Source organism: Kitasatospora sp. NPDC008115 (assembly GCF_042957205.1).
Taxonomy (GTDB): domain Bacteria; phylum Actinomycetota; class Actinomycetes; order Streptomycetales; family Streptomycetaceae; genus Kitasatospora.
In genome coordinates this window covers 1-55617 of sequence record NZ_JBIBHU010000013.1, presented here as the reverse complement: position 1 = coordinate 55617, position 55617 = coordinate 1, and the positions used below count along the sequence as shown (strand labels likewise).

Below are 55617 nucleotides of genomic sequence, written 5' to 3'. Positions count from 1 at the left end.
GTTGGCGAACTCGTGGTCGTCCCAGATCGCGATGGTCGGGACCTGGGCGTGCAGGGCCTGGAGGTCCTCGTCCGTCTTGTACCGGCCGTGGCGGGTGCGGTAGTCGGCGAGGGTGAGGATCTCGTGGGCGGGCGCGTGCGGGCGGACCACGGAGCCGGCGGCGCAGAACTCGCCGGTCCGGTACTCGTAGATGTAGTCGCCGAGGAAGAGGAAGGCGTCGAGGTCGCCGCGGGCCGCCAGGTGGCGGTAGGCGGAGAAGTAGCCGGCCTCCCAGTTGGCGCAGGACGCCACGCCGAAGCGGAGCCGGTCGAGCGCGGCGTCGGCGGCCGGGGTGGTGTGGGTGCGGCCGACCGGGGAGGTGGTGGCGCCGGCGGTGAAGCGGTACCAGTAGGCGGTGTCCGGGGCGAGTCCGCGGATGTCCGCCTTGACGGTGTGGTCGGTGGCGGCGGAGGTGGTCACGGTGCCGCTCGCCGCGATCCGGGTGAAGCCCTTGTCGGCGGCGAGCTCCCAGCGGACCTCGGTGTCGGCGCCCAGGCCGGAGCCGGGGACGGCCTCGGGGGCCGGGGTGACGCGGGTCCAGAGCAGGATGCCGTCCGGCAGCGGGTCGCCGGACGCGACGCCGTGCAGGAACTGTGGGGCGGTGGCGGCCTGGGCCGCGGCGCCGAGGGTCAGCGGCAGGGCGGCGGCGCCCGCGGCGATGGCGGTGGCCTTGAGCACCTGGCGGCGGTGGGGGCGGGCGGCGGTCATGTCATTGACAAGGTCAGTCACGGCGGACAGGCTACCGGCGGGTAACGAGCTGTTCCATAGGGCGAACTGACTGTTTGTCGTCGATTCACTGGTGCGTGACGTCCCGCCACCCCGCCGGGTGGACGCGGCCACCTGGCGGCCATGCGCGATGATGGAGCGGTTCCCGTCCGCTGCAAGGAAGTCCTCCCCCGTGGCCCAGATCCTGCTCCTGCACTCCGTGTACGGCCTGCGTCCCGCCGTCCACACCGCCGCCGACCGGCTGCGCGCCGCCGGGCACACCGTGCACACCCCGGACCTCTTCGAGGGCCGGACCTTCGAGGACGTCGAGGCGGGCATGGCGTACAAGGAGGAGGTCGGCAGCGAGGAACTGCTGCGCCGGGCGGTGGGCACCGCCGCCCCGCTGCTGACCTCCGGCACCGCCCTCGTCTACGCCGGCTTCTCCCTCGGCGGCTCGCTCGCCCAGAACCTCGCCCTCGCCGACGAGAACGCCCGCGGCCTGCTCCTGCTGCACGGCACCTCCGACATCCGCGAGGACGCGGCCACCTCCATCCCCGTCCAGCTCCACGTCGCCGAGCCCGACCCGTTCGAGCCGGAGGACTGGCTGAACGCCTGGTACCTCAACATGCGCAGGGCCGGCGCCGACGTCGAGATCCACCGCTACCACGGCGCCGGCCACCTCTTCACCGACCCCGACCTGGCGGACTACGACGCCGAGGCGGCGGAGCAGACCTGGGCCGTGGCCCTGGACTTCCTGGCGGAGCTGGACGCCGCCTGAGCAGACCACCGGCGCAGGCCATGACGTTGGTCGATGACGTGCGTGGTCGCGGTTGCGCCCCGGCCGCCCGCAGCCCTGCGGGCGGCCGGGGCGGAGGTGTTTTCGAGGAGGAACAGGGGAGCCGGAGCGTCGGCCCCGGTGGAGGATGGGGGTGTGACGAGGATGAGTGATGGGCGGTACGCGCCGGCGGGGTCGTTGATCGGGATGGTGCAGCGGGGGCGGGGGCTCGGGGCGCGGATGGTCGCCGAGGATCCGCGGGGGACCGCCGAGGTGGTCGAGGCGTGCGTCCGGTGGGACTGGCGGTGGGACGGGGCCGATCAGCGGGCGGTGTATCTGGCGCGGTTGGTTCGGGATGCCGGGGTCGGGGTGGAGGTCGCCGGGGAGGCCGAGGGGCGGCGACATGAGGAGGGCGGGGACGTCGAGGGGGACGTCGAGGCGTTGGTGGGGCGGCTGGAGCGGGAGTGGGCGGAGCAGCGCTGGTGCGGCCCGGTGCACACCGCGCGGGCTCTGGCGGGGTTCGGGGTGGAGGCCCGCGGCGCGGCGTCGCTGCTGCGGCGGTTCTGGTTGTGGACGCCGCACTCGTACGAGCGGGCCGGGTATCTGGAGGCGTTGGCGGCGATCGAGCCGGCGGGGCTGGCCGGGATCTACGTGGAGTGTCTCTGGGACTGTGAGGAGGACGCGCGGTTGATGGGGGTGGAGCGGGCTCCGGACGGGGTGGAGGTGAGGGGGAGGCTGGAGTACCTCAGGGACGACGAGCTGGAGAGCGCGGTGGTCAGGGCCGCCGCCTCGGCGAGGCTGGCGGCCCTGACGGGTCAGAGGCCCGGGATGCGGTTGTTGCGGTAGAGGTCGACGAAGAGCTGGTGGTCGGCGCGGGCCCGGGCGCCGTAGGCGTGGGCGAAGTCCACCAGCATCGCGGTGAAGCCGGCCTCGTCGCGGGTGATGGCCTCGTGGATGGCGTGCTCCGTGGAGAACGGGACCAGGGTGTGGCCGCTGGACGACTCGTCGGCGGCGGCGTGCATGGTCGCCGTGGCGCGGCCCAGGTACTCGGTGACCGTCAGCAGGTCGGGCAGCTCGTTGAGGTCGCGCCAGTCGAGGTCGGTGGCGTACGGGGACACCTCGGCGACCAGTTGGCCGCGCCCGCGCAGGGTGGTGTACCCGAGCCACGGGTCGCTGTGGGACTGGAGGGCGCGCTGGGAGATCACCGTGCGGTGGCCCTCGTGCTCGAAGTAGCCGGCGATCGCGGGGTCGGTGACGTGACGCGAGACGGCCGGGGTCTGGCCCTGCTTCATGTAGATGATCACGTCGTTCTCAAGGGCGTCCGTGTGGCCCTCCAGCAGCACGTTGTAGGAGGGGAGACCGGCGGAGCCGATGCCGATGCCCCGGCGGCCGACCACGTCCTTGACCCGCAGGGCCGCCGGGCGGGTGCGGGAGGCCGGCGGCAGGGTGGCGAGGTACTCCTCGAAGGCGGCGAGGACCTCGGCCTTGGTGGGCTCGTCCAGTTCGATCGCGCCGCCGCCCAGGCGGAAGCGGCGGTCGTAGCCCTCGATCACGGTGTCGCCGTCCAGCAGCGAGACCCGGGTCTGCAGCCGGGCCTGCTGGAGGGTGGCCAGGATCGGGCCGCCGGTGGTGTCCAGGGTGTATGGGTCGGCGTCGCCGTGCGTGACGTGGGCCGAGATCCGGCGGCGGTAGGCGTTGGCGAAGGAGGTGACCAGTTCGGTGATGGTCGTGTCGGAGAGCGCCTTGGCGTAGCCGATCAGCGCGAGCGAGGCGGCCAGGCGCTGGACGTCCCAGGTGAAGGCGCCGACGTAGGCCTCGTCGAAGTCGTTGACGTTGAAGACCAGCCGGCCCTCGGAGTTGAGGTAGGTGCCGAAGTTCTCCGCGTGCAGGTCGCCGTGGATCCAGACCCGGCTGGTGCGCTCGTCGAGGAAGGGGTCGGCGAAGGAGGAGAAAGGCGCGGTGGTGAGGTCGGCGTAGTAGAGGGCGGCGGTGCCCCGGTAGAACGCGAACGCCGAGGCCGCCATCTTCCGGAACTTCACCCGGAAGGCCGCCGGGTCCTGGGCGAGCAGGTCGCCGAAGGCCGTGTCGAAGACTCCGAGTACGGCCTCGGCACGGTCGGTGGCGGGGGAGGGCTGGTGCGACATTCGGGATCCTTCGGGCTCGGCGGGTGGCCGGGAACGGAGCTGCCCCAGGAGGCTAGAGTAGGAACGTGAACGCGTGAGTGCTGGTCCGGGCCCTGGTAGTGGCCCGGGCCGCAACTGTTTCCAGGCACCTTCTGTGACCTGCGCGTTCGCCGGCCCACCTGCCAGCACCGAGCCTACGGAGGCCCCGCCTTGAGCGATCAGCCGTTCGCGCATCTGCACGTTCACACCGAGTACTCGATGCTGGACGGTGCCGCCCGGCTGAAGCAGATGTTCAAGGAGGTCGAGCGGCTGGGCCAGTCGCATGTCGCGATGACCGACCACGGCAACATGTACGGTGCGGCCGAGTTCCACAAGCAGGCCACCGCCGCCGGCATCACCCCGGTGATCGGCATCGAGGCGTACGTCGCCCCGGAGTCCCGTTCGAACACCAAGCGCATCCTGTGGGGCCAGCCGCACCAGAAGAGGGACGACGTCTCGGCGTCCGGTGCCTACACCCACAAGACCATCTGGGCCCGGAACAAGGAGGGCCTGCACAACCTCTTCAAGCTGACCTCGCGCTCCTACTCCGAGGGCTGGCTGGTCAAGTGGCCCCGGATGGACAAGGAGCTGATCTCCGAGCTGTCCGGCGGCCTGATGGCCACCACCGGCTGCCCCTCCGGCGAGCTGCAGACCCGGCTGCGCCTGGGCCAGTTCGACGAGGCGCTGCGGTCGGCCGCCGAGTACCAGGAGATCTTCGGCAAGGAGAACTACTTCCTGGAGCTGATGGACCACGGCCTCGACATCGAGAAGCGGGTCCGCGACGGGCTGATCGAGATCGGCCGGAAGCTCGGCATCCCGCCGGTCGTCACCAACGACTCGCACTACACCACCGAGTCCGACGCCGGCGCCCACGACCTGCTGCTCTGCGTGCAGACCGGCAAGAACCTCTCCGACCCGGACCGCTTCCGGTTCGACGGCACCGGCTACTACATCAAGTCGGCCGCCGAGATGTACGCCCTGGACCAGTCGGACGCCTGGCAGGAGGGCTGCCGCAACAGCCAGTTGCTGGTGGCCTCCCGGGTCGACACCGAGGGCATGTTCCAGTTCCGCAACCTCATGCCGCGCTTCCCGATCCCGGAGGGCTTCGAGTCCGAGGCGGACTTCTTCAAGTCCAAGGTCTGGGAGGGCATGGACTGGCGCTTCCCGCACGGGTACGACGAGGAGCACAAGAAGCTCGCCGAGTACGAGATGGACACCATCATCCAGATGGGGTTCCCGGCGTACTTCCTCGTGGTCGCCGACTTCATCATGTGGGCGAAGAGCCAGGGCATCGCGGTGGGCCCCGGCCGTGGTTCGGCGGCCGGCTCGCTGGTCGCGTACGCCATGGGCATCACCGACCTCGACCCGATCCCGCACGGCCTGATCTTCGAGCGCTTCCTCAACCCCGAGCGCATCTCCATGCCCGATGTCGACATCGACTTCGACGAGCGCCGGCGCGGTGACGTGATCCGGTACGTGACGGACAAGTGGGGATCCGACAAGGTCGCCATGATCGTCACCTACGGCACCATCAAGGCGAAGGCCGCCATCAAGGACTCCTCGCGGGTCCTCGGATACCCGTACGCGATGGGCGACCGGATCACCAAGGCGATGCCGCCGGACGTGATGGGCAAGGGCATCCCGCTGTCCGGCATCACGGACAGCAGCCACCCGCGCTACAGCGAGGCCGGCGAGATCCGCGGGCTGTACGAGACCGACCCCGATGTGCGCAAGGTGATCGACACCGCGCGCGGCATCGAGGGCCTGATCCGCCAGCCCGGCGTGCACGCGGCCGGCGTCATCATGTCCGCCGAGCCGCTGACCGACCACATCCCGGTCTGGACCCGGCACACCGACGGCGTCACCATCACGCAGTTCGACTACCCCACCTGTGAGGGCCTCGGCCTTCTCAAGATGGACTTCCTCGGCCTGCGCAACCTGACGATCATGGACGACGCCGTCAAGGCGATCGAGAAGAACAAGGGCGTCAAGATCAACCTTCTTGAGCTGCCCCTGGACGACAAGCCGACCTACGAACTGCTGGCGCGCGGCGACACGCTCGGCGTCTTCCAGCTCGACGGCGGCCCCATGCGCTCGCTGCTGCGCCTGATGAAGCCCGACAACTTCGAGGACATCTCCGCCGTCCTGGCGCTGTACCGCCCCGGTCCGATGGGCGTCAACTCGCACACCAACTACGCGCTGCGCAAGAACGGCCAGCAGGAGATCACCCCGATCCATCCGGAGCTGGAGAAGCCCCTGGAGGAGGTGCTGCGGCCCACCTACGGCCTGATCGTCTACCAGGAGCAGGTGCAGAAGGCCGCGCAGATCCTGGCCGGCTACTCGCTCGGCCAGGCCGACCTGCTGCGCCGCGCGATGGGCAAGAAGAAGAAGGAGATCCTGGAGGCCGAGTTCGTCCCGTTCCAGAAGGGCTGCCGGGAGCGCGGCTACTCGGACGCGGCGATCCAGGCGGTGTGGGACGTGCTCGTCCCCTTCTCCGGCTACGCGTTCAACAAGGCGCACACGGCGGGCTACGGGCTGGTCTCGTACTGGACGGCGTACCTCAAGGCCAACTACCCGGCCGAGTACATGTCCGGCCTGCTGACCTCGGTGAAGGACGACAAGGACAAGTCGGCCGTCTACCTCAACGAGTGCCGCAAGATGGGCATCAACGTCCTGCCGCCGGACGTCAACGAGTCGGACGCGGACTTCACCCCGCACGGTGACACCACCGTCCGGTTCGGCCTGACCGCCATCCGCAACGTCGGCGGCCCGGTCGTCGAGTCGATGATCCGGACCCGGAAGAGCAAGGGCAAGTTCTCCTCCTTCCCGGACTTCCTGGAGAAGGTGGAGTCGGTGGTCTGCAACAAGCGGACCGTCGAATCGCTGATCAAGGCCGGTTCCTTCGACTCGCTCGGGCACACCCGCAAGGGCCTGACCGCGCAGTTCGAGCCGATGATCGACAACGTCGTCGGCATCAAGCGCAAGGAGGCCGAGGGGCAGTTCGACCTGTTCGGCGGCGACACGTCGAGCGACGAGCCGAGCTTCGGGCTGGACGTGGTCTTCTCCGAGGACGAGTGGGAGAAGTCCTTCCTGCTCACCCAGGAGCGGGAGATGCTCGGCCTGTACGTCTCCTCGCACCCGCTGCACGGCATCGAGCACGTGCTCGCCGACAAGGCGGACTGCGCGGTCGCGGACCTCGCCGAGCGGCCGGACGGGACGATCATCACCATCGGCGGCATCATCTCGGGCCTCCAACGGAAGATGACCAAGCAGGGCAATGCCTGGGCGATCGCGACGGTCGAGGACCTCGCGGGCTCGATCGACTGCATGTTCTTCCCGGCCAGCTACCAGCTGGTCTCCTCCCAGCTGGTCGAGGACGCGGTGGTGTTCGTCCGCGGCAAGCTGGACAAGCGCGAGGACGTGCCGCGGCTGATGGGCATGGAGCTGTCCGTCCCGGACCTGTCGAACGCGCACGCCGACGCGCCGATCATCATCAACATCCCCACCGGCAAGGTGACGCCCCCGCTGGTGGCGCGGCTCGGCGAGGTGCTGAGCAGCCACCGGGGGACCACGGAGGTCCGGGTCCGGCTGGAGGCGCGGAGCAGGACGACGGTGCTGCGCCTGGACCGGCACCGGGTGAAGTCCGACCCGGCGCTGTTCGGGGACCTGAAGCAGTTGCTAGGGCCGAGCTGCCTGGCGGGCAACGGGACGAACTGATCCTCCCGGTGGGCGCCCGTGCCCGGCCGGGTACGGGCGCCCACCGCTATGCGGAGTTGCGCAGCGGGGCCGGCACGGCGGTGTGCAGGGCGGAGACGAAGGCGGAGATCGCCGGGTGGGCGCCGGCGCCCGCGCGGAAGGCGGTGCGGGTGCGCCGGTACATCGGCAGCCGGGTGAGGACGACCCCCGGCGGGGGCCGGTCGATGCCGAGGTGCGGGACCAGCGCCACCCCCTGGCCGGCCGCGACCAGGGCGAGCACGGTCGCGAAGTCGTCGATCTGGTGGCGGATCCGGGGCGCGAAGCCCGCGGCCTCGCAGGCGCGGACGGCCATGCTGTGGCACAGGGTGCCCGGCGGGGCGAGGATCCACGGCTCGGCGCGCTGGTCGGCGACGGCGCCGGGGGCGCGGGCCGCCAGGTACATCGGCTCGGTGAAGATCGGCCGGGTGACCGCCAGGCCGGGCTCCGGGTCGGCGGGCACCAGGTCGTACTCGTGCACCAGCGCCACGTCCAGCTCGCCCGCGCGCAGCGCCGCCGCGACCTCGGCCGGGTCGACCTCGGTGATCATCGGCTCCAGCCCCGGGTGCCAGCCGGCCAGTTCGGCGAGGACGGCGGGGAAGATCGCGCGGGCCGCCGACGGGTAGGTGCCGATCCGCAGCGGGCCGGCCAGCCCCTCGCGGGCGTGGGCGAGCTCGGCGTCCGCCTGCTCCAGCCGCTCCAGCACGGCCTCGGCGTGCCGGACCAGGTTGCGTCCGGCCGGGGTGAGGGCGACCCGGCGGCCGGTGCGCTCCAGCAGCGCGACGCCGGCCTCCTTCTCCAGGACGGACAACTGCTGGGAGACCGCCGAAGGGCTGAAGCTGAGCGCCTCGGCGACGGCGGCGATGGTGCCGAGGTGGGCGAGTTCGCGCAGCAGGCGCAGGCGTCGGACATCGAGCATCGGCTCAGCTTACGAGAAGCTTCGGAAACGTGAACTGGACCTGCGGGATCGGTGGACCCGAGGATCGTGGGCATGGAACTCAAGGGCATTTTCGTCCCGCTGGTCACCCCGTTCGCGGCCGACGGCTCGGTGGCGCTGGACGCGCTGGAGAAGCTGGCCGGCTCGGTGCTCGACGAGGGCGCGGCCGGGCTGGCCGCGCTCGGCACCACCGGCGAGCCGGCCGCGCTGAGCGCGGACGAGCGGCGCGCGGTCACCGAGGTCTGCGCGGAGGTCTGCGCCGCGCGCGGTGTGCCGCTGCTGGTCGGCGCGGGCGGGCCGGGCACCGCCGCGGCCGCCGAGGAGCTGGCCGCGCTGGCCGGGCGGGTGCCGGGGGTGGCGGGCGCGCTGGTCACCGTGCCGTCCTTCGTCCGGCCGGGCGAGGCCGGGACGGTCGCGCACTTCCGGGCGCTGGCCGAGGCCAGTTCGGTGCCGCTGGTCGTCTACCACATCCCGTACCGGACCGGGCAGGCGCTGTCCGGGGCCGCGCTGCTGGAGCTGGCCGCGCTGCCGAACGTGGCGGGCGTCAAGTACGCGACCGGCGGGGTGGACCAGGCGGCGGTGGAACTGCTGGCCGCGGCGCCGGCCGGGTTCTCCGTGCTGGGCGGGGACGACGCGGTGCTGGCGCCGCTGCTGGCGCTGGGCGCGGACGGCGGCATCCTGGCCTCCGCGCACCTGGCCACCGGGCGCTTCGTCGAGCTGGCCGAGGCGTGGCGCGCCGGGGACGCGGCCGGGGCCCGGGCGCTGGGCCACCGGCTGACCGCCCTGGCGGTGGCGGCCTTCGCCGCGCCGAACCCGGCGGTGGTCAAGGGGGTGCTGCACGCGCAGGGGCGGATCCCGACGCCGGACGTCCGGCTGCCGCTGCTGCCGGCCGGGCCGGCGGAGGTCGCGCGGGCGCTGGAACTCGTCAGTGGTCTGGACCACTGACGACCACAGGATGGAATGCCGGGCCGTCCGGCGGCCTTGACAAGGCATGATGGGCGGAGTGCGGCTGTGAGCAGCAAGATTCAAAGAGGAGTAGTCGGATGAAGATCGGCATTGTCGGGGCGACCGGCCAGGTGGGCGGCGTGGTCCGCGAGATCCTGGCCCAGCGCGACCTTCCGGTGGAGCAGCTGCGGCTGTTCGCCTCGGCCCGCTCGGCCGGGCGCACGCTGCCCTGGAAGGGCACCGAGGTCACCGTCGAGGACGCGGCCACGGCCGACTACGCCGGCCTGGACATCGTGATCTTCTCGGCCGGCGGTGCCACCTCCAAGGCGCTCGCCCCCAAGGCCGCCGCCGCGGGTGCCGTCGTCATCGACAACTCCTCCGCCTGGCGCCGTGACCCCGAGGTCCCGCTGGTCGTCTCCGAGGTCAACCCCGAGGCGATCGCGGACCGCCCCAAGGGCATCATCGCCAACCCGAACTGCACCACGATGGCCGCCATGCCCGTGCTGCGCCCGCTGCACGAGGAGGCCGGGCTCGCCGCCCTCGTCGTCTCCACCTACCAGGCCGTCTCCGGCAGCGGCGTGGCCGGCGTGGCCGAGCTCCAGGACCAGGCGGCCAAGGTCGTCGACGGCGCCGCCGCGCTCGCCCACGACGGCTCGGCGGTCGAGTTCCCCGAGCCCAAGGTCTACCAGCGCCCGATCGCCTTCAACGTCGTCCCGCTGGCCGGCTCGATCGTCGAGGACGGCTCCAACGAGACCGACGAGGAGCAGAAGCTCCGCCACGAGAGCCGCAAGATCCTCGGCATCCCCGAGCTGAAGGTGGCCGGCACCTGCGTGCGCGTCCCGGTCTTCTCCGGCCACTCGCTGCAGATCAACGCCCGCTTCGAGCGCCCGATCAGCCCCGAGCGCGCGGTCGAGCTGCTCACCGGTGCCCCCGGCGTCGAGCTGAGCGAGATCCCCACCCCGCTCCAGGCCGCCGGCCAGGACCCCAGCTACGTCGGCCGCATCCGGGTCGACGAGACGGTGGAGAACGGCCTGTCGCTGTTCGTCTCCAACGACAACCTGCGCAAGGGCGCCGCGCTCAACGCCGTCCAGCTGGCCGAGCTGGTCGCCGCGGAGCTCAAGGGCTGAGCGGCCCTCGCCCACCGACAGCGGGCCCCCGTCCGGGATCGGACGGGGGCCCGCGCGCTGTGCGGGGGAAAGCGGCGGCCGGCCGAGGTTCGGCGGGCGGATCTGGGGGAAAAAGCTGACCCAACGATCGGGCGGCTGCGGGCTCACCCTCACCCCACGCCGTCCGGGCCCGGGCGCACCCCGCCCACCCCGGCACCGTCGGACCCGGCGGAGCCCCACCCCGAGGGCGAGCGGAAAGAGGTGCGCGATGGACCGCTGTGTCGTCCTGGTGGACGCCGGATACCTGCTGGGCGCCGCCGCCAGTCTGCTCGCCGGCGACTCCTCCCGCTCCAAGGTCACCGTCGACCACACCGCGCTGATCGCCGCCCTGCGCGAGCGCGCCGAGGCCGAGACCGGCCTGCCGCTGCTGCGGATCTACTGGTTCGACGCCGCGCCCGAGCGCCGCCCGATGCCCGAGCACCGGCGGCTGCGGGTCCTGCCCCGGGTCACCGTCCGGCTCGGCGCGCTCACCAGGGCCGAGGGCCGCTGGGTGCAGAAGGGCGTCGACGCCGCGATGCACGCCGAGCTCTCCGAACTCGCCCGCAACCGGGCCTGCTCCGACGTCGTGCTGATCACCGGCGACGGCGACCTGCTGCCCGGCATGATGTCCGCCAAGGAGCACGGCGTCGTCGTCCACCTCTGGGCGCTGCAGGCCGCCGACGGCGACTTCAACCAGTCCGAGGACCTCGTCGGCGAGGCCGACGAACGGCGGGTGCTGGACCGCGAGTGGATCGAGGGGTCGTTCAGCCTGCGCGACACCTCCAGCGTCTTCCCCGGTCCCGGCGCCCGGCACGACATCGCCAAGATCCTCTCCGCCCCGCCCGTCGCGCCCCCCGGCGCCCTGCCCGGCCCGCTGCCCGCGGCCCAGGTGCCCGGCGGCCCCGTCGCCGACGAACCCGTGGCGGCCGGCGCCGCCGCGCCCGCGCCCGCCGTCAACGGGGGCCCGCAGCCGGCCGTTGCCGGGCTCAAGGTCGTCCCCACCCCCAAGGACCTCGCCGGGCGCAGCGCCGACCGGCAGGCCGCCGTCGCCCAGCAGCAGAACGGCCAGCAGCACGGCCAGCAGCAGACCGGCCCGGTGCTGCGCTGGTCCTCCGACCGGGGCTGGATCGACCGGCCCGTCGCCGAGCCCGCCGTCACCGCCGGCGACGGCCTGCCGACCCTCGCCCAGCTCACCACCGCCGAACAGCGCTGGGCCGACCGAGAGGAGGACATCACCTCGATCGGCGGCGACGCCCACGAGGTCGGCCAGGTCTTCGCCCGCCGCTGGACCGGCCGGATCGGCGACGCCGAACGGCTCACCGTACTGTGGCCCGGCTACCCGCGCATCCCGCACCGGGTCGACGGCGAGCTGCTGCGCTACGCCGCCCGTTTCGGGCTGCTGGCGCACAAGGACGACCAGATCGACGAGCACGACCGGTACGCGATCCGGGCGGGCTTCTGGAAGGAGCTCGCCGCCCGCGTCCCCGGCGGGGACCTGGTCGTCGACGACTGACCGGCCGCCCGGGAGCCGGGGCGGGGCCCCGTTGTCCGCTTCGCCCGTTGCACCGCGTAGAGTCTTCGGTCGTGAGTGAGACGGCCGGGCGGGCACCCCAGGAGACCTCGCCGTGCTGTGCCGTACGGGACCTGGTCCGGACGTACCGCGCCGGGCGCGGGGCCTCCGCCGGCGTGATCCGGGCCAACGACGGCATCACCCTGACCGTCCGGCAGGGGGAGATCTTCGGCCTGCTCGGACCCAACGGCGCGGGCAAGTCCACCCTGGTCCGACAGCTCACCGGACTGCTGCGGCCCGACTCGGGCAGCATCGAGATCCTCGGTCACGACGTGGTCCGGCACCCCGAACGGGCCGCCCGGCTGCTCGGCTACCTGGGCCAGGAGTCCACCGCGCTCGACGAGCTGACCGTCGCCCTCGCCGCCGAGACCACCGGACGGCTGCGCGGCCTGAGCCGGGCCGCGGCCCGCGCCGCCGCCGACGAGGTGATCACCGAGCTCGCCCTGGAGCCGCTCGCCCAGCGGCCGCTCGCCAAGCTCTCCGGCGGCCAGCGGCGGCTCGCCTGCTTCGCCGCCGCCCTGGTCGGCGACCGGCCGCTGCTCGTCCTCGACGAGCCCACCACCGGCATGGACCCGGTCGCCCGGCGGTCCGTCTGGTCGGCGGTCGAACGCCGCCGGGCCGAGCGCTCCACCACCGTGCTGCTGGTCACCCACAACGTGATCGAGGCGGAGACCGTGCTGGACCGGGTCGCCGTGGTCGACGAGGGCCGGGTGATCGCCTGCGACACCCCCGGCGGCCTCAAGGCACTGGTCGACGGCGACGTCCGGCTCGACCTGGTCTGGCGGGACGAGGCACCGCTGGACGTCCCCGCGGTCGCGGCGCTCGCCGAACGGGCCGAGCGCACCGGCCGCCGCTGGACCGTCCGCACCACCCCCGAGCAGGCCCGCGAACTGGTCTCCGCCGTCACCACCGGCCCGGCCTTCGCCGCCCTGGACGACTTCACCCTGGCCACCCCGAGCCTTGAGGACGCCTACCTCAAGCTGGGCGGCCGCCACGGAGGACTGGCCAAGTGACGCTGCTCTCGGCACCGGCGCGGACCACCCCGGACGCGGTCGGCGGGCCCGCCCCGCTGGCCCCCGCCGCCCGGCTGCTGCCCGCCCTCGCCGCCGTCTACCGGGCGCAGCTCGCCCGGGCCCGGGTGGCGCGGATCCCGCTGCTGTTCGTGGCCACCTTCCAGTCGCTCGGCATCCTGGTGATGATGCGGGGCGTCGTCGACGCCGGGCAGACCTCGGCCGCCCGCTACGTGGTGTCCGGCTCCAGCGTGCTGGTGGTCGCCTTCGTGGCGCTCAACCTGCTCGCCCAGTACTTCGGCCGGCTGCGGGCCAGCGGCGGGCTGGACCACTACGCGACGCTGCCGGTGCCGGCCGCCTCGGTGGTGCTGGGCGCGGCCGCCGCGTTCGCCTCGTTCACCCTGCCCGGGACGCTGGTCACGGCGGCCGTCGGCGCGGTGATGTTCGGACTGCCGCTCGGGCAGCTGTGGGTGCTGCTCGCGGTGGTGCCGCTGGCCGGGGCGGCGCTCTCCGGGCTCGGCGCGGCCTGCGGGCTGCTCGCGCCCAAGCAGGAGATCGCCACCATGCTGGGGCAGCTGGGCATGTCGGCGGCGCTGCTGCTCGGCGTCCTGCCGGTGGACCACCTGCCGCAGCCGGTGCTGTGGCTGCGCGACCTGCTGCCGTCCACCTACGCGGTGGAGGCGTTCGCCCGGACGTTCCAGCCGTCGCCGGACTGGGCGGCGGTGGCCGCGGACCTGGCGGTCTGCGCGGGGGTGGGCGTGGTGTCGCTGGCCGTCGCCACCTGGGCGTACCGGCGGGCCACCCGCCGCTAGGGGCGGGGCCCGGTCGGCCGGTCGGCCGGTCGGTGGGTGGCCGGGCCGCGGGGGTGGCGGCCGTGAAACGATGGGGGACGTGACCGTACCGAACACACCTCCGGACCCCGCCGACGCCGTCCCGGCGGACGCCGTGCCCGCTCCGCACGCCGAAGCCGGTCCGCCCGCCGCACGTGATCCGTACGCGCTGCCGCCGGGGCTGGACCTGGTGGACGGGAAGGAACAGCCCGCGGAGCCGATGGCGCAGCGACTGCTGCCCGAGCTGAGGGTCGGGGCGGCCACGGTGCTGGCCTGCCTGGTGCTGGGGGTCGTGATGGGCGGGCTGTGGGCCTGGCTGGCGCCCAAGGTGCCGCTGGTGGTCGACGGCAACAAGATCCTCTACGGGGACCCCGAGGGGGAGCAGCGGGCCGGGGCCGACAGCGTGTTCGTGCTGCTCGGGCTGGGGATGGGCGTCCTGACCGCGCTGGGGGCGTTCCTGGTCACCCGGAAGCGGGGCGGCGGGATCGCGGTGGCGGTCGGGCTGGCGGCCGGCGGCCTGCTGGCGTCGGTGGGGGCGTGGGGGCTCGGGCGGTGGCTCGGGCCGGGCGGCGACCTGGTCGCGGAGGCGCGGCGGGTCGGGGACGGCGGGCACTTCCAGGCGGACATCGACCTCGGGGCCTACGGCGCGGTGCTGGCGTGGCCGATGGCGGCGATGGTGCTGCTGCTGGCGCTGTCGGCGGCCTTCGGCAAGCGCGAGGAGGACCCGCCGCCGTACTGGGGCGTGCCGGGGCCCGCGACCGTGGACGCCGGGGCTCCGGCGGACCGGCGGGAGGGCTGACGGGGGGCTGGGGGCGCGCTGCGCCGGGTGTGGGCGGGTGCGGTTGTGGTGGGGTGGTGGGGGCTTGGGCTTGTGGGGGTCGTGCGGGTTGGGGCCTTCCGCTGCGCGCAGTTCCCCGCGCCCCTGCATTGGCGTGAGCCGGTGCTTCGAGGTGAGGCAGTAGGGGGCTCGGGCCCTGGGGGACGGTGCGGCGCCGGGGCCTTCCGTTGCGCGCGGTTTCCCGCGCCCCTGTGTTGGCGTGAGCCGGTGTTCTGAGGGGGTGCGGGGTGGCCTCGCCGGGTGGGTCAGCGGGCGATGGGGGCGGTGTGGGCGGCGGTGAGGGTGATGAGGTGGGCGGGGGAGAGTTCGACCTCCAGGCCGCGGCGGCCGGCGGAGACGTAGACGGTGGGGTGGGTGAGGGCGCTGGCGTCGACGACGGTGCGCAGCGGGCGGCGCTGGCCCAGCGGGGAGATGCCGCCGAGGACGTAGCCGCTGCTGCGTTCGGCGGCGGCCGGGTCGGCCATCGCGGCGCGCTTGCCGCCGACCGCCGCGGCCAGCGCCTTGAGGTCGAGCTGGCCGGCGACCGGGACGACGCCGACGGTCAGGACGCCGTCGACGTCGGCGACCAGGGTCTTGAACACCCGCTCGGCCGGCACGCCGAGCGCCTCGGCGGCCTCGCCGCCGTAGGAGGCGGCGGCCGGATCGTGCTCGTAGGAGTGGACGGTGAACGGCACGGCGGCGGTCTCCAGGGCGACCGTCGCGGGCGTGCCCTGACCGCCCTTCTTCGGCTTCTTGGCCACGGGGGCTCCGCAATCAGTTGGGGCTGAAGGACTGGCGGGTGAGGTTGACGGCGGGCAGCGAGGGCAGCCAGCCGAGCACCGCCGTCTCGCGGCGCAGCAGGTCCAGCTCGGTGCGCAGTCGCTGGGCGTTGTCGGGGCAGGCGAGCAGTTGCTGCTTGAGCGGGACCTCCAGGACGGCGGCCGCGGCGACCAGGTAGGACAGCACCTGCGGGTCCTCGGGCAGTTCCTGGCGGCCGACGGTGCTGGCCTCGCGGGCGCCGGCGAGCCTGCGCTGGTAGGTGCGGAAGATCCGCTCCACCTCGGCGGCGAGCGCGCCGGAGCCCTCGCCGGTGCGCTCCTCGATGGGTTCGAGCTCGCCGACGAGGTAGGGGCCGCCGACGTCCACGGAGCGGAGCCAGAACCGGGTGGTGCCGGTGACCAGCAGCTCGTACCGGCCGTCCGGCTGCGGCTGGACGGAGGTGACGTCGGCGATGCAGCCGATGTGGTGGAGCGCCTCCAGCGGGTCGCCGGTGGCGGTGCCGAGGCCGTCCAGCGGGCCGGCCGGCCCGTCGTCGGGGCGCACCGGGGCGACCTCGCGGCCGTCCTTGATGGCGAGCACGCCGAAGCGGCGCGGCTGGTCCTCGGGTTGCTCCAGCAGGTCGGCGACGAGACGGCGGTAGCGCTCCTCGAATACGTTGAGGGGCATCACCAGGCCCGGGTAGAGCACCGTGTTCAGCGGGAAGAGCGGAAGCCGTTCTGTCACGGCGGACAGCGTAGTTCCCCGGACCCGGCGGGCGTCCACGGCCCTGGCCCCGGACCGGGCCACGGACCCGCGCCCGGCTAGAGCCGCTGGAGCATCCGGGTGGCGCCGGCGGCGACCGTGGTGGCGAGCACCCAGCCGACGATGACCAGGCCGGAGGAGACCCACTGGGCGGTGCCGCCGGGGTTCCAGCCCTTCTGGCCGAGGTCGACGACCGGCAGCAGCTGGCCGAGCGCGTAGAGCACCGGGTTCCAGTGCGGGCGTTCGTCGGCCTTGAGCGGTTGCAGCGGGTGGGTGGCGAAGTAGAGGCTGCCGAGCGCCCAGGCGAGCAGCAGCCAGAGCGCGGCCCGGCCGGGGCGGAAACCGTAGCCGACGGTGGCGTCCTGGACGCGGCCCCAGATCCGGGCCGGCAGCGGGAGGGTCTGCCGGCGGCGGCGCTGCTTGGCGTAGAGCACCGTGCGGGCGTCGTCGTCGGCGCCGTCGCGGCGCAGGGCGGCGGCGAGCTGCTCGTAGGACTCGGGCTGGAAGTCCACCGAGGCGCTCTCCAGCCAGGCGATCCGCTGCTGGACGGTGAACGGCGCGGCCGGGCGCAGGCATTCGTAGGTGAAGCCGGTGAGGCCGAGGTGCCTGCCCTGCGGCCAGGAGCCGGGGGCGTCGACGAGGTTGCCGATCCGGGCGCGGGAGAGCGAGACGGTGCCGGTGGGCGGGGTGCGGCAGGTGAAGCGCAGTTCGGGGGTCTGGATCCGGCGCAGGGCCAGTTCGTCGCCCTCGTCGAGGTGGAACTCGGCGCCGGAGATCAGGCAGGCGTTCTCGAACCGGCCGTCGGAGAGCCGGACCCGGCCGTAGGCGCGGAACGGCGTGCTGTCGGCGCTCGGCGGGACGGCCTGGCCGTAGCCGGAGCCGTAGTAGGACTGCGAGTCGGTCCAGCCGCGGTCGGCGGAGCTGCTGAGGTACAGCGTGTGGCCGACGGTGACCCGGGGGGCGTTGAGTGCGTTGGGGTTCTCCGGGACGGCCCGCAGCAGGGCGCCGCGCAGCGAGAGCCGGCCGCCGATCCGGGCGGTGCGCAGGCTGACCTCGCCGACGGCCTCCAGCCGTTCGGCCTCGAAGTCCTGGCTGACGGCGAGGCCGTCGGCGGACAGCGCCCGGCCGTACCGGTCGCCGCCGAGGACGGCCTGGTTGAGCAGCAGGTCGGTGCCGATCCGGGCGTCGGTGAGCCGCACGCCCTGCGGGATGCGGCAGCGGGCCAGGTGGAGGTCCCCGGAGGTGACCAGCCGGGAGGCCTCCAGGCGGGGGAGCAGGCAGCCGACCAGGCGCACGGTGCCGGCCTCGGCCTCGGACATGAGGATCTTCTGGTCGAAGCGGCAGTCGTGCAGTTCGACGTAGTGCCCTATGGTGCCGCCGGCCAGCCGCAGCGGCCCGGTGACCAGGGCGCCGGTCAGCTTGAGCGAGGCGACCCGGCCGGGGACGGCGGCGGGCCCGTCCAGCAGCAGGCGGGAGAGCACCACCGCGCGGATCGTCCGCTCCGGGCCCCAGACGGCCCCGCCGAACGGGTCGTCCTCGGCGGCCTCGCCGCTGCGCAGATCGTGGATGCGGCCGTGCCGGAACGCCGCCCAGAGCGCCTGCTCGGCGGCGGTCCAGCCGTCCGGTGCCCGATCCGTCATGGTTCCCCCCAGATGTCCCCGGCCTCCCCCGGCCGTCTCGCCCTTCGTATCACGGACTGAAATGCGGGACCGCCCGTTCCGGCCACTCCTTACACTGGGTGGCGTGATCTCTCGAATCGATCTGCGCGGCTCGCTCGACGACCCGCGCGACCTGCTGCCCCGTGCCGACTTCGACGTCGCGGCCGCCCTGGAGAAGGTGCGCCCGATCGCCGAGGACGTGCATCATCGCGGGGTCGCGGCGCTGATCGAGATCACCGAGCGCTTCGACGGCGTGCGGCTGGAGTCCACCCGGGTCCCCGCCGAGCAGATCGCCGAGGCCCTGGAGGGGCTGGACCCGAAGGTGCGCGCCGCGCTGGAGGAGTCGATCCGCCGCGCCCGCATCGTGCACGGGGACCAGCGCCGCGAGGGGCACACCACCCAGGTGGTGCCGGGCGGCACGGTGACCCAGCGCTGGGTGCCGGTGGACCGGGTCGGGCTGTACGTGCCGGGCGGCCTGGCCGTCTACCCGTCCTCCGTTGTGATGAACGTGGTGCCGGCCCAGGAGGCGGGCGTGCCTGGCATCGCGGTGACCTCCCCGCCGCAGAAGGCCTTCGGCGGCCGGGTGCACCCGACCATCCTGGCGGCCTGCGCGCTGCTCGGCGTCACCGAGGTGTACGCGGTCGGCGGCGCCCAGGCGGTCGCCATGTTCGCGCTGGGCACCGAGGAGTGCGAGCCGGTGAACATGGTCACCGGCCCCGGCAACATCTACGTCGCCGCCGCCAAGCGCTACTTCGCCGGGCGGATCGGCATCGACTCCGAGGCCGGCCCGACCGAGATCGCCGTCCTCGCCGACGACAGCGCCGACCCGGTGGACGTGGCCGCCGACCTGATCAGCCAGGCCGAGCACGGTCCGACCTCGGGCTCGGTGCTGGTCACCGACTCGGTGGCGCTGGCCGACGCGGTCGAGGCCGAGCTGAAGACCCAGGTCGCCCGCACCCGGCACAGCGAGCGGGTAGCCGAGGCGCTGGGCGGCCGCCAGTCCGGCATCATCCTGGTCGACGACCTGGAGCAGGGCCTGACCGTGGTCAACGCCTACGCGGCCGAGCACCTGGAGATCCAGACCCGCGACCCGCACGCGGTCGCCGCGAAGGTCCGCAACGCCGGCGCGATCTTCCTCGGCCGGTTCACCCCGGTCTCGCTCGGCGACTACGCGGCCGGCTCCAACCACGTGCTGCCCACCGGCGGCTGCGCCTGCCACTCCTCGGGCCTGTCCGTGCAGACCTTCCTGCGCGGCGTGCAGGTCGTCGAGTACGACCGCGAGGCGCTGGCCGGCATCGCCGAGCACGTCGTCAACCTGGCGAACGCCGAGGACCTGCCCGGTCACGGTGACGCGATCAAGGCCCGATTCGACTGGACGGTTCCCGGCACGTGACGACCATCGACGACCTCCCCGTCCGGGACGAGCTGCGCGGCCAGTCGCCCTACGGCGCCCCGCAGCTCGACGTCCCGGTCCAGCTGAACACCAACGAGAACCCGTACCCGCTCCCCGAGGAGCTGGTCGCCCGGATCGCCGAGCGGGTCGCCGAGGCCGCCCGCCACCTCAACCGCTACCCCGACCGGGACGCGGTCGAGCTGCGCGAGGGCCTGGCGGCGTACCTCACCCGCACCACCGGCCACGCCGTCGCCCGGGAGAACGTCTGGGCCGCCAACGGCTCCAACGAGGTGCTCCAGCAGCTGCTGCAGACCTTCGGCGGCCCCGGCCGCACCGCGCTCGGCTTCGAGCCCTCGTACTCGATGCACGCGCTGATCTCCCGCGGCACCGGCACCGGCTGGATCTCCGGCCCCCGCAACGCCGACTTCACCGTCGACCTGGACGCCGCCGTCGCGGCGATCGCCGAGCACCGCCCGCACGTGGTGTTCGTCTGCTCGCCGAACAACCCGACCGGCACCGCCGTCGGGGCCGACACCGTGCTGCGGCTCTACGAGGCCGCGCAGGCCGCCCGGCCCAGCCTGGTGGTGGTCGACGAGGCGTACGTCGAGTTCTCGCACCGCGACTCGCTGCTGTCGCTGATCGAGGGCCGCCCCAACCTGGTGGTCTCCCGCACCATGTCCAAGGCCTTCGGCGCGGCCGGGCTGCGCCTGGGCTACCTGGCCGCCGACCCGGCGGTGGTGGACGCGGTGCAGCTGGTCCGCCTGCCCTACCACCTGTCGGCCGTCACCCAGGCCACCGCACTGGCCTGCCTGGAGCACACCGACACCCTGCTCGGCTACGTCGGCCGGCTCAAGGAGGAGCGCGACCGGCTGGTCGAGGCGTTGCGCGGGCTCGGTCTCGAGGTGACCGACTCGGACGCCAACTTCGTCCAGTTCGGCCGCTTCGCCGACACCCACGCCGTCTGGCAGGCCATCCTCGACCACGGCGTCCTGGTCCGTGACAACGGCGTCCCCGGGTGGCTGCGCGTCACCGCCGGCACGCCCGCCGAGAACGACGCCTTCCTGGACGCCGTCGCCACCGTGATCAAGGAGCTGTAACCCGAATGACCCGTATCGGACGCGTCGAGCGCACCACCAAGGAGACCTCCGTCCTGGTCGAGATAGACCTGGACGGCACCGGCAAGACCGACATCTCCACGGGCGTCGGCTTCTACGACCACATGCTCGACCAGCTCGGCCGCCACGGCCTCTTCGACCTCACCGTGAAGACCGACGGCGACCTGCACATCGACACCCACCACACCATCGAGGACACCGCCCTCGCGCTCGGCGCCGCCTTCAAGCAGGCGCTCGGCGACAAGGTCGGCATCTACCGGTTCGGCAACTGCACCGTGCCGCTGGACGAGTCGCTCGCCCAGGTGACCGTCGACCTCTCCGGCCGCCCCTACCTGGTGCACAGCGAGCCGGAGAAGATGGCGCCGATGATCGGCACCTACGACACCACCATGACCCGGCACATCCTGGAGTCCTTCGTGGCCCAGGCGCAGATCGCCCTGCACGTCCACGTGCCGTACGGGCGCAACGCGCACCACATCGTGGAGTGCCAGTTCAAGGCGCTGGCCCGGGCCCTGCGCTACGCCGCCGAGCGCGACCCGCGCGCGGCCGGCATCCTCCCGTCGACCAAGGGTGCGCTGTGAGCAAGGCCGCGATCGTCCTCATCTTCGCCGGACTCTTCCTGGCCGGCGGGGTCATCTCGTTCTGGAAGCAGAAGCAGTCCAAGGGCGTCATCCTCGTGCTCGCGCTGGGCGCGGTGATGTGCCTGGGCTCGGGCCTCATGCGTCTGTAACCGTCGAGCGAACGAAAGACTGGACACCTGAACATGGGCAAGAACGTCGTGGTGCTCGACTACGGCTCGGGCAACCTCCGTTCGGCGCAGCGCGCCCTGGAGCGGACCGGGGCGAACGTCACCGTCACCTCCGACTACCAGGCCGCGATGGACGCCGACGGCCTGCTGGTCCCGGGCGTCGGCGCCTTCGAGGCCTGCATGCGCGGCCTGAAGTCGGTCCGCGGGGACTGGATCATCGGGCGCCGGCTGGCCGGCGGCCGGCCGGTCATGGGCATCTGCGTCGGCATGCAGATCCTCTTCGAGAAGGGCGTCGAGCACGGCGTGGAGACCGCCGGCTGCGACGAGTGGCCGGGCACGGTGGAGCCGCTGGAGGCGCCGGTCGTGCCGCACATGGGCTGGAACACCGTGGACGCCCCCGAGGGGAGCCGGATGTTCGCCGGCCTGGACGCGGACACCCGCTTCTACTTCGTCCACTCCTACGGGGTGCGCACCTGGGAGCTGGAGGCGCACAGCGCGCGGATCAACCCGCCGCTGGTCACCTGGGCCACCCACGGGCAGCCGTTCGTCGCGGCCGTCGAGAACGGCCCGCTGTGGGCCACCCAGTTCCACCCCGAGAAGTCCGGCGACGCCGGCGCCGCCCTGCTGACCAACTGGGTCAGCACCCTCTGACGACGGAAGAGTTGTAGATCATGAGCCGCCTCGAACTGCTGCCCGCCGTCGACGTCCGGGACGGCCAGGCCGTCCGCCTGGTCAAGGGTGCGTCCGGCACCGAGACCTCCTTCGGTGAGCCGCTCGCCGCCGCCCTCGCCTGGCAGGAGGCCGGCGCCGAGTGGCTGCACCTGGTCGACCTCGACGCCGCCTTCGGCACCGGCTCCAACCGGGACCTGGTGCGCGAGATCACCGAGACCCTGGACATCAAGGTCGAGCTGTCCGGAGGCATCCGCGACGACGCCTCGCTGGCCGCCGCCCTGGCCACCGGCTGCACCCGGGTCAACCTCGGCACCGCCGCCCTGGAAAGCCCCGAGTGGGTCGCCAAGGCCATCGCCGAGCACGGCGACCGGATCGCCGTCGGCCTGGACGTGGTCGGCACCACCCTGCGTGGCCGCGGCTGGACCAGCGAGGGCGGCCAGCTCTTCGACGTGCTGGCCCGCCTGGACGCCGAGGGCTGCGCCCGCTACGTGGTCACCGACGTCGACCGGGACGGCACCCTGACCGGCCCCAACCTGCAGCTGCTGCGCAACGTCTGCGCCGCCACCGACCGGCCGGTGGTGGCCTCCGGCGGCGTCTCCTCGCTGGACGACCTGCGGGCGATCGCGGGCCTGGTCGGCGAGGGAGTCGAGGGCGCGATCGTGGGCAAGGCACTCTACGAGCAGAAGTTCACCCTCGGAGAGGCGTTGGAGGCGGTTTCGGGATGACGGAACGTCGGATCGTGCGCGGTCGGGTCGGCGGGTTCTCGCACTGGGAGGACCTCCTCGGCGCGTCGCAGGCGGTCGCCGCCGGGGACCACGTCCACGTGGCCGGCGCCAGGCCGCTGGTGGACGGCGTGCTGCACGGCGAGGGCGACCCCTACGAGCAGGCGCTGACCGCCTTCGGCAACGCGCTGGAGGCCCTGGCCGCGTACGGTCTGACGGCGGACGACGTGGTCCGCACCCGGGTGTTCCTCACCCACGCCCGTGACATCGACGCGGCGGGCCGTGCCCACCACGAGCTCTTCGGCGCGGTGCGCCCGGCGGCCGCCGTCGTGGTGGTGCAGAGCCTGGTCGACTCGCGGATGCTCGTCGAGGTCGAACTCGACGCCCACCGCGCCGGACTCGCCGCAACCCTGGAAGCTCTGGAAGGCAATCAGCCGTGACCCTCGCAGTACGTGTCATCCCCTGCCTGGACGTCGACGCCGGCCGCGTGGTCAAGGGCGTCAACTTCCAGAACCTCCGTGACGCCGGGGACCCGGTCGAGATGGCCAAGCTCTACGACGCCGAGGGCGCCGACGAGCTGACCTTCCTCGACATCACCGCCTCCTCCGGCGACCGCGAGACCACCTACGACGTGGTCCGCCGCACCGCCGAGCAGGTCTTCATCCCGCTCACCGTCGGCGGCGGCATCCGCGCCGTCGAGGACGTCGACAAGCTGCTGCGGGCCGGCGCCGACAAGGTCGGCGTCAACACCGCCGCCATCGCCCGCCCCGAGCTGGTCCGGGAGATCGCCCGGCGGTTCGGCCGCCAGGTGCTGGTGCTCTCGGTGGACGCCCGCCGCTGCCCCGAGGGCACCGAGACCGCCTCCGGCTTCGAGGTCACCACGCACGGCGGCCGCAAGGGCACCGGCCTGGACGCCGTCGAGTGGGCCGGGCGCGCCGCCGAGCTGGGCGCGGGCGAGATCCTGCTCAACTCGATGGACGCCGACGGCACCAAGGACGGCTACGACCTGGAGCTGATCCGGGCCGTCCGCAAGACCGTCTCGGTGCCGGTGATCGCCTCCGGCGGCGCCGGGAAGCTCGCCGACTTCGCCCCGGCGGTGGAGGCCGGCGCGGACGCGGTGCTGGCCGCCAGCGTCTTCCACTTCGGCGACCTGCGGATCGGCGAGGTCAAGAACGCGCTGCGGGAGGCCGGGCACCCGGTCCGCTGAAGCCCTCGTCCTCCCCGGCCAGCTCCAGCAGGCCGGGCAGCGAGAGCACGGTGGTGCTGCGCCGGCCCAGCCGGATCAGGCCGAGGCCGGCCAGCTCGTGCAGGGCGTGGTGGACCCGGCGCTCGCCGGCGCCGGTCAGCGCGGCCAGCTCGGCCTGGGTCAGCCGCGGGCGGAGGGTGATGCCGACGCCGCGCGGGCCCGCGGTGCCGTACCGCAGGGCCAGGTCGGCGAGCTGACGGGCGAGCCGGCGTTGCACCGGCTCGGAGGCGAGGCCGACCAGGCGGCGGGTGGTGGCCCGGCCGCGGTGCACCAGGCAGCGGCTCAGCGCGATGCCGGCCGGGGCGTGGGCGCCGAGCCAGTGCAGCCAGTCGGGCTGGGAGATCCGGCGCACGGTGACCGGTCCGGCCGCGGTGACGGTCGCCGAGCGGGGCCGGCCGTCGAGGGCGGCGGCCTCGCCGACCACGTCCCCGTAGGCGCGGACGTCCAGCAGGGCGGTCGCCCCGGCGGTGTCCTCGACGGTGGCCTTGGCGAATCCGGCCAGCAGGAGCAGCACGAAGCCGCCGAGGTCCCGGTCCAGGATCAGCGTCTCGCCGTGGCCGTGCGAGCGCCGGGTGCCCAGCCGCAGGACGGCCCGCTCGGCGGCGAGCGCGGCGGGCGAGCCGTCGCGGCGCAGCTCGGCCAGCAGGGTGCCCTCGGGCCAGTCCCCGTCCGCTCCCGCACGCCGCACGGCGTCACCCCCTGCGCTGCCCGCACGCCCGCTCGGGAGGTTAGCGCAGGGGGTGACGCCGTGGAAGCGGGTCAGGACTCCTTCGGCGGCTCTCCCTTGATCAGCGCGAAGGGGGCGCCGAAGGGGTCGGCCAGCCAGGCGATCCGGCCGACGTCCGGGACGTCCTCCGGGCCCATCAGCACGGTGGCGCCGGCACCGGTGGCCCGGGCGACCACGCCGTCCACGTCGGTGGCGCCGAAGTACGGCGTCCAGCTGGACGGCTGGTCCTGGTCCATCACGGGGGCGATGCCGCCGAAACTGGTCTCCTGAAGGCCGCCCTCGGCCGGGGAGATCACCTTGTACGTCATGCCGGGCGCGGGGAAGTCCTCGGAACGCCAGCCGAACACCTTCCGGTAGAAGGCGTAGCCCGCGTCCACCGCACCGGTGTGCAGCTCGACCCAGATCAGCGCGCCGTCCTCGGAGACGACGTCCAGGCCGCTGACCGTGCCGGGCTGCCAGACCGCGAACTGCGCGCCCTGCGGGTCGGTCAGCTGGGCCATCCGGCCCGCGTCCATCACGTCGAAGGCCGGGACCCGGACGGTGCCGCCGGACTGCTCGACGGCCTTGGCGGTGGCCTCGGCGTCGGGTGCGTGGAAGTACGTCGTCCAGGCGGATCGGGCGCCCTCCTCGGTGAGCGGGCCGACGGCCGCGACCGTCCGCCCGCCCAGCTGCAGGAAGCCGTAGCCGCCGGCCTCCGGGCCGGCGGACTGGAAGGTCCAGCCGAAGACCGTCCCGTAGAAGGTCGCGGTGGCGGCCGGATCGGGACTGCCGAGGTCGATCCAGCAGGGGGAGCCGGCGGGGAAGTCGGTGGTGAGCATGGTGTCGCGTCCCTTCGAGGGAGAGGGAGACGGGTACGACGGGCAGGGGGCCGGGCGGGCCGCCGCCGGGGTCCGGCGGCGCCCTCCCGGCCATCTGCGAGTCTGCACCCCACCACTGACATCCGCAGCCGGGGCCGTTCCGGGGGCGTCTACGGGACGGGCAGGACGTGGCGCAGCGCCTCGACGGCGTCGGAGGGGCCGTCCACCGTCAGCTCGGCGTGGGCGCCCCGACCGAAGGCGAAGAGCAGCAGCTCGCCCGGCTCACCGGTGATCCGCACGGTCGGCGAGCCGGCCGGGCCGACGGTCAGGCCGCGGCCGTCCAGGCGGTTCAGCTCCAGCCGCACCGGGGAGCGGCGGCCCGCCTCCAGCCGGGCGATCAGCGGCAGCCGGCGCCAGAGCGCCTCGGCCCGCCCGGGCGGCGCGGGCCGCGGGCCGGGCTCGTCGCCGGCCCGGGCGACGTCCTCGGCGTGCACGTAGTACTCGACGGTGTTGGCCGCCTCGTCCGCGCCGGGCAGCGAGAACAGCGACAGCACCGGCGGGCCGGAGCGGAACAGCCGGACCAGCTCCTCGTAGGGCCGGTCGGCGTAGGACTCCTGCACCCGGTGGGTGTAGCCCGCCAGCGGGCCGATCCGGATGCCCGCGGCGGCGTCCGGCCGCCGCTCGCGGATCACCAGGTGGGCGGCGAGGTCCCGGGTGGACCACCCGGCGCAGAGGGTGGGCGCGTCCGGCCCGGCGGCGGCCAGCAGTTCGGCCAGGCGGTGGCGCTCGGCGAGGGCGTGGTTCGACATGCCTCCACCCTAAGAGGGGTGACGGCGGTTCAGCGCAGCCGGCCGGTGAGCTTGGTGGAACCCTGCCGGTTGCTCGCCGTCAGGATGCAGGTGTAGTCGCGCCAGCCCTGCTGGTAGAAGGCGTGGCTGGGGCCCACCGGATAGCTGTAGTACGGCCCGCCGCCGCCCTGCCGGGCCTCGGCGGCGGCCTGCGCCTCCTTGCAGCCGTCCCGCATCGTGTTGGCCAGCTGGTAGTCGCCGGTCAGCCCCTCCGGCAGCAGCTGGTCGGCGATCGCCTCGCCGTCGTGCGCCTCCTCGCAGGGGCGGGCCTCCGGCTTGGTGACCGTCTTGCTCAGCTGCGGGTGGTCCAGGCAGGTGCCGACCGGGAAGAAGCTGTACGGGACCACCCTGGACGGCGTCGGGGTGGGCGTCGGCGTGGGTGTGGGCGTCGGGGTGGGGGTCGGCGTGGCCGTGGTCGGGGAGGGCGGCGGGGGCTTGGGCGCCGGCTCGTCCTCGGGCCACAGCAGGACCGTCGCGACCACCGCGAGCAGGACCGCCAGCACCGCCGCGACGGCGATCAGCAGGCCCCGGGACGGCCGGGTGTCGGAGGCGCCCCCCGGGCGGGGGCGGTCGTCGTCGCCCGACGGCCCGGCGGGTCCGGCGGCGCGCTGCTCGGAGCTCATGACCACGAGAATGGCGCAGACCGGGGCCGCCCGGCAGGCGGTTGGCACAACTCGTTCGATCGGATGGTCGGCCCGGCACCCGTCGTGCCCGTCCTACCCCGGTTCACGTCGAAGGCCGGGATCCGGACGGCCGCCCGGCCGTCCGGACCGGGCTGACACAATGGCCCCATGTCCACCTCACCCGCCGCCCCCGGCTCCACCGCCCTGGCCCCCGAGATCGCCGCCCGGCTCAAGCGCACCGAGGACGGCCTGCTGCCGGCCGTCGCGCAGCAGTACGACACCGGCGAGGTGCTGATGCTGGGCTGGATGGACGACGAGGCGCTGCACCGCACCCTCACCACCGGCCGCTGCACCTACTGGAGCCGCAGCCGCCGGGAGTACTGGGTGAAGGGCGACACCTCCGGCCACGTCCAGGCGGTCAAGTCGGTCGCGCTGGACTGCGACGGCGACACCCTGCTGGTCAAGGTCGACCAGACCGGCGCCGCCTGCCACACCGGCGACCGCACCTGCTTCGACGCCGACGTGCTCCCGCTCGGCTGACCCGCCCGGCCGACCACCCCCCTTCCGCCCCTCCGTCGTAAGGTGCCGCCCGTCATGGACCTCGAAGGCTTCCGCAAGCTCGCCGTCGACACCCGGGTCATCCCGGTCACCCGCAGGCTCCTCGCGGACGGCCTCACCCCGATCGGCCTCTACCGCAGCCTCGCCGGCGAGCGCCCCGGCACCTTCCTGCTGGAGTCCGCCGAGCAGGGCCGCAGCTGGTCGCGCTACTCCTTCGTCGGGGTCCGCAGCGCCGCCACCCTGACCGCGGGCCCGGACGGCGGCGCCCGCTGGCTCGGCGCCCCGCCGGTCGGCATCCCCACCACCGGCGACCCGCTGGAGGTGCTGCGCGCCGCGCTCCAGGCCCTGCACACCCCGCGCCGCGCCGACGACGGCCTGCCGCCGCTCACCGGCGGCCTGGTCGGCTACCTCGGCTACGACGTGGTCCGCCGGCTGGAGAAGCTGCCCGACCTCAACCCGGACGACCTGAAGCTGCCCGAGCTGACCCTGCTGCTCGCCACCGACCTCGCCGTGCTCGACCACGCCGACGGCACGGTGCTGCTGATCGCCAACGCGGTCAACCACAACGACCTGTCCAGCGGCGTGGACGAGGCCTACGCGGACGCCGTCGCCCGGCTCGACGCGATGGAGGCCGACCTGCTCAAGCCGGTCGACCCGGGTCTGGCCACCTTCACCCCGAGCGGTCCGGGCGACGTCCGCTCGCCGTTCGGCGGGGAGCCCTACCGGGCCGCGGTGGAGGAGATCAAGGAGCGGATCCGGGCCGGCGAGGCGTTCCAGGTGGTGCCCTCGCAGCGGTTCGAGGCGCCCTGCCCGGCCTCCGCGCTGGACGTCTACCGGGTCCTGCGCACCACCAACCCGAGCCCGTACATGTACCTGTTCCGCTTCCCCGGCCCGGACGGCGGCGCCGAGGGCGGTTTCGACGTGGTCGGCTCCAGCCCGGAGGCGCTGGTCAAGGTCACCGAGGGCGAGGCGATGCTGCACCCGATCGCCGGCACCCGGCACCGCGGCGCCACCCCGCAGGAGGACTCCGAGCTGGCCGCCGAACTGCTCGCCGACCCCAAGGAGCGGGCCGAGCACCTGATGCTGGTCGACCTCGGGCGCAACGACCTCGGACGGGTCTGCGAGCCGGGCAGCGTCGAGGTCGTCGACTTCATGCAGATCGAGCGCTACAGCCACGTCATGCACATCGTCTCCACGGTGACCGGTCGGGTCGCCGAGGGGCGGACCGCCTTCGACGTGCTGACCGCCTGCTTCCCGGCCGGCACCCTGTCCGGCGCGCCCAAGCCGCGGGCGATGCGGATCATCGAGGAGCTGGAGCCCACCCGCCGCGGCCTGTACGGCGGCTGCGTCGGCTACCTGGACTTCGCCGGGGACTCCGACACCGCGATCGCCATCCGCACCGCGGTGCTGCGCGACGGCACCGCGTACGTCCAGGCCGGCGCCGGCGTGGTGGCCGACTCCGACCCGCACGGCGAGGACACCGAATGCCGCAACAAGGCCGCCGCCGTCCTGCGCGCGGTGGCCACGGCGAATACGCTGCGTAAGCCGTAGAACGCCGGTCCCCGCGCGGGTCGCGGGGCCGCCGCGGCGGAAAGGGGCAGCAGGATGCCGGACGTGCAGCGGCGGATCGTGACCGCCGCCAGGGAGCAGCTCGTGCGGCAGCCGGGCGGCCACGGCGGCGTGCTCGCCGACGTGCGGCTGGAGGGACGGGCGGCCGCGCTGGTGCTGCTCGCCCCGGGCGCGGTGCCGGACCCCGCCGGGCACTACCGGGCCGTGGACGCGCTGGTGGTGCTGGACGTGCTCCCGGCGCCGGAGCGGGCCGAGCGCCACCGCTTCCACGCCGCCGCGGGCGTCCCGCTGTACGTCGTGGTGGATCCGGGGGAGGGGGTCTGCACGGTGCACAGCCGTCCGCTGCCCGGCGTCGGGTACCGGGAGGCGGAGCGGGTGCCGTTCGGGAACGATCTCTTCCTGCCGCTGGCGGAGCGGACGCTGGTGCTGGAGACGGGCGACTTCCCCACCGAGCCGCCCACCCCGGGTGCGGCGGCGGGGTGAGGTCGGGGGACACTGGTGCGGTGAGCGCTGAAGCCCCTGCCGACACCGTGCCCGCCGACCCCGCCGCCGCACCCGTGCCCGCCGCGCGGGCCGGGCGGCGCACGCTCGCGGTGATGCTGCTGCTCACCGCGCTGGGCGCGGTGCTGGTGCTGACCGCCGCCGGCCGGGTCTGGGCCGAAGGGACGGCGGGGACCCTGGAGGTCTCCGTCACCGGCGGGAAGATCTCCGAACTGCCCGCCGGGCTGGCGCTGGTGGCGCTGGCGGCGGCGGTCGCGGTGTTCGCGGTGCGCGGCGCGGGCCGGCTCGCGGTGGGGGTGCTGACCCTGCTGGCCGGGCTGGGCGCGGCGGCGGCCGCCGTGGCGGGCGCCGGGGACAGCGCCGCGCTGGACGCCGAGGCGGCCCGCAAGCTCGCGCTGACCGGCTCGGCCGCGACCGGGGTCGGGCACACCGCCTGGCCGTGGGTGGCGCTGCTGGGCGCGCTGCTGCTGGCGGTGGCCGGGCTGCTGACCGTCCGGTTCGGGCGCGGCTGGCCGGCCATGGGCAGCCGCTACGAGGCACCCGGCGGCAAGGCCCCGGCGAAGCGGCAGGCGGCCGCGGAGAGCCCGGCGGACCTGTGGAAGGCGCTGGACCGGGGCGAGGACCCGACGGTCGGCTGACCGGCCGGGGACGGGCGCGCGCACTGTGACGCGATAGACCCGCCACCCCCTTTGGGGCGCCGGTGTGTGGCCCGGCACAATGGAGACGTCAATGGGACACGTCAACCCGTGAGGGGCCGAGCAGGCCCGGCCCGGGCCCCGAGAGCGTAGGAGCACCATCCAATGGCAGCAGCAGCACACGGCCACAACCCCGCCGCCTGGACCGGCGTGACCATCTCGTTCCTCGGTTTCTGCGTCGCGGGCGTCGCGATGATCCTGCCGTCGGTGCTGCTCACCTGGGCGGGCCTCGGGGTCGTCCTGCTCGGCGGCGTGGTCGGCAAGGCCATGTCGATGGCGGGCATGGGCAAGCAGCCCAGCACCAACGTGTACACCCACGAGGAGCAGGCCGCGCTGGCCGCCGCCTCGGCCTGATCCACCGGCACCTCGCGCGAACGGCGGCCCACGGGCCGCCGTTCCGCTTCTCCCGCCCGGGCCGGGCCGAAGGGGCGCGTCCGCGCTCCGGGGCGGGCACAATCATGGGCGTGAACGCCGCCCCCGCTCCCACCGCCTCCGCCCGGCCCTCCGCGCCGCGCCGGCTGGTGCCGCCGCTGGCCGCAGCCGCGGCCGTGGCCATTCCCGCCGGGTACATCGCCGCGGTGGACCCGAACGTGCCCGGGCACTACCCGGACTGCCCCTTCCTGGCGGCCACCGGCTGGTGGTGCCCCGGCTGCGGCGGGCTGCGCTGCGTGCACGCGCTGACCCACGGGGACCTCAGCGCGGCGCTGCACGACAACGCGGTGGCGGTGCTGCTGTTCGCCGTGCTGGGGGTGCTGTGGGCGCGCTGGCTCTGGGCCGCGGTGCGCGGCCGGCCCGGGCCCAGGCTCGCGCTCGGGGCCCGCCGCTGGGTACTGGTGGGGCTGCTCGTGCTGGTCTTCACGGTGGTCCGCAACCTGCCCGTCGGCGCCGGTCTGGCCCCGCCGCCGGTCTGACCGCCGCGGTGGCGATGGTGTGAAGCCGCAGTTCGCGGCGGTGCCCGGGGGTCCGTTCCGTGAGACGCGCGCCGGGTGGATGCGCTGTGCGCTCCCCCTTGCCGATACCATCGAAGGGCCGGAGGCCCGCTGGCCGTCCGGCTCCTCGCTAGCAGAACCAGGACTAGCAGACATGATGGGGGCGCCCGAGTGAGTGTGCTCGACTCGATCGTCGAAGGGGTCCGCGAGGACCTCGCCGAGCGGCAGGCCCGGGTCTCGCTGGACGAGCTGAAGGAGCTCGCCGCCAAGGCCCCGGACGCCAAGGACGGCGTCGCGGCCCTGCGCGGCGACGGTGTCCGGGTGATCTGCGAGGTCAAGCGCTCCAGCCCGTCCAAGGGCGCGCTGGCCACGATCGCGGACCCGGCGTCGCTGGCGATCGACTACGCGGCCGGCGGTGCCGCCGCGATCAGCGTGCTGACCGAACAGCGCCGCTTCGGCGGGTCGCTGGCCGACCTGGACGCCGTCCGGGCCGCCGTGGACACCCCGCTGCTCCGCAAGGACTTCATCGTCACCGCCTACCAGCTGTGGGAGGCCCGCGCGCACGGCGCCGACCTCGCGCTGCTGATCGTCGCGGCCCTCGACCAGCCGGCCCTGGTGTCGCTGATCGAGCGCGCCGGGTCGATCGGCCTCACCCCGCTGGTCGAGGTGCACGACGAGGAGGAGATCAAGCGCGCGGTGGACGCCGGCGCGCGGATCATCGGCGTCAACGCCCGCAACCTCAAGACCCTTGAGGTGGACCGCAACACCTTCGGCAACGTCGTCCACGCGATCCCGGACGGCATCGTCAAGGTCGCCGAGTCCGGGGTGCGCGGCCCGCTGGACGTCATCTCCTACGCCAACCTGGGCGCGGACGCGGTGCTGGTCGGCGAGTCGCTGGTGACCGGCAAGGACCCGCGGGCCGCGGTGGCCGACCTGGTCGCGGCCGGCGCCCACCCGGCGATCCGGCACAAGGACTGACGCCGCCACCATGAAGATCGCCACCCGTCTCGCCCCCGGCTGCCGCCCGCGCGGCTGCCGCGCGCCCGCGCGCCGGGTGCTGGGGCGGCGGGTGCGGTACGTGATCGGCTGCGAGCCCGGGCAGGTGCCGGGGCGGCGATGGCGGGTGACGTCCGGCTGACCGCAGCCGACAGACGTCACCGTCAACCGTCGTCATCTTCCCGAGGGACTCCACCATGTCCGAACGGTCCGACAAGGACTACCTGCCCGGCGCCGAGGTGCCGGACGCGCGCGGCTACTTCGGCGCGTACGGCGGCCGCTTCATCCCGGAGGCGCTGGTCGCCGCCGTGGAGCAGGTCGCCGAGGAGTACGAGAAGGCCAAGGCCGACCCGGCCTTCGCCGCCGAACTCGACGCGCTGCTCAAGGACTACACCGGCCGCCCCAGCCCGCTGACCGATGTGCACCGGTTCTCCGCCGAGGCGGGCGGCGCCCGCGTCCTGCTCAAGCGCGAGGACCTCAACCACACCGGCTCGCACAAGATCAACAACGTGCTGGGCCAGGCCCTGCTCACCAGGCGGATGGGCAAGACCCGGATCATCGCCGAGACCGGCGCCGGCCAGCACGGCGTGGCCACCGCCACCGCCTGCGCGCTGTTCGGCTTCGACTGCACCATCTACATGGGCGAGGTCGACACCCAGCGGCAGGCGCTGAACGTCGCCCGGATGCGGATGCTCGGCGCCGAGGTGGTGGCCGTGACCTCCGGCAGCCGCACCCTCAAGGACGCCATCAACGAGGCCTTCCGGGACTGGGTCGCCAACGTCGACTCCACCCACTACCTGTTCGGCACCGTGGCCGGCCCGCACCCCTTCCCGATGATGGTCCGCGACTTCCACCGGGTCATCGGCGTGGAGGCCCGCGAGCAGGTGCTGGAGCGCACCGGGCGGCTGCCCGACGCCGTCGTCGCCTGCGTCGGCGGCGGCTCCAACGCGATGGGCATCTTCCACGAGTTCATCCCGGACGCCGGGGTGCGGCTGATCGGCTGCGAGGCGGCCGGCGAGGGCGCCGAGACCCCGCGGCACGCGGCCACCCTCACCAAGGGCGACCCGGGCGTGCTGCACGGCTCGCGCACCTACGTCCTCCAGGACGAGGACGGCCAGACCATCGAGTCGCACTCGATCTCGGCCGGCCTGGACTACCCGGGCGTCGGCCCGGAGCACGCCTGGCTGAAGGACACCGGGCGGGCCGAGTACCGGCCGGTCACCGACGCCGCCGCCATGCAGGCGCTGCGGCTGCTGTCCCGCACCGAGGGCATCATCCCGGCCATCGAGAGCGCGCACGCGCTGGCCGGCGCCCTGGAGCTGGGCCGCGAGCTCGGGCCCGGGGCCACCATCCTGGTCTCGCTCTCCGGGCGCGGCGACAAGGACATGCACACCGCCGCCGAGTACTTCGGCCTCTACGACGAGCCGGGCGCCGGCTCCGCCCACGGGGGTAAGTGACCATGGCTTCGAAGCTCAGTGGCATCCTGGCCGCCGCCAAGGCGGAGGACCGCGCCGCGCTGATCGGCTACCTGCCGGCCGGCTTCCCGTCGGTGGACGGCGGCGTCCGGGCGGTCAACGCGCTGATCGAGGGCGGCTGCGACGTCGTCGAGGTCGGCCTGCCGCACTCCGACCCGGTGCTGGACGGCCCGACCATCCAGACCGCCGACGACATCGCGCTGCGGGCCGGCGTGCGGATCAAGGACGTGCTGCGCACCGTCCAGGAGGTCGCCGCCGCGCACCCCGCCGCGGCGGTGCTGGTGATGACCTACTGGAACCCGGTGGACCGGTACGGCGTCGCGCGGTTCGCCGCCGACCTCGCCGCGGCCGGCGGGGCGGGCTGCATCCTGCCGGACCTGCCGGTGGAGGAGTCCGAGGAGTGGCGCAAGGCGGCCGGGGAGCACGGTCTCGACACCGTGTTCGTGGTCGCGCCGAGCAGCAAGGACAAGCGGCTGGCCGAGGTCACGGCGGCAGGCAGCGGCTTCGTGTACGCGGCCGCGGTGATGGGCGTGACCGGCAGCCGGGCGCAGGTCGGCGACCTGGCCGAGGACCTGGTCGCCCGGACCAGGGCCACCACCGAGCTGCCGGTCTGCGTCGGCCTCGGCGTGTCGACCCGTGAGCAGGCCGCGCAGGTGGCCGGGTTCGCGGACGGTGTGATCGTCGGCTCGGCGTTCGTGCAGCGGATCCTGGACGCGGACGGGGACGAGCGGGCCGGGCTGGACGCGGTGCGCGCCCTGGCCGGCGAGCTGGCGCAGGGCGTCCGCCGGCGGTAGCCGCCCCCTCGCACACGGTGCCCGGAGGCCCGTCACCCCGACCGGGGTGGCGGGCCTCCGCCGTTCCCCGGGGCCGTCGGGCCGGCCCTTCGCCCCGAACGGGTGAACAGAGGCGGGCACGCGCACCAGCCCGCGGTTGGGCGGCGTTGAGTGGAGGGACGAGTGCACGCACCACGTGCCCGGGGGCGAGCGAGCGGAAGGGGTCGGCCGATGCCCGGTCTTCAGCGAGCCGTGCTGCTGCGGGCGGCCGCGGCCGCGCTGGCGCTCGGCGCCGCGTTCGGGGCGCAGAGCGCGGTCGGCCCGGCGCTCGCCAGGCGGGGCGTGGAGCGGGCGGAGCGGGACGCGACCGTGTGCGCGGAGGCGCTCCGGACGGGGGCGGCGGCGCGCGGCGCGGGCCCGGACGCGCGGGTGCGGGCGGCCCTCGCCGGCCGTTACGACCTCGACCGGTACGACCTGGGGTGGACGTACGGCTGCGATCCCGGCCACCCGTTGGGGTGAAATCACCTCGGACCTGATTAACCTTCACTCTTTCGGCTTAACTCCAAAAACCGGAGGAACCCGGCGCCCCCGGGAGCGTTCATAGGGGCGTGACGGTGTTTCCCGAGGGGGTTGTCCGGATGGCCGGGCCGGCGACGGAGTGGATCGGCACGGCCGCCCGGCTGGGCCTGGCCGTGGTCTGGGGCTGGGCCGGGCTGGCGAAGATCGCCGACCCGGCGGAGGCGGCCCAGGCGGTGCGCGCGTACGAGATCCTGCCCGAGTCGCTGGTCAAGCCGGTGGGCCACGGGCTGCCCTTCCTGGAGCTGGCGCTGGCGCTGCTGCTGCTGATCGGCCTGGGCACGCGGGTGGCCGCGGGCATCTCGGCGGTCCTGCTGCTCGCCTTCATCGGCGGGATCGCCTCCGCCTGGGCGCGCGGCATCTCGATCGACTGCGGGTGCTTCGGCGGCGGCGGGACGGTCGACGCCTCGCAGACCGAGTACCTCCAGGAGATCCTGCGCGACACCGGGTTCCTGCTGCTGGCCGGCTGGCTTCTCTGGCGGCCCCGCACGAAGTTCTCGGTGGACGGCCGGCTGGCGCTCTGAGCCCGCCCCGACCGCCGGTCCCACCGCCGCACCCCCACCCCCGAACCTGGAACTCCAAGGCTGATGAGCGAGAAGAACCGAGAAGGCAAGCGCACCGCCCGTGAGCGGATGCTGGCGGAACGCGCCGAGGAAGAGGCCCGCGGCCGGCGGAAGAAGAAGCTGGTCATCGGCGGCGTGGCGCTCGCGGTGATCGCCGCCGCCGTGGTCACCGGCGTGGTGGTGCAGGACCAGCGCTCCCAGCCGGAGACCCCCACCGCCGCCCCGGCCGGCACGATCGGCGACAAGAACCTGATCGTCCCGGTCGGCTCGGACAACGCGCCCTCCGTCCTCACCGTCTACGAGGACCCGCGCTGCCCCGCCTGCGGCGTCTTCGAGCGGGAGTTCTCGCCCACCATCAGCCAGCTGGAGGACCAGGGCAGGATCTTCACCAACTACCACATCGTCTCGTTCATCGACCGGGCCGTGCCGGGCAAGGGCTCCAAGTACGCCGCCAACGCGCTCGGCTGCGCGCAGGACGCCGGGCACTTCCGCGACTACCACGACGTGCTCTACCGCAACCAGCCGGACGAGACCAACGACGCCTTCGGGGACAAGGCGGTCCTGATCAACCTCGCCAGGCAGGTCGACGGCCTGGTCACGCCCTCCTTCGAGGCCTGCGTCAACGACCTGAAGTTCAGCGGCTGGGTGTCGGCGGTGCAGCAGGACTTCGACAAGTCCAACTTCAAGTCCACCCCGACGGTGCTGCTCAACGGCCAGCCGATCTACCCGAAGTTCAACAACGAGGAGATCACCCCGGCCAACCTGGTGAAGTGGGTGGACGCCGCCAACCAGGGCAAGCAGCTGGGCACCCCGGGCACCCACGGCCAGTCCCCGGCGCCCACCAGCACCGCCTCCGAGCCCAACAACCCCTCGCCCAAGGCGGGCTGAACCGGGCGCGTACGCTGCGGGGTGGCCGCCGCCCCCTCCCCGTCCGGAGGGGGTGGCGGCGGGCCGTGCTCCGGGCCGGCGCCGATCTGTGCCCGACTGTGACCCGCCGGCGTGCCCTCGACGGGCCGCCGACCCTGTAGCGTCGGAGCTGCCATGGATATCGCCTACATTCCCAGCCCGTCGCGGGGGGTCCTGTACCTCGGACCGATCCCGCTGCGCGCCTACGCCTTCTGCATCATCCTCGGTGTCGTCGTGGCCGTCTGGCTCGGCAGCAAGCGCTGGGTCGCCCGGGGAGGCGGGCGGCACACCGTCGGCGACATCGCCGTCTGGGCCGTGCCGTTCGGCCTGGTCGGCGGCCGGCTGTACCACGTGATCACCGACCACCAGCTGTACTTCGGCGAGGGGAAGAACCCCTGGAACGCCCTGAAGATCTGGGAGGGCGGCCTCGGCATCTGGGGTGCGATCGCGCTGGGCGCGGTCGGCGCCTGGATCGGCGCCCGCCGGCGCGGCGTCCCGCTGCCCGCCTACGCCGACGCGATCGCCCCGGGCATCGCGCTCGCCCAGGCGCTCGGCCGCTGGGGCAACTGGTTCAACCAGGAGCTGTACGGGCGGGAGACCACCCTGCCGTGGGGCCTGGAGATCACCAGGACGCTGCCCGGCGGCGAGGTGGTCACCACCATCCACCACCCGACCTTCCTCTACGAGTCGCTCTGGTGCGTGGGCGTCGCCGCGCTGGTGATCTGGGCGGACAAGCGGTTCACCCTGGGCCACGGGCGGGCCTTCGCGCTGTACGTGGCCGGGTACACGGCGGGCCGGTTCTGGACCGAGTGGCTGCGGATCGACGAGGCGCACCACATCCTGGGCCTGCGGCTGAACGACTGGGTGGCGATCCTCGTCTTCGTCGCCGCCGTGGCGTACTTCGTGGTCGTCGGGAAGAAGCGGCCCGGCCGTGAGGACCCGGCGGGCATCGACCCGATGGCGCGCGCCGAGGCCGAGGCCGAGGCGGAGGCGTCGGCCGACGGGCCGAAGGACGACCTGCCGAAGGACGACCTGCCGAAGGGCGAGCGGTCGAAGGACGAGCTGTCGAAGGACGACGGGCCGAAGGACGGGCTGCCCGGGAACGGGAAGCCCGACAAGCTGGAGAAGGGCGCCAAGCACCCCGCCTGACCTGCGCCGACCCCGCTCCCGGCCGCCCCCCGCACCCCGTGCGGAGGGCGGCCGGAGCCATGTTCGGACAGCCTTACTTTGCTGGAAATGCGCAGCTCAACAGGGCTACGGTCGATAAGTAAGGCGATCGGACCAATGGACGGAGGGGTACGGCCGTGACTGCGACCGCCCTGGAACACGAGACCGGGCACCACCCCCGGATACCCGCCGCCGGACACCACCGGGACGTCAACGGCGGCTGGCTGCGGCCGGCGGTGTTCGGCGCGATGGACGGCCTGGTCTCCAACTTCGCGCTGATGACCGGTGTCGTCGGCGGCGCCGTCTCCAACAGCACCGTGGTGCTCACCGGCCTGGCCGGGCTGGCGGCCGGTGCCTGCTCGATGGCGGCGGGGGAGTACACCTCGGTGGCCTCCCAGCGGGAGCTGGTGCAGGCCGAGATCGAGGTCGAGCGGCTGGAGCTGCGCCGCAACCCGCACGGCGAGCTGGCCGAGCTGACCCAGCTGTACGTCGAGCGCGGGGTGGATCCCGAGCTGGCCCACGAGGTGGCGCGGCAGCTGTCCGCCGACCCGGAGCAGACGCTGGAGATCCACGCCCGGGAGGAGCTGGGCGTCGACCCCAACGACCTGCCCTCGCCCTGGGTGGCGGCCGCCTCCTCGTTCGTCTGCTTCGCGGTGGGCGCGCTGCTGCCGCTGCTGCCGTACCTGCTGGGCGCCACCTCGCTGGTGCCGGCGCTGCTGGTCGCGGCGGTCGGACTGTTCACCTGCGGCGCGGTGGTGGCCCGGGTGACGGCGCGCAGCTGGTGGTACAGCGGGGTGCGCCAGCTGCTGCTGGGCGGCGTCGCGGCCGGGGTGACCTATCTGCTGGGCCACCTGATCGGCGGGCAGGTCTGATACGGCTGTGCCGTTGCATTGTTATGCGTCCGAACGGGTGAGGTTGCACACATGGCGAGCCGATCAAGCCTGGCCTTGTCTCGCCATGTGAGCCCGTTGGCCGAGGAATCGCATCCGTGGATCGATTTCCGGGATGGAATCCCAGGCCGCTTTGATCGACTTCCCTGAGTGTGGGATTCCGCCCCTGTTTCAGGCCCCGGGGCGCCGGGCACAATCGTCGGGACGTGCGGTGTGGCACGTCCCCTCACCGCCCGGTGACCTGCGGATCAGTCCGCGATGTGGACGAAAATTTCCGCTTCCCGGGACCTTCGGCATCATGTAACGTGCGTGCCTCAATCGCATCAGGGCCAACGTCGTCCCTACTGCACCAGTTTCGAAAGACGACGACGGGAGAGCCGATGCTGTCTGCATCCATGCACTCCGCCAACGAGCCCCAGGCCGGCGCCGCCCGCCCGCCGTACGCGCTCGTTCCGGATGCGCGACCTGCTGCTCAGGGCCTGTACGACCCGCGAAACGAGCACGACGCCTGTGGCGTCGGATTCGTCGCCACGCTGACCGGCATCGCCGACCACACCGTCGTCGAGCAGGCGCTGACCGTCCTGCGCAACCTGGAGCACCGCGGCGCCACCGGCGCCGAGCCGGACTCCGGCGACGGCGCGGGAATCCTCACCCAGATCCCGGACGCCTTCCTGCGCGCCAAGGTGTCCTTCGACCTCCCCGAGGCCGGCGCCTACGCCGTCGGCATCTCCTTCCTGCCCGACGCCGACGACGAGGACGCCGCCGCCGTCGCCCGGATCGAGGCGATCGCGGCCGAGGAGGACCTGACCGTCCTCGGCTGGCGCGACGTCCCGGTCAGCCCCGACCTGCTGGGCGCCACCGCGCGCGGTGTGATGCCGCGCTTCCGCCAGCTCTTCCTGGCCGGCGAGGGCAAGGCCGGCATCGAGCTGGACCGGATCGCCTTCGTGGTCCGCAAGCGCTCCGAGCGCGAGGCCGGGGTCTACTTCCCGTCGCTCTCCGCGCGCACCATCGTCTACAAGGGCATGCTGACCACCGGCCAGCTGGAGCCCTTCTTCCCCGACCTGTCGGACCGGCTCTACGCCTCCGCGCTCGGCCTGGTGCACTCCCGGTTCTCCACCAACACCTTCCCGAGCTGGCCGCTCGCCCACCCGTACCGGTTCGTCGCGCACAACGGCGAGATCAACACGGTCAAGGGCAACCGGAACTGGATGACCGCCCGGGAGTCCCAGCTCGCCACCGACCTCATCCCGGCCAACCGGAACGGGCAGGGTCTGAGCCGGATCTTCCCGGTCTGCACCCCGGACCACTCCGACTCGGCCTCCTTCGACGAGGTCCTGGAGCTGCTCCACCTCGGCGGCCGCACGCTGCCGCACGCCGTGCTGATGATGATCCCGGAGGCGTGGGAGAACCACGCCACCATGGACCCGGCCCGCCGCGCCTTCTACCGGTACCACTCCAACCTGATGGAGCCCTGGGACGGCCCGGCCTGCGTCACCTTCACCGACGGCACCCAGATCGGCGCCGTGCTGGACCGCAACGGCCTGCGCCCCGCCCGCTACTGGATCACCGAGGACGGCCTGGTCGTCCTCTCCTCCGAGGTCGGCGTGCTCGACATCGAGCAGACCCGGGTGGTCAAGAAGGGCCGGCTGCAGCCCGGCCGGATGTTCCTCGTGGACACCGCCGAGCACCGCATCGTCGAGGACGAGGAGATCAAGTCGGCGCTGGCCGCCGAGCACCCCTACGAGGAGTGGGTCGAGGGCGGCCAGATCCAGCTCGCCAAGCTCCCCGAGCGCGAGCACATCGCCCACACCCACGCCTCGGTCACCCGCCGCCAGCAGACCTTCGGCTACACCGAGGAGGAGCTGCGGGTCGTCCTGGCGCCGATGGCCAAGACCGGCGCCGAGGCGCTCGGCTCGATGGGCACCGACTCGCCGATCGCCGCGCTGAGCGAGAAGCCGCGTCTGCTGTTCGACTACTTCGTGCAGCTCTTCGCGCAGGTCACCAACCCGCCGCTGGACGCCATCCGCGAGGAACTGGTCACCTCGCTGCTGTCCAACCTCGGCCCCGAGGGCAACCTGCTGGCCGCCGAGGCCGCCGCCTGCCGCTCCGTCGGCATCACCTTCCCGGTGATCGACAACGACGAGCTGGCCAAGCTGGTCCACATCAACGCGGACGGCGACCAGCCCGGCCTCAAGGCCGTCACGCTGTCCGGCCTGTACAAGGTCTCCGGCGGCGGCGAGGCCCTGGCCGCCCGGCTCACCGCGATCGCGGCCGAGGCCGACGCGGCGATCGCCGACGGCGCCCGGATCATCGTGCTCTCCGACCGGCACTCGGACGCCGAGCACGCCCCGATCCCCTCGCTGCTGCTCACCTCGGCGATCCACCACCACCTGATCCGCACCAAGCAGCGCACCCGGGTGTCGCTGCTGGTCGAGGCGGGCGACGTGCGCGAGGTGCACCACGTCGCGCTGCTGATCGGCTTCGGCGCCGGCGCGGTCAACCCGTACCTGGCGATGGAGTCGGTCGAGGACCTGGTCGCCCAGGACGTCTTCATCGAAGGCGTGGAGGCCGAGAAGGCGATCAAGAACCTGATCAAGGCGCTCGGCAAGGGCGTGCTCAAGGTGATGTCCAAGATGGGCATCTCCACCGTCGCCTCCTACCGCGGCGCCCAGGTCTTCGAGGCGATCGGCCTCTCCCGGGAGCTGGTGGACGCCTACTTCGCCGGCACCACCACCAAGCTCGGCGGCATCGGCCTGGACGAGATCGCCAAGGAGACCGCCGCCCGCCACGCCAAGGCCTACCCGGCCTCCGGCATCCCCGCCGCGCACCGCGCGCTGGAGATCGGCGGCGAGTACCAGTGGCGCCGCGAGGGCGAGCCGCACCTGTTCGACCCGGACACCGTCTTCCGGCTCCAGCACTCCACCCGCAACCGCCGGTACGACATCTTCAAGCAGTACACCGACCGGGTGAACGAGCAGTCCGAGCGGCTGATGACGCTGCGCGGCCTGTTCAGGTTCGACGCGCTCGGCCGCACCCCGGTGCCGGTCGAGGAGGTCGAGCCGGTCTCCGAGATCGTCAAGCGGTTCTCCACCGGCGCCATGTCCTACGGCTCGATCTCCCGCGAGGCGCACGAGACCCTGGCGATCGCGATGAACCGCCTCGGCGGCAAGTCCAACACCGGCGAGGGCGGCGAGGACCCGGACCGCCTGTACGACCCGGAGCGCCGCTCGGCGATCAAGCAGGTCGCCTCCGGCCGGTTCGGCGTCACCTCCGAGTACCTGGTCAACGCCGACGACATCCAGATCAAGATGGCCCAGGGCGCCAAGCCCGGCGAGGGCGGCCAGCTGCCCGGCCACAAGGTGTACCCGTGGGTCGCCAAGACCCGGCACTCCACCCCGGGTGTCGGCCTGATCTCGCCGCCGCCGCACCACGACATCTACTCGATCGAGGACCTGGCGCAGCTGATCCACGACCTCAAGAACGCCAACCCCGAGGCCCGCATCCACGTGAAGCTGGTCTCCGAGGTCGGCGTCGGCACGGTCGCGGCCGGCGTCTCCAAGGCGCACGCGGACGTCGTCCTGGTCTCCGGCCACGACGGCGGCACCGGCGCCTCGCCGCTCACCTCGCTCAAGCACGCGGGCGGCCCCTGGGAGCTCGGCCTCGCCGAGACCCAGCAGACCCTGCTGCTCAACGGCCTGCGCGACCGGATCGTGGTGCAGACCGACGGCCAGCTGAAGACCGGGCGCGACGTCGTCATCGCCGCCCTGCTGGGCGCCGAGGAGTTCGGCTTCGCGACCGCCCCGCTGGTGGTCTCCGGCTGCATCATGATGCGCGTCTGCCACCTGGACACCTGCCCGGTCGGCGTCGCCACCCAGAACCCGGTGCTGCGCGAGCGGTTCTCCGGCAAGCCGGAGTTCGTGGTCAACTTCTTCGAGTTCATCGCCGAGGAGGTCCGGGAGATCCTGGCCTCGCTGGGCTTCCGCTCGATCGAGGAGGCCGTCGGCCACGCCGAGCACATCGACGCCGAGGCCGCGGTCGACCACTGGAAGGCCGCCGGGCTCGACCTGGCCCCGCTGTTCCACGTGCCCGAGCTGCCCGAGGGCGCGGCCCTGCACCGCACCACCACGCAGGACCACGCGCTCGACAAGGCCCTGGACAACCAGCTGATCGACCTGGCCCAGGACGCCCTGGAGAACGGCGAGGCCGTCCGCATCCAGCTGCCGATCCGCAACGTCAACCGGACCGTGGGCACCATGCTCGGCCACCACGTGACCAAGCGGTACCGCGGCGAGGGCCTGCCGGAGGGGACCATCGACGTCACCTTCACCGGCTCGGCCGGCCAGTCCTTCGGCGCCTTCGTCCCGCGCGGCATCACGCTGCGCCTGGAGGGCGACGCCAACGACTACGTCGGCAAGGGCCTGTCCGGCGGCGTGATCGTGGTCCGCCCGGCCCGCGACGCGGCGGCGATCGGCAACGACGCGCAGAACCACGTCATCGCCGGCAACACCATCGGCTACGGCGCCACCGGCGGCCGGATCCACCTGCGCGGCAAGGCCGGCGAGCGGTTCGCCGTCCGCAACTCCGGGGCCACCCTGGTCGTCGAGGGCGTGGGCGACCACGGCCTGGAGTACATGACCGGCGGCCGGGTCGTCATCCTCGGCGAGACCGGGCGCAACCTGGCGGCCGGCATGTCCGGCGGCGTCGCCTACGTGCTGGACCTGCGCCCGGCAAACGTCAACAGCGGCATGGTGGGCATCGAGGCCCCGAGCGCCGCCGACCGCGACTGGCTGCGCGAGACCGTGCAGCAGCACTACGAGGAGACCGGCTCCACCGTCGCCGCCGAGCTCCTGGCGGACTGGGGCAGCGGGGTCTCCCGCTTCTCCACGATCATGCCGACCGACTACAAGGCAGTGCTCGCCGCCAAGGACGCCGCTGAGCGCGATGGCCTCTCCGAGGCCGAGACCACTCGCAAGATGATGGAGGCGGCACATGGCTGACCCCAAGGGCTTCCTGACCACGCCCAAGCAGCTGGCCGAGCGGCGTCCGGTGGACGTGCGACTGCGGGACTGGAACGAGGTCTACGTCGAGCGCAGCCTGCTGCCGATCATCACCAAGCAGGCCGGCCGCTGCATGGACTGCGGCATCCCGTTCTGCCACAACGGCTGCCCGCTCGGGAACCTCATCCCCGAGTGGAACGACCTCGCCTACCGGGACGACTGGAAGGGTGCGATCGAGCGGCTGCACGCGACCAACAACTTCCCGGAGTTCACCGGGCGGCTCTGCCCGGCGCCCTGCGAGTCGGCCTGCGTGCTCGGCATCAACCAGGACGCGGTGACCATCAAGAACGTCGAGGTCACCATCATCGACAAGGCCTGGGACCGGGGCGGGGTCACCCCGCAGGTGCCGGAGCGGCTGTCCGGCAAGACGGTCGCCGTGGTCGGCTCCGGGCCGGCCGGCCTGGCCGCCGCCCAGCAGCTCACCCGGGCCGGGCACACCGTGGTGGTGTACGAGCGGGCCGACCGGATCGGCGGCCTGCTGCGCTACGGCATCCCCGAGTTCAAGATGGAGAAGCGCCACATCAACCGCCGCATCGAGCAGATGCGCGCGGAGGGCACCCGGTTCCGCACCGGCGTGCACGTCGGTGAGGACATCACCGGGCAGCAGCTGCGCGAGCGCTTCGACGCGGTGGTCGTCGCGGCCGGCGCCACCACCGCCCGCGACCTGCCGGTGCCCGGACGCGAGCTCAAGGGCGTCCACCAGGCCATGGAGTACCTGCCGCTGGCCAACAAGGTGCAGGAGGGCGACTTCGTGGAGTCGCCGATCAGCGCCAAGGGCAAGCACGTCGTGGTCATCGGCGGCGGCGACACCGGCGCGGACTGCGTCGGCACCGCGCACCGGCAGGGGGCGGCCTCCGTCACCCAGCTGGAGATCATGCCGCGGCCCGGCGAGGACCGGCCGGCCAACCAGCCGTGGCCGACCATGCCGATGACCTACAAGGTCACCTCGGCGCACGAGGAGGGCGGCGAGCGGGTCTACTCCGTCTCCACCACCCACTTCAGCGGTGACGAGGAGGGCAACGTCCAGGAGCTGCACCTCGTCGAGGTGGCGTTCAAGGACGGCCGCTTCGAGCAGGTCCCGGGCACCGAGCGGGCCATCCCGGCCCAGCTGGTCACCCTGGCGATGGGCTTCACCGGGACGGACGTGCGCAACGGTCTGGTCGAGCAGCTGGGCGTGGACCTCGACGCACGCGGTAATGTGGCCCGGGACGGCCGCTTCGCCACCAATGTCGATGGCGTCTACGTCTGCGGTGACGCCGGACGGGGCCAGTCCCTGATCGTCTGGGCCATCGCGGAGGGCCGCTCGGCCGCCGCGGCGGTCGACACGTACCTGGGCGGCAAGACCCCGCTGCCCGCTCCGATCCGGCCGACGGACCGCCCCCTGGTGGTCTGATCCGGTCCAGGTAGCCCGGCGCCGCACTGCCGGGTCGTACCGAGCCGCACCCCGTCAGCGTCGCCGGGCCACCGCGGTCCATGGCGCCTGCCCACATCCCCGACCAGTTTGGGGGCAGGCGCCTTTCGCGTTTTCCGGGGGCGGGCGGGGAGGCCGGGGCGGGCCTGGCGGGCCGGGCGGGCCGGTCGCCGGCGCGAAGCGGACGGGACGGTCGGCCGCGTGCCCGGGTCGCGTCAACCGTTGTCGATTCCGGCCGAGTTGTGGCTTCCGGGGGGACATCGGGGGGCTGGGGATGTCCATGGCGACGGCGGGGGGCTAGAGTGCGTTCCGGGGAGCTACGAGTCGGCTACCGCGCGTATCCGGACGGTGGTCGTCCGGGAGGTCACGGCGGGGCCGGAGGCTCCGCCGAGGGCGTTCCGAGGACTGTTGTTTGTCGGTCCCTGATGGAAGACTGCGGCCGACGGCCGGGGGGCTGCGCGAGGTGCGGAGGGTTGAGGCGATGGGTGCGACTCAGGCGGGTGGTGGTGCCACCGTGCGGCGTCTGCTGCTGGGGTCGCAACTGCGAAGGCTCCGGGAGGCCCGGGGCGTCAGCCGCGAGGAGGCCGGGTACTCGATCCGGGCCTCCGAGTCGAAGATCAGCCGGATGGAGCTCGGCCGGGTCGGCTTCAAGGAGCGCGACGTCGCCGACCTGCTGACGCTGTACGGCGTCGACGCGGAGCCGGAGCGGGCCTCGGTGCTGGGGCTGGTGCGGGCCGCCAACGCGACGTCCTGGTGGCACGGCTACGGGGACGTCCTGCCCGGCTGGTTCCAGAACTACCTGGGCCTGGAGGAGGCCGCCACCGAGATCCGCAGCTACGAGGTGCAGTTCGTCCACGGGCTGCTGCAGACCGCCGACTACGCGCGGGCGGTGATCACCCACGGCGGGCACGTCACCGAGCAGGCCGAGATCGAGCGGCGGGTGCAGGTGCGGCTCAAGCGCCAGGAGGTGCTGACCGCCGAGCGGGCGCCGCGGCTGGTGGCGGTGCTGGACGAGGCCGTGCTGCGCCGCCCCTGGGGCGGGCCGGAGCTGATGCGGGCGCAGGTCGACCGGCTGCTGGAGCTGACCGAGCTGCCGAACGTCGAGTTGCAGGTGATGCCGCTGGGCTTCGGCGGACTGCGCGCGGAGGGCGGGGCGTTCTCGGTGCTGGCCTTCGACGAGCAGGAACTGCCGGACATCGTGTACCTGGAGCAGTTCACCACCGCCCTGTACCTGGACAAGCCGGCCGAGGTCGCCGAGTACGCGGGCGCGATGGACGGACTGGTGGCGGACAGCCTCTCCTCCGAGCGGACACGAGAACTTCTTCGCTCCGTACGCCAAGAACTCTGACGGATAAGTACGATGAGCCCCGATCAGATCTGATCGCGAACGACAGCGAACGATGTTCGTGCGTTCCCGGAGGCATGAGAGGGATCAGATGTCGTACCTTTCCGAGTTGGCGCTGCAGTACATCGACGGTGAGTGGCGCGAGGGCAGCGGCTCCTGGGACATCGTCGACGTCGACCCCTTCACCGGCGACAAGATCGCCGCGATCACCGTCGCCACCGTCGACGAGGTCGACCAGGCCTACCGGGCCGCGGCGCGGGCGCAGCAGGAATGGGCGGCCACCAACCCCTACACCCGCCGGCTGGTCTTCGAGCGCGCGCTGCGGATCCTGGAGGACCGCGAGGCGGAGATCACCCGGGACATCATGACCGAGCTCGGCGGCACCGCCGTCAAGGCCTGGTTCGAGCTGTCGCTCACCAAGGACATGCTGCGCGAGGCGATGCAGCTGTCGCTGCGCGCCGAGGGCCGGCTGCTGCCCTCCCCGGTGGACGGCAAGGAGAACCGGCTCTACCGGCTGCCGGTCGGCGTCGTCGGCGTGATCAGCCCGTTCAACTTCCCGCTGTTCCTGTCGATGAAGGCCGTCGCCCCGGCGCTGGCGCTCGGCAACGGCGTGGTGCTCAAGCCGCACCAGGAGACCCCGGTGGTCGGCGGCACCCTGATCGCCAAGATCTTCGAGGAGGCGGGCCTGCCGGCCGGCCTGCTGAACGTGGTGGTCACCGACATCGCCGAGATCGGCGACGCGTTCATCGAGCACCCGGTCCCCAAGGTGATCTCCTTCACCGGCTCCGACAAGGTCGGCCGGCACGTCGCCACCGTCGCCGCCTCGCACTTCAAGCGGACCGTCCTGGAGCTCGGCGGCAACAGCGCGTTGATCGTGCTGGACGACGCCGACGTCGACTACGCGGTGGACGCGGCCGTGTTCAGCCGCTTCGTGCACCAGGGGCAGGTCTGCATGGCCGCCAACCGGGTGCTGGTCGACCGCGCCGTGGCCGAGGAGTTCACCCGGAAGTTCGTCGCCAAGGTCGCCACCCTCAAGGTCGGCGACCCCCGGGACCCCGCCACCCACATCGGCCCGCTGATCAACCCGGTCCAGGCCGACGCCCTCACCGCGCAGGTCGACCAGGCGATCGCCGCCGGCGCCACCGCGCTGCTGCGCGGCACCACCACCGGCAGCCTGATGGCGCCCGTGGTGCTCGGCGACCTGCCGGCCGACGCGCCGATCCTGCGGCGCGAGCTGTTCGGGCCGGTCGTGCTGGTCGTGCCGTTCGACGGCGAGGACGAGGCGGTGCGGATCGCCAACGACACGCCGTTCGGGCTCAGCGGCGCCGTGCACACGGCCGACGTGGAGCGCGGCGTGCGGGTCGCGCAGCGGATCGAGACCGGCATGATCCACGTCAACGACGGGACCATCGCGGACGAGCCGGTGGTGCCCTTCGGCGGCGAGAAGAACTCGGGCGTGGGCCGGCTGAACGGCGAGTCCACGGTCGACGCGTTCACCACGGTGAAGTGGATCTCGATCCAGCACGGGCGCAGCCGCTTCCCGTTCTGACCGTTCCAGCCGTGCCGGCCGTCCCCTCCTGCCCCTTCCGGTGCCCGAGGGGACGGCCGGGTTCCACTTGCCGGCCGGGGCTGCCCTATGCTGCGCCTGTCGGACCACGGGGGGACTGTGTTCGACCGCGCGTGACCGGAATGGACCGAAGGGGTGGCAGGGGTGACCGGGTTTCAGGAGATCGGCCGGGAGTGGCTCGTGGGGGGCGAGGACAACGAGGCGCGGCCGCCCGCCGACCTGCGCCCCGAGATCCCGCACCCCGCCCGGATGTACGACTACTACATCGGCGGCAAGGACAACTTCCCGGCCGACCGCGAGGCCGCCGAGAAGGTGCTCGCCATCAGCCCGATGGTGCGGCTCAGCGCGTTGGCCAACCGGGCCTTCCTCGGCCGCGCGGTGCGCCACCTCGCCGAGGAGGGCATCCGGTGGTTCGTCGACATCGGCACCGGCATCCCCAGCGCCGGGAACACCCATGAGGTCGCCCAGCGGGTGCGGCCGGACGCCCGGGTGGTCTACCTCGACAACGACCCGATCGTGCTGGTGCACGGCCGCGCCCTGCTGAGCGGCACCACCCCGGAGAGCACCTCGGTGGTCCAGGCCGACCTGCGCGACCCGGCCGCGATCCTGGCCACCCCCGAGGTCCGGCGGGCGCTGGACTCCGGCGAGCCGGTGGCGCTGCTGCTCATCGCCGTCCTGCACTTCATCGACGAGCAGGACGACCCGTACGCCATCGTGCGCACCCTGGTGGACGCCCTGCCGCCCGGCAGCCGCCTCGTCCTGTCGCACGGCACCCTCGACTTCACCCCGACCGCCGACGCCGGCCGCGGCGCCGCCGTCTACCGCAGCGCCTCCGCCCAGCTGACCATGCGCAGCCGCGACCAGGTGCTGCGCTTCCTCGACGGCCTCACCCTCACCGCCCCCGGCCTGGTCACCGCCCCCCTCTGGCGCCCCGACACCCCCGAGCAGCCCACCGACTCCCAGATCGGCATCTGGGCCGCCGTCGCCGAGAAGCCCTAGGGCGTGTCTTGCGGATCTTTGCCGGGTCCGCGGCGCCGGGGCACGCACCTCGCCGCGTTGTCGTCGGTCGCCAATGCTCCGCAGTGGCTCCCTCCTCCGCCTTGCGATGCACGCACCCCAACGCCGCGGCCTGATCCGACAAGATCCACAAGACACGCCCTAGCCGGGGTAGCGGAGGAGTTCGGCGGTCGCGAGCTCGAAGGAGAACGGCGCCGGGATCGGCACGGCGTCGCCGAACTTCCCGGTCCAGTGCCGGCGGTAGGTGCCGCCGCCGGGCTCGGAGTGGAGGATGAGAGTGCCCTCGCGCGGGTCGATCACCAGGTAGAGCGGGATCGCCATCTGGGGGTAGTCGCGGACCTTGCCGACCAGGTCGTTCTCCGGATTGGAAGGGGAGACGATCTCGACCGCGATCACAGCGAGCTCGGCGGGCACCTGGTCTCCGCCGAGCTCGACGGTGTCGAGCGGGATGTAGGTGAGGTCGGGGTTGCGGAGCTTGCCGGTGTGGGGTGAGGCGAGGTCGGTGTTCTCACTGGGCATCAGCCCGTCGGGGCAGTTGGCGTCGAACTGGCGGCGGACGATCAGCAGGTTGCGTTGGTGGATCACCGAGGGGCCTGCCATCATGATGATCTCGTCACCGGAGACCTCGATCTTCCAGCCCGATGGCGGATTCAGGCTCTGCGCGTAGGCCAGTAGCTGCGCGTGTCGTTCGGGGGCCTGGAATCCAGTCATGCCACCATCGTCTCACCCGGAGCAGATGCCTGCGATAGTTCGTGGTGCGAATTGTCGCGGTAGGGTGGGTGGGTGGACAAGAGCGCGGGTGAGGGGATCGGGGTCGTGGGGGCGCTGGTGCGGGCGGCGTTCCTGGTGGACGCGGTGTACGCCGAGTCGGCGCGGGAGCACGGGCTGACGCCGCAGCAGGGGCAGTTGCTGTGCGTGCTGATGGGGCGGTCCTATGTGATGGGGGAGTTGGGCGGTCTGTTGCGGCTGGCCAAGTCGAGCCTGACCGGGCTGGTTGACCGGACCGAGCGCAACGGGCTGGTGCGGCGGGAGAGTTGTGAGGACGATGCGCGGGCGGTGCGGGTCGCGTTGACGCCGCAGGGGCGGGCGGTGGCGGGGCGGTTCCACGCGGAGACCTGCCGGCGGATCGACGGGCTGCCGGCCGGTCTGTCCGACGGGGAGCGGGAGGTGCTCGCCGGGCTGCTCGGGCGGGTCGTGCTGGACAACAAGGTGCCCCCGGTGTTCGGGGAGTAGCGGGCCGGAAGCCGGCGGTTCGAGGGTTGCAGTTCGTGGTGCGAACTAATATGTTCGTAGTGCGAACTGCAACTCTTTTCTGCTTTGGGGGCAAGGGAACATGAGTCGTACCGTCGTCTTCGGATTCGGCGCACCGGGGGACCTCGCCGACACCGGGCGGCTGCTGAGCGTCGTCCAGCAGGCCGACCGGGACGGCCTGGACCACTTCTCGCTGTCCGACCACCCCTACCTCGGCGGGCGGGTGGACGCCTACGCCGCGCTCGGGTTCCTGCTCGGGCGCACCGAGCGGATCAGCGGCTTCGCCAACGTCACCAACCTGCCGAGCAGGCCCGCGCCGCTGCTGGCCCGGGCGGTCACCTCGCTGTCCGCGCTCTCCGGCGGGCGGGTGGTGCTCGGCATGGGCGCCGGCGGGCTCTGGGACCGGATCGCCGACCTCGGTGTGGAGCGGCTCGGCCCCGGCGAGGCGGTGGAGGCCTTCGAGGAGGCGATCGTCCTGGTCAAGCGGCTGTCCGGCGGCGGCGAGCCGGTCACCCACGAGGGCCGGCACTACCGGGTGCGGGGGATCGAGCCCGCGCCGGTGGCCGCGCCGCCGGTGTGGACGGGCTCCAACGGCCGCAAGTCGCTGGCCGTCACCGGCCGGGTCGCCGACGGCTGGATCCCCGGCCACGCGGCGGACTGGCTCAGCGAGCGCTACCGCACCTCGCGGCCGGTGGTCGACGAGGCGGCCGCCGCCGTCGGGCGCGACCCGCGCGAGATCCGCACCGTCTACAACCTCCCGGGCCGGATCACCGACCGCCCGCTGACCGCGACCAGGGACGAGGAGAGGACCTGGCTCGGCGGCTCGGTGGACCAGTGGGTGGCGGAGCTGACCGGCGCGGTGCTGGAGCACGGCGCGTCCGGCTTCACCCTGTTCGCCGCTGACCACGGCTCCCCGGACCCGCTCACCCTCGGCCGCTGGGCCAACGAGATCGCCCCCGCGGTGCGCGAGGCGGTCGCCGAGGCGTAGCCCCGCGGGAGTGGGAGGCCCGGCCGGTCCGACTTCCCACTCCGGCCCGGATTCAGGCCGTCCGGGACTCGCGGCGGTAGCCGCCCGGGGCCAGGCCGAACTCGCGCTTGAACGCCTTCGCGAACGCGTACTCCGAGCCGTAGCCGGTCCTCGCGGCGACGGTGGTCAGCGGCGCCTCCGACTCGCGCAGCAGCCGGGCCGCCGTGGTCATCCGCCAGCGGGTCAGATAGGCCATCGGCGGCTCGCCGATCAGCGAGGTGAAGCGGCGGGCGAACGCCGCCCGGGACAGGCCGGCCCGGGCGGCGAGCGACTCCACCGTCCACGCCGTCGACGGCGCCTCGTGGATCGCGGTGAGCGCCGGGGCCACCGCCGAGTCGCCGAGCGCCGCCGCCCAGCCGGCCGCGGCGCCGGGCGGCTGTTCCTCGAACCAGGCCCGCAGGATGTACAGCAGCAGCGAGTCGATCAGCGCCGGGACTATGCCGGTCGAACCGATCCTGGGGTTCTCCAGCTCGGCGCCGAGCAGCTGGACCGCCGCGCTCAGCTCCGGGTGCCGCCCGTGCCGGGTCTGCAGGTGGATGATCGCCGGCAGTTGCCGCACCAGCGGGTGCGGGCGGGACTGGTCGAGGTGGTAGTTGCCGCACAGCAGGCTGGTGCGCGGACCGTCCCCGCCGATGCTGAGGGTGCCGATCGGCAGGGACGGCCGGAACTGCGAGGGCTGCTCGGGGACGGCCGGGGTGCCCGGCCGGTCGGCGAGGACGTGGCCGCGGCCGTCGCGCAGGAACACCACGTCCCCCGGGCTGAGCGCGATCGGCGCGGCCCCGTCCTCCAGCGGCACCAGCCAGCACGTCCCGTACAGCACCACGTGGAAGCCGGCGCCGGCGACCGGGGGCAGCCGCAGCCCCCACGGGGCCCGTCCCTCGGTGCGGACGGAGGCGGGCTGCCCCGTGCGCATCGAGCCCAGTGCCTCGGTCAGGATGTCCATGCGCCCTCCTCGCTCGCCGGTCTCCGCCGTCCCCGTGAAGCCTACGGAACTCAGCCGACGGTCAGGACGATCTTGCCCTGGGTGCGGCCGGTGGCGATCAGCTCGTGCGCCTTGGCGGCCTCCTCCAGCGGGAAGGTTTCGGCGACGTGCGGACGGAGCAGGCCCTCGTCGACCAGCCGGGCGATCGCCTCCAGCGAGGCGTAGTCCGGCTCCACCATGACGCCCGCGAACCGCCGCCCGGCGGCCTCGACCTCGGCGGCCAGTTCGGTGTTCCAGTGCTCCATGATCGAGACCAGCACGCCGCCCGCCGGCAGCACCTCCAGGGAGGCGGTGCCCTGCGAGGACGAGTCGAACACCACGTCCACCTCGCCGACCCGCCCGAGGAAGCCCTCCTCGCGGTAGTCGAGCACCTCGTCGGCGCCCAGCGAACGCACGAAGTCGTGCTTCGGCGCGCTCGCCAGGCCGATCACGTGCGCGCCGCGGGCCTTGGCGATCTGCACGGCGAGGTGGCCGACGCCGCCCGCCGCCCGGTGGATCAGCACCCGCTGCCCCTCGGACAGCCGCGCCGCGTCCACCAGGCCCTGCCAGGCGGTCAGCGCGGCCAGCGGCAGCGCGGCGGCCCGCACGTGGTCCAGCGAGGCGGGCTTGCGGGCCACCTGGCGGGAGGGCACCGCCACGTACTCGGCGTAGCCGGTGGCGGCGCGCGGGAAGAACGGCATCCCGAACACCTCGTCGCCGACCTTGAACCGGGCGCCCGGGCCGACCTCCTCGACCACGCCGGAGATGTCCCAGCCGACCCCGAACGGCGGCTCGCCGAGCAGCGGGTAGGCACCGGAGCGCACCGCCGCGTCCACCGGGTTGACGCCGCTGGCGTGGACCCGGACGAGGACCTCGGCGCCGAGCGGGACGGGCCGCTCGGCCTCGACGACCTCCAGGACCTCCGGGCCGCCGAAGGACTTCTGGGTGACTGCGCGCATGGGACTGCTCCTTCTCGGGAAGACCGTGCTCTTCGTGACGTGATCAACGGTAGGAGCGGCCCGCGCGCGGCTGAATATCCCGCTGTCTCGGGAAGATGTCCCAGCGTCTCGCCGGCCGGCCGCCTCGGCCGCGAAGCCGGGCGCGGTGGACCCTCCCACGGCGGGAGGGTCCACGATGGGGCCGTGCGAGACCCAGACGACGTCCTGCGGGACGACCTCCTCACCATCGGGCGCTTCGCCCGCCTCTGCCGGCTGAGCGTCAAACAGCTCCGCCACTACGACGACACCGGCCTGCTCACCCCGGCCCGGGTCGACCCCGCCACCGGGTACCGCTACTACGCCCCGGACCAGGCCCGCGACGCGCTCACCGTCGCCCTGCTGCGCGAACTCGACGTGCCGCTGGCGGTGATCGGCGCGACCCTGGCGGCCACCGAGGCGGAGCGGGCCCGCCTGCTGCGCGCCGAACGCGACCGGGTCGCCGAGCGGATCACCCGCGACCGGGCCCGCCTGGAGCTGCTGGAGCGCCTCGCGGACGGCGGCGGGCTGCCCGGGTACGAGATCACCACCGGCCGGGAGCCGGGGCGCCGGCTCGCCGTGGTGCGGGCGGTGGCCGGGCCGGGCGAACTGGCGCAGCGGATCGGCGGGTGCGTCGGCCGGCTGCTGGCGGGACTGGACGGCACGCCGTGGCGGCCCCCGCTGTGGGGGCTGTTCCCGCTGGACCTCGCGGAGGGCATGCGGATCGCGGTCGGCGCCGAGACGGCGCAGCCGGACGGCGCAGCGGGTGCGGCGGACGGGGCGGGCGTGCTGCCGGCCGGCCTGGAGCGCGAAGTGCTGCCCGGCGGGCCGGTGGTGGCCACGGTGCACCACGGCCCGTACGTCCAACTGCCGCTCGCCTACCACGCGTTGCTGGCCGCCGTGCACGAGCGCGGACTGCGGCCGGTGGCGCCGGTGCGGGAGGCGTACCTGGTCGGACCGGGGGAGGCCCCGGCGGAGGAGTGGACGACCCGGCTGGTGGTCCGGGTCGAGGAGCGGACGGAGGAGGCGGCATGACGGAGCCGCGCGGCGGGAAGCACTGCGAGACGACGGCGCTGGGCGTGCTGCTGCGCCACGAGGGCGTCGAGCTGTCCGAGCCGATGCTGTTCGGGCTCGGGGCCGGGCTGTCGTTCGTCTACTGGGACGGCAAGGGCATGGACTTCCCGTTCCTCGGCGGCCGGGTCAAGCCGTTCGGGCTGACCCGCTCGCTGGCCGCCCGGCTCGGCCTGGAGCTGGACGTCCGGGAGACCGCCTCCGCCCGGCGGGCCTGGCGGAACGTGGCCGACGAACTGGACGCCGGGCGCCCGGTCGGGCTCCAGCTCGACAGCTACCACCTGGAGTACTTCACCTCCAAGGTGCACTTCGGCGGGCACGTGGTCGCGATGGAGGGCTACGACGGCGGGACCGCCCGCCTGGTGGACACCGGGCAGCAGGGCGGCGCGGTCACCACCAGCCTGGCCTCGCTCGCGGCGGCGCGCGCCGAGCGCGGCCCGATGACCGCCCGCAACCGCTCCTTCACCCTCGCCCTGCGCGGCGAACTCCCGGACCCGCGCGCCCTGGTGGCCCCGGCGATGGCCGAGTGCGCGGCGGCGTTCCTGCACCCGCCGATCGCCAACCTCGGCCACCGGGGGATCACCAAGGCGGCCGGCCTGGTGCCCGGCTGGCTGGCCCGCGCCGAGCGGCCGGAGCGCCAACTGCCGCAGGCCGCCCGGCTGATGGAGCTGGCCGGGACCGGCGGCGCGCTGTTCCGCAACCTCTACCGGGACTTCCTCGGCGAGTGCGCCGAACTGCTCGACGACCCCCGGGTCCGCGCCGCCCGCGACCGCTACGCCGAGGCGGCGGCGGGCTGGACCGAGGTGGCCGAACTGGTCGGCGCGGCGGGGGAGTCCGGGGACGCCGCGCCGCTGGAGCGGGCCGGCCGCCTGCTGGACGGGCTGGCCCGGATCGAGCGCGAGGCGATGGGGGAGCTGGTCCGGCTGGGGTGACCGGGGTCAGCCGGCGGCCAGGGAACCGATGAGGCCCTGCCCGTGTCCGCCGGCCGGGCAGCACCAGCGGGCCTCGCCGGCCGTGAGGACGGGCTTCAGGAGGTGCGGGTGCCCCGGGCAGGCCGGCCACTGGAAGAACTCGTAGCCGGCCAGGTGGTCCTGGACGATCTCGGCCACCCAGGAGGTGAGCCGCCCGGACGGCAGTGCGGGGTCGGCGGGGAGGGCGAACCGGAGGGTGTCCGTGGCCAGTCCGAGCATGAACCCGGACGGGGTGTCCACCGAGAGGTCCCAGCGCAGGCCCGCCGACGGCACGCCGGTTCCGGGCGCCCGCAGCAGGTCCCGCCCGACCCGGGCGCACGGTTCGCCGAACGCGCCCGGCACCCCGCGCGGCGGGCGGCCGTCCAGTGCCCAGGCCGCGACCGGGCGCAGCCGGCCGTGGCGGGTGGGGTCGGGGTCCGGGGGGTGCGCCGCCATGCCGGGCACGCTACCGGGGCAGGGCGGCAGCGAACAGCCCCAGGGCGCGGGCCCCGGGGCCGTTCTCGGCGGTGCCGCGGCGGGCGCCGCAGGCGGACCGGCGACCTAGGGCGTGTCTTGCGGATCTTTGCCGGGTCCGCGGCGCCGGGGCACGCACCTCGCCGCGTTGTCGTCGGTCGCCAATGCTCCGCAGTG

At 73.5% G+C, this 55617-nt stretch carries 55 protein-coding genes (1 of these 55 only partly in view); 41 read left to right on the top strand and 14 right to left on the bottom strand.

The window, feature by feature from the left end:
* Positions 1-747, bottom strand: the beginning of a protein-coding gene (locus ACFZBX_RS18115) for an alkaline phosphatase D family protein (protein WP_391534857.1). It extends 888 nt beyond the left edge of the window; 747 of the gene's 1635 nt are visible here — the first part of the coding sequence; its start codon is at positions 745-747; its stop codon lies off the left edge, out of view.
* Between the two features lie 151 nt (positions 748-898).
* Between ACFZBX_RS18115 and ACFZBX_RS18110 the strand changes: the two genes are divergently transcribed.
* On the top strand, positions 899-1522 hold the full coding sequence (locus ACFZBX_RS18110; protein ID WP_391534856.1) for a dienelactone hydrolase family protein: 624 nt from the start codon (positions 899-901) through the stop codon (positions 1520-1522).
* A 162-nt stretch (positions 1523-1684) separates the two neighbouring features.
* Positions 1685-2365, top strand: a complete 681-nt coding sequence (locus tag ACFZBX_RS18105; RefSeq protein WP_391534732.1) for a hypothetical protein — start codon at positions 1685-1687, stop codon at positions 2363-2365.
* Here the strand turns inward: ACFZBX_RS18105 and ACFZBX_RS18100 are convergent.
* Positions 2335-3663: a DUF2252 domain-containing protein gene (locus ACFZBX_RS18100; protein WP_391534731.1), complete on the bottom strand. Its 1329-nt coding sequence runs from the start codon at positions 3661-3663 to the stop codon at positions 2335-2337. The two genes, ACFZBX_RS18105 and ACFZBX_RS18100, sit on opposite strands and share 31 nt — an antisense overlap.
* 189 nt (positions 3664-3852) lie before the next feature.
* Between ACFZBX_RS18100 and dnaE the strand changes: the two genes are divergently transcribed.
* Positions 3853-7398: a DNA polymerase III subunit alpha gene (gene dnaE / locus ACFZBX_RS18095; RefSeq protein WP_391534730.1), complete on the top strand. Its 3546-nt coding sequence runs from the start codon at positions 3853-3855 to the stop codon at positions 7396-7398.
* A 46-nt stretch (positions 7399-7444) separates the two neighbouring features.
* Here the strand turns inward: dnaE and ACFZBX_RS18090 are convergent, their stop codons facing one another.
* Positions 7445-8332 carry a LysR substrate-binding domain-containing protein gene (locus ACFZBX_RS18090; protein ID WP_391534729.1) on the bottom strand — a complete coding sequence of 296 codons (888 nt, stop codon included), beginning with the start codon at positions 8330-8332 and terminating at the stop codon, positions 7445-7447.
* A gap of 72 nt (positions 8333-8404) precedes the next feature.
* Between ACFZBX_RS18090 and ACFZBX_RS18085 the strand changes: the two genes are divergently transcribed.
* The 6 genes from ACFZBX_RS18085 to ACFZBX_RS18060 all read left to right on the top strand — a co-directional run bounded on the left by ACFZBX_RS18085 (position 8405) and on the right by ACFZBX_RS18060 (position 14649).
* The gene (locus ACFZBX_RS18085; protein WP_391534728.1) at positions 8405-9295 is read left to right on the top strand and encodes a dihydrodipicolinate synthase family protein; all 891 of its coding nucleotides are present in this window, start codon (positions 8405-8407) and stop codon (positions 9293-9295) included.
* Positions 9296-9393: 98 nt separating this feature from the next.
* Entirely contained in the window at positions 9394-10422 is a 1029-nt protein-coding gene (locus ACFZBX_RS18080) for an aspartate-semialdehyde dehydrogenase (RefSeq protein WP_391534727.1), read from the top strand.
* A 247-nt stretch (positions 10423-10669) separates the two neighbouring features.
* A complete protein-coding gene (locus ACFZBX_RS18075) occupies positions 10670-11953 on the top strand; it encodes an NYN domain-containing protein (RefSeq protein ID WP_391534726.1) in 1284 nt (427 codons plus the stop codon).
* Between the two features lie 71 nt (positions 11954-12024).
* On the top strand, positions 12025-13023 hold the full coding sequence (locus tag ACFZBX_RS18070) for an ABC transporter ATP-binding protein (RefSeq protein WP_391534725.1): 999 nt from the start codon (positions 12025-12027) through the stop codon (positions 13021-13023).
* Positions 13020-13832 (top strand): ABC transporter permease, encoded by an 813-nt coding sequence (locus tag ACFZBX_RS18065; protein ID WP_391534724.1) that lies wholly within the window; start codon positions 13020-13022, stop codon positions 13830-13832. Before ACFZBX_RS18070 ends, ACFZBX_RS18065 begins: the two co-directional genes overlap by 4 nt.
* 79 nt (positions 13833-13911) lie before the next feature.
* The gene (locus tag ACFZBX_RS18060) at positions 13912-14649 is read left to right on the top strand and encodes a hypothetical protein (protein WP_391534723.1); all 738 of its coding nucleotides are present in this window, start codon (positions 13912-13914) and stop codon (positions 14647-14649) included.
* A gap of 284 nt (positions 14650-14933) precedes the next feature.
* Here the strand turns inward: ACFZBX_RS18060 and ybaK are convergent, their stop codons facing one another.
* The 3 genes from ybaK to ACFZBX_RS18045 all read right to left on the bottom strand — a co-directional run bounded on the left by ybaK (position 14934) and on the right by ACFZBX_RS18045 (position 17828).
* Entirely contained in the window at positions 14934-15428 is a 495-nt protein-coding gene (ybaK, locus tag ACFZBX_RS18055; protein WP_391534722.1) for a Cys-tRNA(Pro) deacylase, read from the bottom strand.
* Between the two features lie 13 nt (positions 15429-15441).
* Positions 15442-16170 carry an LON peptidase substrate-binding domain-containing protein gene (locus ACFZBX_RS18050; RefSeq protein ID WP_391534721.1) on the bottom strand — a complete coding sequence of 243 codons (729 nt, stop codon included), beginning with the start codon at positions 16168-16170 and terminating at the stop codon, positions 15442-15444.
* A gap of 77 nt (positions 16171-16247) precedes the next feature.
* Entirely contained in the window at positions 16248-17828 is a 1581-nt protein-coding gene (locus ACFZBX_RS18045; protein WP_391534720.1) for an oxidoreductase, read from the bottom strand.
* Between the two features lie 103 nt (positions 17829-17931).
* Between ACFZBX_RS18045 and hisD the strand changes: the two genes are divergently transcribed.
* From hisD to hisF, 8 genes are read left to right on the top strand one after another with little or no spacing between them, the layout of a single operon-like run.
* Complete coding sequence (gene hisD / locus ACFZBX_RS18040) at positions 17932-19239, top strand: histidinol dehydrogenase (protein WP_391534719.1); 1308 nt, start codon at positions 17932-17934, stop codon at positions 19237-19239.
* A complete protein-coding gene (locus ACFZBX_RS18035) occupies positions 19236-20336 on the top strand; it encodes a histidinol-phosphate transaminase (RefSeq protein ID WP_391534718.1) in 1101 nt (366 codons plus the stop codon). The genes hisD and ACFZBX_RS18035 overlap by 4 nt, the downstream gene beginning before the upstream one ends.
* A 5-nt stretch (positions 20337-20341) precedes the next feature.
* The gene (gene hisB, locus ACFZBX_RS18030; protein WP_391496662.1) at positions 20342-20935 is read left to right on the top strand and encodes an imidazoleglycerol-phosphate dehydratase HisB; all 594 of its coding nucleotides are present in this window, start codon (positions 20342-20344) and stop codon (positions 20933-20935) included.
* Positions 20932-21084, top strand: coding sequence for a hypothetical protein (locus tag ACFZBX_RS18025; protein WP_391534717.1), 153 nt, complete (start codon positions 20932-20934; stop codon positions 21082-21084). Before hisB ends, ACFZBX_RS18025 begins: the two co-directional genes overlap by 4 nt.
* 33 nt (positions 21085-21117) lie before the next feature.
* A complete protein-coding gene (hisH, locus tag ACFZBX_RS18020) occupies positions 21118-21753 on the top strand; it encodes an imidazole glycerol phosphate synthase subunit HisH (RefSeq protein ID WP_391534716.1) in 636 nt (211 codons plus the stop codon).
* A 20-nt stretch (positions 21754-21773) separates the two neighbouring features.
* On the top strand, positions 21774-22499 hold the full coding sequence (gene priA, locus ACFZBX_RS18015; protein WP_391534715.1) for a bifunctional 1-(5-phosphoribosyl)-5-((5-phosphoribosylamino)methylideneamino)imidazole-4-carboxamide isomerase/phosphoribosylanthranilate isomerase PriA: 726 nt from the start codon (positions 21774-21776) through the stop codon (positions 22497-22499).
* Complete coding sequence (locus ACFZBX_RS18010) at positions 22496-22936, top strand: Rid family hydrolase (RefSeq protein WP_391534714.1); 441 nt, start codon at positions 22496-22498, stop codon at positions 22934-22936. Before priA ends, ACFZBX_RS18010 begins: the two co-directional genes overlap by 4 nt.
* Positions 22933-23703: an imidazole glycerol phosphate synthase subunit HisF gene (gene hisF, locus ACFZBX_RS18005; protein ID WP_391534713.1), complete on the top strand. Its 771-nt coding sequence runs from the start codon at positions 22933-22935 to the stop codon at positions 23701-23703. The genes ACFZBX_RS18010 and hisF overlap by 4 nt, the downstream gene beginning before the upstream one ends.
* Here the strand turns inward: hisF and ACFZBX_RS18000 are convergent.
* From ACFZBX_RS18000 to ACFZBX_RS17985, 4 genes are all read right to left on the bottom strand, one after another.
* Complete coding sequence (locus ACFZBX_RS18000; protein WP_391534712.1) at positions 23663-24430, bottom strand: Crp/Fnr family transcriptional regulator; 768 nt, start codon at positions 24428-24430, stop codon at positions 23663-23665. The two genes, hisF and ACFZBX_RS18000, sit on opposite strands and share 41 nt — an antisense overlap.
* A 71-nt stretch (positions 24431-24501) precedes the next feature.
* Complete coding sequence (locus ACFZBX_RS17995) at positions 24502-25287, bottom strand: VOC family protein (RefSeq protein ID WP_391534711.1); 786 nt, start codon at positions 25285-25287, stop codon at positions 24502-24504.
* A gap of 149 nt (positions 25288-25436) precedes the next feature.
* Positions 25437-26075 carry a TIGR03085 family metal-binding protein gene (locus ACFZBX_RS17990; protein ID WP_391534710.1) on the bottom strand — a complete coding sequence of 213 codons (639 nt, stop codon included), beginning with the start codon at positions 26073-26075 and terminating at the stop codon, positions 25437-25439.
* A gap of 29 nt (positions 26076-26104) precedes the next feature.
* Positions 26105-26737: a hypothetical protein gene (locus ACFZBX_RS17985; protein WP_391534709.1), complete on the bottom strand. Its 633-nt coding sequence runs from the start codon at positions 26735-26737 to the stop codon at positions 26105-26107.
* Positions 26738-26905: 168 nt separating this feature from the next.
* On the opposite strand from ACFZBX_RS17985, the gene hisI reads away from it, so the two are divergent.
* From hisI to ACFZBX_RS17885, 20 genes are all read left to right on the top strand, one after another.
* Positions 26906-27277, top strand: a complete 372-nt coding sequence (gene hisI, locus ACFZBX_RS17980; protein ID WP_350544007.1) for a phosphoribosyl-AMP cyclohydrolase — start codon at positions 26906-26908, stop codon at positions 27275-27277.
* A gap of 54 nt (positions 27278-27331) precedes the next feature.
* Positions 27332-28846: an anthranilate synthase component I gene (locus tag ACFZBX_RS17975; protein ID WP_391534708.1), complete on the top strand. Its 1515-nt coding sequence runs from the start codon at positions 27332-27334 to the stop codon at positions 28844-28846.
* Positions 28847-28900: 54 nt separating this feature from the next.
* The gene (locus ACFZBX_RS17970) at positions 28901-29347 is read left to right on the top strand and encodes a hypothetical protein (RefSeq protein WP_391534707.1); all 447 of its coding nucleotides are present in this window, start codon (positions 28901-28903) and stop codon (positions 29345-29347) included.
* Positions 29348-29367: 20 nt separating this feature from the next.
* Positions 29368-30003: a TIGR02234 family membrane protein gene (locus ACFZBX_RS17965; RefSeq protein ID WP_391534706.1), complete on the top strand. Its 636-nt coding sequence runs from the start codon at positions 29368-29370 to the stop codon at positions 30001-30003.
* Between the two features lie 162 nt (positions 30004-30165).
* Positions 30166-30414 (top strand): HGxxPAAW family protein, encoded by a 249-nt coding sequence (locus ACFZBX_RS17960; RefSeq protein WP_380752067.1) that lies wholly within the window; start codon positions 30166-30168, stop codon positions 30412-30414.
* A gap of 104 nt (positions 30415-30518) precedes the next feature.
* Positions 30519-30971, top strand: coding sequence for a DUF2752 domain-containing protein (locus ACFZBX_RS17955; RefSeq protein WP_391534705.1), 453 nt, complete (start codon positions 30519-30521; stop codon positions 30969-30971).
* Positions 30972-31160: 189 nt separating this feature from the next.
* The gene (trpC, locus tag ACFZBX_RS17950) at positions 31161-31967 is read left to right on the top strand and encodes an indole-3-glycerol phosphate synthase TrpC (protein WP_380752061.1); all 807 of its coding nucleotides are present in this window, start codon (positions 31161-31163) and stop codon (positions 31965-31967) included.
* Between the two features lie 10 nt (positions 31968-31977).
* Entirely contained in the window at positions 31978-32127 is a 150-nt protein-coding gene (gene trpM / locus ACFZBX_RS17945) for a tryptophan biosynthesis modulator TrpM (RefSeq protein WP_374119904.1), read from the top strand.
* Positions 32128-32182: 55 nt separating this feature from the next.
* A complete protein-coding gene (trpB, locus tag ACFZBX_RS17940; protein ID WP_391534704.1) occupies positions 32183-33442 on the top strand; it encodes a tryptophan synthase subunit beta in 1260 nt (419 codons plus the stop codon).
* Between the two features lie 2 nt (positions 33443-33444).
* A complete protein-coding gene (trpA, locus tag ACFZBX_RS17935; RefSeq protein ID WP_391534703.1) occupies positions 33445-34254 on the top strand; it encodes a tryptophan synthase subunit alpha in 810 nt (269 codons plus the stop codon).
* Between the two features lie 210 nt (positions 34255-34464).
* The gene (locus tag ACFZBX_RS17930; protein WP_391534702.1) at positions 34465-34752 is read left to right on the top strand and encodes a hypothetical protein; all 288 of its coding nucleotides are present in this window, start codon (positions 34465-34467) and stop codon (positions 34750-34752) included.
* Between the two features lie 89 nt (positions 34753-34841).
* On the top strand, positions 34842-35333 hold the full coding sequence (locus ACFZBX_RS17925) for a MauE/DoxX family redox-associated membrane protein (protein WP_391534701.1): 492 nt from the start codon (positions 34842-34844) through the stop codon (positions 35331-35333).
* A 63-nt stretch (positions 35334-35396) separates the two neighbouring features.
* Positions 35397-36260 (top strand): DsbA family protein, encoded by an 864-nt coding sequence (locus ACFZBX_RS17920; protein ID WP_391534700.1) that lies wholly within the window; start codon positions 35397-35399, stop codon positions 36258-36260.
* Positions 36261-36413: 153 nt separating this feature from the next.
* Positions 36414-37427, top strand: a complete 1014-nt coding sequence (gene lgt, locus ACFZBX_RS17915) for a prolipoprotein diacylglyceryl transferase (protein WP_391534699.1) — start codon at positions 36414-36416, stop codon at positions 37425-37427.
* Positions 37428-37597: 170 nt separating this feature from the next.
* On the top strand, positions 37598-38317 hold the full coding sequence (locus tag ACFZBX_RS17910) for a VIT1/CCC1 transporter family protein (RefSeq protein WP_391534855.1): 720 nt from the start codon (positions 37598-37600) through the stop codon (positions 38315-38317).
* A gap of 413 nt (positions 38318-38730) precedes the next feature.
* The gene (gene gltB / locus ACFZBX_RS17905) at positions 38731-43332 is read left to right on the top strand and encodes a glutamate synthase large subunit (RefSeq protein ID WP_391534854.1); all 4602 of its coding nucleotides are present in this window, start codon (positions 38731-38733) and stop codon (positions 43330-43332) included.
* Positions 43325-44785 carry a glutamate synthase subunit beta gene (locus tag ACFZBX_RS17900; RefSeq protein ID WP_391534698.1) on the top strand — a complete coding sequence of 487 codons (1461 nt, stop codon included), beginning with the start codon at positions 43325-43327 and terminating at the stop codon, positions 44783-44785. Before gltB ends, ACFZBX_RS17900 begins: the two co-directional genes overlap by 8 nt.
* 499 nt (positions 44786-45284) lie before the next feature.
* On the top strand, positions 45285-46151 hold the full coding sequence (locus ACFZBX_RS17895) for a helix-turn-helix domain-containing protein (protein WP_391534697.1): 867 nt from the start codon (positions 45285-45287) through the stop codon (positions 46149-46151).
* Positions 46152-46239: 88 nt separating this feature from the next.
* A complete protein-coding gene (locus ACFZBX_RS17890) occupies positions 46240-47697 on the top strand; it encodes an aldehyde dehydrogenase family protein (protein ID WP_391534696.1) in 1458 nt (485 codons plus the stop codon).
* A 162-nt stretch (positions 47698-47859) separates the two neighbouring features.
* Positions 47860-48714, top strand: a complete 855-nt coding sequence (locus ACFZBX_RS17885) for an SAM-dependent methyltransferase (RefSeq protein ID WP_391534695.1) — start codon at positions 47860-47862, stop codon at positions 48712-48714.
* 159 nt (positions 48715-48873) lie between these two features.
* Here the strand turns inward: ACFZBX_RS17885 and ACFZBX_RS17880 are convergent, their stop codons facing one another.
* The gene (locus ACFZBX_RS17880) at positions 48874-49443 is read right to left on the bottom strand and encodes a Uma2 family endonuclease (RefSeq protein ID WP_391534694.1); all 570 of its coding nucleotides are present in this window, start codon (positions 49441-49443) and stop codon (positions 48874-48876) included.
* 72 nt (positions 49444-49515) lie between these two features.
* On the opposite strand from ACFZBX_RS17880, the gene ACFZBX_RS17875 reads away from it, so the two are divergent.
* Positions 49516-49965, top strand: coding sequence for a MarR family winged helix-turn-helix transcriptional regulator (locus tag ACFZBX_RS17875; RefSeq protein ID WP_391534693.1), 450 nt, complete (start codon positions 49516-49518; stop codon positions 49963-49965).
* Between the two features lie 100 nt (positions 49966-50065).
* Positions 50066-50971, top strand: coding sequence for an LLM class flavin-dependent oxidoreductase (locus ACFZBX_RS17870; protein ID WP_391534692.1), 906 nt, complete (start codon positions 50066-50068; stop codon positions 50969-50971).
* A gap of 52 nt (positions 50972-51023) precedes the next feature.
* On the opposite strand, the gene ACFZBX_RS17865 is transcribed toward ACFZBX_RS17870, so the two are convergent.
* Together ACFZBX_RS17865 and ACFZBX_RS17860 are read right to left on the bottom strand one after the other, a co-directional pair.
* The gene (locus tag ACFZBX_RS17865; RefSeq protein ID WP_391534691.1) at positions 51024-51953 is read right to left on the bottom strand and encodes an AraC family transcriptional regulator; all 930 of its coding nucleotides are present in this window, start codon (positions 51951-51953) and stop codon (positions 51024-51026) included.
* A 50-nt stretch (positions 51954-52003) separates the two neighbouring features.
* Positions 52004-52930: an NADP-dependent oxidoreductase gene (locus ACFZBX_RS17860; RefSeq protein WP_391534690.1), complete on the bottom strand. Its 927-nt coding sequence runs from the start codon at positions 52928-52930 to the stop codon at positions 52004-52006.
* Between the two features lie 183 nt (positions 52931-53113).
* Between ACFZBX_RS17860 and ACFZBX_RS17855 the strand changes: the two genes are divergently transcribed.
* Both ACFZBX_RS17855 and ACFZBX_RS17850 read left to right on the top strand, forming a co-directional pair.
* Positions 53114-53980, top strand: coding sequence for a MerR family transcriptional regulator (locus tag ACFZBX_RS17855; protein ID WP_391534689.1), 867 nt, complete (start codon positions 53114-53116; stop codon positions 53978-53980).
* On the top strand, positions 53977-54948 hold the full coding sequence (locus ACFZBX_RS17850) for a BtrH N-terminal domain-containing protein (RefSeq protein WP_391534688.1): 972 nt from the start codon (positions 53977-53979) through the stop codon (positions 54946-54948). Before ACFZBX_RS17855 ends, ACFZBX_RS17850 begins: the two co-directional genes overlap by 4 nt.
* A gap of 6 nt (positions 54949-54954) precedes the next feature.
* Here the strand turns inward: ACFZBX_RS17850 and ACFZBX_RS17845 are convergent, their stop codons facing one another.
* On the bottom strand, positions 54955-55422 hold the full coding sequence (locus ACFZBX_RS17845; RefSeq protein ID WP_391534687.1) for a hypothetical protein: 468 nt from the start codon (positions 55420-55422) through the stop codon (positions 54955-54957).
* Positions 55423-55617: the final 195 nt, after the last annotated feature.

Bases quoted from the DNA above. Each gene is read 5' to 3' on its own strand.
- ACFZBX_RS18110 (WP_391534856.1), top strand. From the start codon at position 899: ATGGAGCGGTTCCCGTCCGCTGCAAGGAAGTCCTCCCCCGTGGCCCAG.
- ACFZBX_RS18105 (WP_391534732.1), top strand. From the start codon at position 1,685: ATGAGTGATGGGCGGTACGCGCCGGCGGGGTCGTTGATCGGGATGGTG.
- ACFZBX_RS18100 (WP_391534731.1), bottom strand. From the start codon at position 3,663: ATGTCGCACCAGCCCTCCCCCGCCACCGACCGTGCCGAGGCCGTACTC.
- ACFZBX_RS18090 (WP_391534729.1), bottom strand. From the start codon at position 8,332: ATGCTCGATGTCCGACGCCTGCGCCTGCTGCGCGAACTCGCCCACCTC.
- ACFZBX_RS18085 (WP_391534728.1), top strand. From the start codon at position 8,405: ATGGAACTCAAGGGCATTTTCGTCCCGCTGGTCACCCCGTTCGCGGCC.
- ACFZBX_RS18080 (WP_391534727.1), top strand. From the start codon at position 9,394: ATGAAGATCGGCATTGTCGGGGCGACCGGCCAGGTGGGCGGCGTGGTC.
- ACFZBX_RS18075 (WP_391534726.1), top strand. From the start codon at position 10,670: ATGGACCGCTGTGTCGTCCTGGTGGACGCCGGATACCTGCTGGGCGCC.
- ACFZBX_RS18045 (WP_391534720.1), bottom strand. From the start codon at position 17,828: ATGACGGATCGGGCACCGGACGGCTGGACCGCCGCCGAGCAGGCGCTC.
- hisB (WP_391496662.1), top strand. From the start codon at position 20,342: ATGACCCGTATCGGACGCGTCGAGCGCACCACCAAGGAGACCTCCGTC.
- hisH (WP_391534716.1), top strand. From the start codon at position 21,118: ATGGGCAAGAACGTCGTGGTGCTCGACTACGGCTCGGGCAACCTCCGT.
- priA (WP_391534715.1), top strand. From the start codon at position 21,774: ATGAGCCGCCTCGAACTGCTGCCCGCCGTCGACGTCCGGGACGGCCAG.
- ACFZBX_RS18010 (WP_391534714.1), top strand. From the start codon at position 22,496: ATGACGGAACGTCGGATCGTGCGCGGTCGGGTCGGCGGGTTCTCGCAC.
- ACFZBX_RS17995 (WP_391534711.1), bottom strand. From the start codon at position 25,287: ATGCTCACCACCGACTTCCCCGCCGGCTCCCCCTGCTGGATCGACCTC.
- ACFZBX_RS17990 (WP_391534710.1), bottom strand. From the start codon at position 26,075: ATGTCGAACCACGCCCTCGCCGAGCGCCACCGCCTGGCCGAACTGCTG.
- ACFZBX_RS17985 (WP_391534709.1), bottom strand. From the start codon at position 26,737: ATGAGCTCCGAGCAGCGCGCCGCCGGACCCGCCGGGCCGTCGGGCGAC.
- hisI (WP_350544007.1), top strand. From the start codon at position 26,906: ATGTCCACCTCACCCGCCGCCCCCGGCTCCACCGCCCTGGCCCCCGAG.
- ACFZBX_RS17975 (WP_391534708.1), top strand. From the start codon at position 27,332: ATGGACCTCGAAGGCTTCCGCAAGCTCGCCGTCGACACCCGGGTCATC.
- ACFZBX_RS17970 (WP_391534707.1), top strand. From the start codon at position 28,901: ATGCCGGACGTGCAGCGGCGGATCGTGACCGCCGCCAGGGAGCAGCTC.
- ACFZBX_RS17960 (WP_380752067.1), top strand. From the start codon at position 30,166: ATGGCAGCAGCAGCACACGGCCACAACCCCGCCGCCTGGACCGGCGTG.
- ACFZBX_RS17955 (WP_391534705.1), top strand. From the start codon at position 30,519: ATGGGCGTGAACGCCGCCCCCGCTCCCACCGCCTCCGCCCGGCCCTCC.
- trpM (WP_374119904.1), top strand. From the start codon at position 31,978: ATGAAGATCGCCACCCGTCTCGCCCCCGGCTGCCGCCCGCGCGGCTGC.
- trpB (WP_391534704.1), top strand. From the start codon at position 32,183: ATGTCCGAACGGTCCGACAAGGACTACCTGCCCGGCGCCGAGGTGCCG.
- trpA (WP_391534703.1), top strand. From the start codon at position 33,445: ATGGCTTCGAAGCTCAGTGGCATCCTGGCCGCCGCCAAGGCGGAGGAC.
- ACFZBX_RS17930 (WP_391534702.1), top strand. From the start codon at position 34,465: ATGCCCGGTCTTCAGCGAGCCGTGCTGCTGCGGGCGGCCGCGGCCGCG.
- ACFZBX_RS17920 (WP_391534700.1), top strand. From the start codon at position 35,397: ATGAGCGAGAAGAACCGAGAAGGCAAGCGCACCGCCCGTGAGCGGATG.
- lgt (WP_391534699.1), top strand. From the start codon at position 36,414: ATGGATATCGCCTACATTCCCAGCCCGTCGCGGGGGGTCCTGTACCTC.
- gltB (WP_391534854.1), top strand. From the start codon at position 38,731: ATGCACTCCGCCAACGAGCCCCAGGCCGGCGCCGCCCGCCCGCCGTAC.
- ACFZBX_RS17900 (WP_391534698.1), top strand. From the start codon at position 43,325: ATGGCTGACCCCAAGGGCTTCCTGACCACGCCCAAGCAGCTGGCCGAG.
- ACFZBX_RS17895 (WP_391534697.1), top strand. From the start codon at position 45,285: ATGGGTGCGACTCAGGCGGGTGGTGGTGCCACCGTGCGGCGTCTGCTG.
- ACFZBX_RS17890 (WP_391534696.1), top strand. From the start codon at position 46,240: ATGTCGTACCTTTCCGAGTTGGCGCTGCAGTACATCGACGGTGAGTGG.
- ACFZBX_RS17880 (WP_391534694.1), bottom strand. From the start codon at position 49,443: ATGACTGGATTCCAGGCCCCCGAACGACACGCGCAGCTACTGGCCTAC.
- ACFZBX_RS17870 (WP_391534692.1), top strand. From the start codon at position 50,066: ATGAGTCGTACCGTCGTCTTCGGATTCGGCGCACCGGGGGACCTCGCC.
- ACFZBX_RS17865 (WP_391534691.1), bottom strand. From the start codon at position 51,953: ATGGACATCCTGACCGAGGCACTGGGCTCGATGCGCACGGGGCAGCCC.
- ACFZBX_RS17860 (WP_391534690.1), bottom strand. From the start codon at position 52,930: ATGCGCGCAGTCACCCAGAAGTCCTTCGGCGGCCCGGAGGTCCTGGAG.
- ACFZBX_RS17850 (WP_391534688.1), top strand. From the start codon at position 53,977: ATGACGGAGCCGCGCGGCGGGAAGCACTGCGAGACGACGGCGCTGGGC.
- ACFZBX_RS17845 (WP_391534687.1), bottom strand. From the start codon at position 55,422: ATGGCGGCGCACCCCCCGGACCCCGACCCCACCCGCCACGGCCGGCTG.